The organism is Micromonospora sp. NPDC023737 (assembly GCF_040639715.1).
Lineage (GTDB): Bacteria > Actinomycetota > Actinomycetes > Mycobacteriales > Micromonosporaceae > Micromonospora.
Window position 1 is genome coordinate 1 of record NZ_JBFAAL010000019.1, and the last position, 56,971, is coordinate 56,971.

General features: G+C 70.9%; 50 protein-coding genes, 3 tRNA genes, 1 other RNA gene and 3 pseudogenes (1 of these 57 cut by a window edge). 30 read left to right on the forward strand and 27 right to left on the reverse strand.

Features of this window, described 5'->3' with window-relative positions:
- Positions 1–396: pseudogene (locus AB0F98_RS27665) on the forward strand (hypothetical protein); the annotation flags it as partial.
- A 211-nt stretch (positions 397–607) separates the two neighbouring features.
- Here AB0F98_RS27665 and AB0F98_RS27670 read toward each other — a convergent pair.
- Positions 608–2,407, reverse strand: a complete 1,800-nt coding sequence (locus AB0F98_RS27670; RefSeq protein WP_357741305.1) for a VanW family protein — start codon at positions 2,405–2,407, stop codon at positions 608–610.
- 218 nt (positions 2,408–2,625) lie between these two features.
- On the opposite strand from AB0F98_RS27670, the gene nudC reads away from it, so the two are divergent.
- The 3 genes from nudC (at position 2,626) to AB0F98_RS27685 (ending at position 6,235) form a co-directional block, all read left to right on the forward strand.
- A complete protein-coding gene (gene nudC, locus AB0F98_RS27675) occupies positions 2,626–3,555 on the forward strand; it encodes an NAD(+) diphosphatase (protein WP_357741093.1) in 930 nt (309 codons plus the stop codon).
- A 434-nt stretch (positions 3,556–3,989) separates the two neighbouring features.
- Positions 3,990–4,550, forward strand: coding sequence for a DUF6230 family protein (locus AB0F98_RS27680; protein WP_357741308.1), 561 nt, complete (start codon positions 3,990–3,992; stop codon positions 4,548–4,550).
- Between the two features lie 80 nt (positions 4,551–4,630).
- Positions 4,631–6,235 (forward strand): DUF6114 domain-containing protein, encoded by a 1,605-nt coding sequence (locus tag AB0F98_RS27685; RefSeq protein WP_357741096.1) that lies wholly within the window; start codon positions 4,631–4,633, stop codon positions 6,233–6,235.
- Positions 6,236–6,302: 67 nt separating this feature from the next.
- Here the strand turns inward: AB0F98_RS27685 and AB0F98_RS27690 are convergent, their stop codons facing one another.
- Positions 6,303–7,973 carry a DUF885 domain-containing protein gene (locus AB0F98_RS27690; RefSeq protein WP_357741100.1) on the reverse strand — a complete coding sequence of 557 codons (1,671 nt, stop codon included), beginning with the start codon at positions 7,971–7,973 and terminating at the stop codon, positions 6,303–6,305.
- 157 nt (positions 7,974–8,130) lie between these two features.
- On the opposite strand from AB0F98_RS27690, the gene AB0F98_RS27695 reads away from it, so the two are divergent.
- Positions 8,131–9,108 carry a DMT family transporter gene (locus tag AB0F98_RS27695; protein WP_357741103.1) on the forward strand — a complete coding sequence of 326 codons (978 nt, stop codon included), beginning with the start codon at positions 8,131–8,133 and terminating at the stop codon, positions 9,106–9,108.
- A gap of 73 nt (positions 9,109–9,181) precedes the next feature.
- On the opposite strand, the gene AB0F98_RS27700 is transcribed toward AB0F98_RS27695, so the two are convergent.
- Together AB0F98_RS27700 and AB0F98_RS27705 are read right to left on the reverse strand one after the other, a co-directional pair.
- Entirely contained in the window at positions 9,182–10,252 is a 1,071-nt protein-coding gene (locus AB0F98_RS27700) for a PHP domain-containing protein (RefSeq protein WP_357741106.1), read from the reverse strand.
- Positions 10,253–10,317: 65 nt separating this feature from the next.
- Positions 10,318–11,055 (reverse strand): M23 family metallopeptidase, encoded by a 738-nt coding sequence (locus AB0F98_RS27705; RefSeq protein WP_357741109.1) that lies wholly within the window; start codon positions 11,053–11,055, stop codon positions 10,318–10,320.
- Positions 11,056–11,116: 61 nt separating this feature from the next.
- Between AB0F98_RS27705 and AB0F98_RS27710 the strand changes: the two genes are divergently transcribed.
- The 4 genes from AB0F98_RS27710 (at position 11,117) to AB0F98_RS27725 (ending at position 13,078) form a co-directional block, all read left to right on the forward strand.
- Entirely contained in the window at positions 11,117–11,509 is a 393-nt protein-coding gene (locus AB0F98_RS27710; RefSeq protein WP_357741112.1) for a hypothetical protein, read from the forward strand.
- Between the two features lie 76 nt (positions 11,510–11,585).
- A complete protein-coding gene (locus AB0F98_RS27715) occupies positions 11,586–11,753 on the forward strand; it encodes a hypothetical protein (RefSeq protein ID WP_357741115.1) in 168 nt (55 codons plus the stop codon).
- Positions 11,754–11,877: 124 nt separating this feature from the next.
- On the forward strand, positions 11,878–12,405 hold the full coding sequence (locus AB0F98_RS27720) for a tRNA adenosine deaminase-associated protein (protein WP_357741118.1): 528 nt from the start codon (positions 11,878–11,880) through the stop codon (positions 12,403–12,405).
- 208 nt (positions 12,406–12,613) lie between these two features.
- Positions 12,614–13,078, forward strand: coding sequence for a nucleoside deaminase (locus tag AB0F98_RS27725; protein WP_357741311.1), 465 nt, complete (start codon positions 12,614–12,616; stop codon positions 13,076–13,078).
- A gap of 223 nt (positions 13,079–13,301) precedes the next feature.
- On the opposite strand, the gene deoD is transcribed toward AB0F98_RS27725, so the two are convergent.
- A complete protein-coding gene (gene deoD / locus AB0F98_RS27730; protein WP_350784109.1) occupies positions 13,302–14,009 on the reverse strand; it encodes a purine-nucleoside phosphorylase in 708 nt (235 codons plus the stop codon).
- Between the two features lie 75 nt (positions 14,010–14,084).
- On the opposite strand from deoD, the gene AB0F98_RS27735 reads away from it, so the two are divergent.
- A tRNA-Ser gene (locus tag AB0F98_RS27735) sits at positions 14,085–14,174 on the forward strand.
- 147 nt (positions 14,175–14,321) lie between these two features.
- On the opposite strand, the gene AB0F98_RS27740 is transcribed toward AB0F98_RS27735, so the two are convergent.
- A complete protein-coding gene (locus tag AB0F98_RS27740; RefSeq protein WP_357741122.1) occupies positions 14,322–15,056 on the reverse strand; it encodes a hypothetical protein in 735 nt (244 codons plus the stop codon).
- Between the two features lie 26 nt (positions 15,057–15,082).
- Positions 15,083–15,469: a hypothetical protein gene (locus tag AB0F98_RS27745; protein ID WP_357741124.1), complete on the reverse strand. Its 387-nt coding sequence runs from the start codon at positions 15,467–15,469 to the stop codon at positions 15,083–15,085.
- A 299-nt stretch (positions 15,470–15,768) separates the two neighbouring features.
- On the opposite strand from AB0F98_RS27745, the gene AB0F98_RS27750 reads away from it, so the two are divergent.
- The gene (locus AB0F98_RS27750) at positions 15,769–16,710 is read left to right on the forward strand and encodes an LPXTG cell wall anchor domain-containing protein (RefSeq protein WP_357741127.1); all 942 of its coding nucleotides are present in this window, start codon (positions 15,769–15,771) and stop codon (positions 16,708–16,710) included.
- Between the two features lie 334 nt (positions 16,711–17,044).
- Here AB0F98_RS27750 and AB0F98_RS27755 read toward each other — a convergent pair whose 3' ends face one another.
- The 3 genes from AB0F98_RS27755 to AB0F98_RS27765 form a co-directional block, all read right to left on the reverse strand.
- Entirely contained in the window at positions 17,045–17,167 is a 123-nt protein-coding gene (locus AB0F98_RS27755) for a hypothetical protein (RefSeq protein ID WP_357741130.1), read from the reverse strand.
- A gap of 177 nt (positions 17,168–17,344) precedes the next feature.
- Positions 17,345–17,911 (reverse strand): hypothetical protein, encoded by a 567-nt coding sequence (locus AB0F98_RS27760; protein ID WP_357741133.1) that lies wholly within the window; start codon positions 17,909–17,911, stop codon positions 17,345–17,347.
- Positions 17,912–18,323: 412 nt separating this feature from the next.
- Positions 18,324–18,408, reverse strand: a tRNA-Ser gene (locus tag AB0F98_RS27765).
- Positions 18,409–18,487: 79 nt separating this feature from the next.
- Here AB0F98_RS27765 and ffs point away from each other — a divergent pair.
- From ffs to AB0F98_RS27810, 9 genes are all read left to right on the forward strand, one after another.
- An RNA gene (gene ffs, locus AB0F98_RS27770) (signal recognition particle sRNA small type) lies at positions 18,488–18,582 on the forward strand.
- A 178-nt stretch (positions 18,583–18,760) separates the two neighbouring features.
- On the forward strand, positions 18,761–21,274 hold the full coding sequence (locus tag AB0F98_RS27775; RefSeq protein ID WP_357741137.1) for a DNA polymerase III subunit gamma and tau: 2,514 nt from the start codon (positions 18,761–18,763) through the stop codon (positions 21,272–21,274).
- Positions 21,275–21,379: 105 nt separating this feature from the next.
- Entirely contained in the window at positions 21,380–21,688 is a 309-nt protein-coding gene (locus AB0F98_RS27780; RefSeq protein ID WP_217696722.1) for a YbaB/EbfC family nucleoid-associated protein, read from the forward strand.
- A 7-nt stretch (positions 21,689–21,695) separates the two neighbouring features.
- Positions 21,696–22,289, forward strand: a complete 594-nt coding sequence (gene recR / locus AB0F98_RS27785; protein ID WP_076467244.1) for a recombination mediator RecR — start codon at positions 21,696–21,698, stop codon at positions 22,287–22,289.
- A 258-nt stretch (positions 22,290–22,547) separates the two neighbouring features.
- On the forward strand, positions 22,548–24,221 hold the full coding sequence (locus AB0F98_RS27790) for an ABC transporter substrate-binding protein (protein WP_357741141.1): 1,674 nt from the start codon (positions 22,548–22,550) through the stop codon (positions 24,219–24,221).
- A 95-nt stretch (positions 24,222–24,316) separates the two neighbouring features.
- Complete coding sequence (locus AB0F98_RS27795; RefSeq protein WP_357741144.1) at positions 24,317–25,324, forward strand: ABC transporter permease; 1,008 nt, start codon at positions 24,317–24,319, stop codon at positions 25,322–25,324.
- A complete protein-coding gene (locus tag AB0F98_RS27800; protein ID WP_357741147.1) occupies positions 25,321–26,343 on the forward strand; it encodes an ABC transporter permease in 1,023 nt (340 codons plus the stop codon). The genes AB0F98_RS27795 and AB0F98_RS27800 overlap by 4 nt, the downstream gene beginning before the upstream one ends.
- A gap of 97 nt (positions 26,344–26,440) precedes the next feature.
- Positions 26,441–27,427: an ABC transporter ATP-binding protein gene (locus AB0F98_RS27805; protein ID WP_357741149.1), complete on the forward strand. Its 987-nt coding sequence runs from the start codon at positions 26,441–26,443 to the stop codon at positions 27,425–27,427.
- On the forward strand, positions 27,424–28,521 hold the full coding sequence (locus tag AB0F98_RS27810; protein WP_357741152.1) for an ABC transporter ATP-binding protein: 1,098 nt from the start codon (positions 27,424–27,426) through the stop codon (positions 28,519–28,521). Before AB0F98_RS27805 ends, AB0F98_RS27810 begins: the two co-directional genes overlap by 4 nt.
- A 141-nt stretch (positions 28,522–28,662) precedes the next feature.
- Here AB0F98_RS27810 and AB0F98_RS27815 read toward each other — a convergent pair whose 3' ends face one another.
- On the reverse strand, positions 28,663–29,091 hold the full coding sequence (locus AB0F98_RS27815; RefSeq protein WP_357741315.1) for a hypothetical protein: 429 nt from the start codon (positions 29,089–29,091) through the stop codon (positions 28,663–28,665).
- Positions 29,092–29,132: 41 nt separating this feature from the next.
- Complete coding sequence (locus tag AB0F98_RS27820; protein WP_357741155.1) at positions 29,133–29,774, reverse strand: HNH endonuclease family protein; 642 nt, start codon at positions 29,772–29,774, stop codon at positions 29,133–29,135.
- A 135-nt stretch (positions 29,775–29,909) separates the two neighbouring features.
- Between AB0F98_RS27820 and AB0F98_RS27825 the strand changes: the two genes are divergently transcribed.
- A complete protein-coding gene (locus AB0F98_RS27825; protein WP_357741158.1) occupies positions 29,910–31,376 on the forward strand; it encodes an MFS transporter in 1,467 nt (488 codons plus the stop codon).
- Positions 31,377–31,444: 68 nt separating this feature from the next.
- Here AB0F98_RS27825 and leuA read toward each other — a convergent pair whose 3' ends face one another.
- Entirely contained in the window at positions 31,445–33,196 is a 1,752-nt protein-coding gene (leuA, locus tag AB0F98_RS27830; RefSeq protein ID WP_357741161.1) for a 2-isopropylmalate synthase, read from the reverse strand.
- Between the two features lie 236 nt (positions 33,197–33,432).
- Positions 33,433–34,704, reverse strand: coding sequence for an MFS transporter (locus AB0F98_RS27835; protein WP_357741164.1), 1,272 nt, complete (start codon positions 34,702–34,704; stop codon positions 33,433–33,435).
- An 81-nt stretch (positions 34,705–34,785) separates the two neighbouring features.
- Here AB0F98_RS27835 and AB0F98_RS27840 point away from each other — a divergent pair, with 81 nt between their 5' ends.
- Positions 34,786–35,784: an ArsR family transcriptional regulator gene (locus AB0F98_RS27840; protein WP_357741167.1), complete on the forward strand. Its 999-nt coding sequence runs from the start codon at positions 34,786–34,788 to the stop codon at positions 35,782–35,784.
- Here AB0F98_RS27840 and AB0F98_RS27845 read toward each other — a convergent pair whose 3' ends face one another.
- Positions 35,785–36,312 (reverse strand): nitroreductase family protein, encoded by a 528-nt coding sequence (locus AB0F98_RS27845; RefSeq protein WP_357741169.1) that lies wholly within the window; start codon positions 36,310–36,312, stop codon positions 35,785–35,787. It lies immediately after the preceding gene.
- An 84-nt stretch (positions 36,313–36,396) separates the two neighbouring features.
- The gene (locus tag AB0F98_RS27850; protein ID WP_357741172.1) at positions 36,397–37,290 is read right to left on the reverse strand and encodes a hypothetical protein; all 894 of its coding nucleotides are present in this window, start codon (positions 37,288–37,290) and stop codon (positions 36,397–36,399) included.
- A 340-nt stretch (positions 37,291–37,630) separates the two neighbouring features.
- On the opposite strand from AB0F98_RS27850, the gene AB0F98_RS27855 reads away from it, so the two are divergent.
- Together AB0F98_RS27855 and AB0F98_RS27860 are read left to right on the forward strand one after the other, a co-directional pair.
- Positions 37,631–38,896 (forward strand): aspartate kinase, encoded by a 1,266-nt coding sequence (locus AB0F98_RS27855; RefSeq protein ID WP_076467422.1) that lies wholly within the window; start codon positions 37,631–37,633, stop codon positions 38,894–38,896.
- A 5-nt stretch (positions 38,897–38,901) separates the two neighbouring features.
- The gene (locus AB0F98_RS27860; RefSeq protein ID WP_357741176.1) at positions 38,902–39,963 is read left to right on the forward strand and encodes an aspartate-semialdehyde dehydrogenase; all 1,062 of its coding nucleotides are present in this window, start codon (positions 38,902–38,904) and stop codon (positions 39,961–39,963) included.
- 96 nt (positions 39,964–40,059) lie between these two features.
- Here AB0F98_RS27860 and AB0F98_RS27865 read toward each other — a convergent pair whose 3' ends face one another.
- Entirely contained in the window at positions 40,060–41,481 is a 1,422-nt protein-coding gene (locus AB0F98_RS27865) for a diguanylate cyclase (protein WP_357741179.1), read from the reverse strand.
- Between the two features lie 469 nt (positions 41,482–41,950).
- Here AB0F98_RS27865 and AB0F98_RS27870 point away from each other — a divergent pair, with 469 nt between their 5' ends.
- Positions 41,951–42,730 (forward strand): phosphodiesterase, encoded by a 780-nt coding sequence (locus AB0F98_RS27870; RefSeq protein ID WP_357741182.1) that lies wholly within the window; start codon positions 41,951–41,953, stop codon positions 42,728–42,730.
- 249 nt (positions 42,731–42,979) lie between these two features.
- Here the strand turns inward: AB0F98_RS27870 and AB0F98_RS27875 are convergent, their stop codons facing one another.
- Positions 42,980–44,263 (reverse strand): MFS transporter, encoded by a 1,284-nt coding sequence (locus tag AB0F98_RS27875; protein WP_357741185.1) that lies wholly within the window; start codon positions 44,261–44,263, stop codon positions 42,980–42,982.
- A gap of 127 nt (positions 44,264–44,390) precedes the next feature.
- Here AB0F98_RS27875 and AB0F98_RS27880 point away from each other — a divergent pair, with 127 nt between their 5' ends.
- Both AB0F98_RS27880 and AB0F98_RS27885 read left to right on the forward strand, forming a co-directional pair.
- Positions 44,391–44,864 carry a hypothetical protein gene (locus AB0F98_RS27880; RefSeq protein ID WP_357741188.1) on the forward strand — a complete coding sequence of 158 codons (474 nt, stop codon included), beginning with the start codon at positions 44,391–44,393 and terminating at the stop codon, positions 44,862–44,864.
- Positions 44,865–44,951: 87 nt separating this feature from the next.
- Entirely contained in the window at positions 44,952–46,148 is a 1,197-nt protein-coding gene (locus tag AB0F98_RS27885; protein WP_357741191.1) for a low temperature requirement protein A, read from the forward strand.
- A 108-nt stretch (positions 46,149–46,256) separates the two neighbouring features.
- Here AB0F98_RS27885 and AB0F98_RS27890 read toward each other — a convergent pair whose 3' ends face one another.
- Positions 46,257–46,682, reverse strand: coding sequence for a glutaredoxin domain-containing protein (locus AB0F98_RS27890; protein ID WP_357741194.1), 426 nt, complete (start codon positions 46,680–46,682; stop codon positions 46,257–46,259).
- 55 nt (positions 46,683–46,737) lie between these two features.
- Here AB0F98_RS27890 and AB0F98_RS27895 point away from each other — a divergent pair, with 55 nt between their 5' ends.
- Positions 46,738–47,262 carry a GNAT family N-acetyltransferase gene (locus tag AB0F98_RS27895; RefSeq protein WP_357741197.1) on the forward strand — a complete coding sequence of 175 codons (525 nt, stop codon included), beginning with the start codon at positions 46,738–46,740 and terminating at the stop codon, positions 47,260–47,262.
- 201 nt (positions 47,263–47,463) lie between these two features.
- Here the strand turns inward: AB0F98_RS27895 and AB0F98_RS27900 are convergent, their stop codons facing one another.
- The 4 genes and pseudogenes from AB0F98_RS27900 to AB0F98_RS27915 form a co-directional block, all read right to left on the reverse strand.
- On the reverse strand, positions 47,464–47,811 hold the full coding sequence (locus AB0F98_RS27900) for a hypothetical protein (protein ID WP_357741200.1): 348 nt from the start codon (positions 47,809–47,811) through the stop codon (positions 47,464–47,466).
- Between the two features lie 125 nt (positions 47,812–47,936).
- Positions 47,937–49,039 (reverse strand): annotated as a pseudogene (mraY, locus tag AB0F98_RS27905) (phospho-N-acetylmuramoyl-pentapeptide-transferase).
- A gap of 601 nt (positions 49,040–49,640) precedes the next feature.
- A tRNA-Pro gene (locus AB0F98_RS27910) sits at positions 49,641–49,714 on the reverse strand.
- 274 nt (positions 49,715–49,988) lie between these two features.
- Positions 49,989–50,882 carry a metallophosphoesterase gene (locus tag AB0F98_RS27915; protein WP_357741203.1) on the reverse strand — a complete coding sequence of 298 codons (894 nt, stop codon included), beginning with the start codon at positions 50,880–50,882 and terminating at the stop codon, positions 49,989–49,991.
- Between the two features lie 25 nt (positions 50,883–50,907).
- On the opposite strand from AB0F98_RS27915, the gene AB0F98_RS27920 reads away from it, so the two are divergent.
- Positions 50,908–51,363, forward strand: coding sequence for a GatB/YqeY domain-containing protein (locus tag AB0F98_RS27920; RefSeq protein WP_357741207.1), 456 nt, complete (start codon positions 50,908–50,910; stop codon positions 51,361–51,363).
- Between the two features lie 194 nt (positions 51,364–51,557).
- Here AB0F98_RS27920 and AB0F98_RS27925 read toward each other — a convergent pair whose 3' ends face one another.
- Positions 51,558–54,008 carry a transglycosylase domain-containing protein gene (locus AB0F98_RS27925; protein WP_357741210.1) on the reverse strand — a complete coding sequence of 817 codons (2,451 nt, stop codon included), beginning with the start codon at positions 54,006–54,008 and terminating at the stop codon, positions 51,558–51,560.
- Between the two features lie 404 nt (positions 54,009–54,412).
- Here AB0F98_RS27925 and AB0F98_RS27930 point away from each other — a divergent pair, with 404 nt between their 5' ends.
- Positions 54,413–54,724, forward strand: a complete 312-nt coding sequence (locus tag AB0F98_RS27930) for a WhiB family transcriptional regulator (protein ID WP_120680036.1) — start codon at positions 54,413–54,415, stop codon at positions 54,722–54,724.
- Here AB0F98_RS27930 and AB0F98_RS27935 read toward each other — a convergent pair.
- The 3 genes and pseudogenes from AB0F98_RS27935 to AB0F98_RS27945 form a co-directional block, all read right to left on the reverse strand.
- The gene (locus AB0F98_RS27935) at positions 54,711–55,862 is read right to left on the reverse strand and encodes an ArsA-related P-loop ATPase (protein ID WP_357741214.1); all 1,152 of its coding nucleotides are present in this window, start codon (positions 55,860–55,862) and stop codon (positions 54,711–54,713) included. The genes AB0F98_RS27930 and AB0F98_RS27935 overlap by 14 nt on opposite strands.
- Positions 55,863–55,916: 54 nt before the next feature.
- Entirely contained in the window at positions 55,917–56,894 is a 978-nt protein-coding gene (locus AB0F98_RS27940; RefSeq protein ID WP_357741217.1) for an ArsA-related P-loop ATPase, read from the reverse strand.
- 26 nt (positions 56,895–56,920) lie between these two features.
- A pseudogene (locus AB0F98_RS27945) lies at positions 56,921–56,971 on the reverse strand (hypothetical protein); its annotated part runs 459 nt beyond the window's last position; the annotation flags it as partial.

The window sequence follows — 56,971 nt, forward strand, 5'->3', positions numbered from 1 at the left end:
GAAGCTAAGCCCTCCAGCGCCGATGGTACTGCACTCGGGAGGGTGTGGGAGAGTAGGACACCGCCGGACATTCTTTCCGTTCAGGGTCACCCCAAACTTGGGGTGGCCCTGAACGCGTTTCCACGGCAAATCAGGGACGGTGCGGACGCCATCCGCCGATCCCGCGAATCTCCGGTGGCCCTACCGGTGGCGTCGAGCGCGGATCTCGGGTCTCGACAACGCCCGCAGAGGAGCGGCCATGAGAATCGGCGTCATCGGCTCCAGACACGTCGGTGTTCCACTGATGGCGGTGCCGGAGACCTACCGCGCGAGCTGTTCGCCGGGACGCTCGTGATCGACGCCGACAACTACTACCCGGACCGCGACGGCGACATCCCGGAACTGGTGGACGGCTAGGCATCGAGCCGGTGGACGGCCGAACACCTCTGCGGTGCCCGCCTGGTCAAGGCGTCCAACACCATCGCCGCCCAGCATCTGCTGGAGGACGGCAGCCCAGCCGGCGCCGCCGGTCGGATCGCCCTGCCGACGGCCGGCGACGACCCCGACGCCAAGCGGGTGGTCATGGACCTGACGCGCGTACCGCGGGAAGCGCGGGCGGTGACGACCGTCAGGGCTGTCCGCCGCAGAGATAGCGGGGCTCGGCGTCGTAGCGCCAGCTGAACTTCTCCCGCTTGATCACCTTGCCGTCCTTGCGGATCACCCGGAAGGCGTCCTGGGTGAAGCCGTTGATGCCGTTGCTGGGGATGCAGGACGGGCCCGGCTCCAGGTGGATGGTCCTCGGCGTGGTGATGTTGCGACGCGGGCCGTACTCCGTCTTGACGCTGTCGTAGATCTTCGTGCTCCAGATCGAGACCGTGATCGTGCTCGAGGTGTGCGAGGTGTCGATCAGCAGCCCGTGCTTGGTGTTGTTGCGGAACTTGAAGTCCAGGTCCGGCCAGAAGATCGTCGACTCGATGACCGCCGGGTACCGGTCGAACCAGTACGAGTGCGGCTTGTGCTCGACGTCCTCGAGACCCGCGTAGTACGTGGCGTTGAAGAGTGTGGTGGTGAACTGTGAGGTGCCGCCGCCGACGCCGGGCACCAGCTTCCCGTCGAGGATGACGGGCGCGTCCCGGTAGCCCTGCGCGTAACCGCGCTCACCGGTGTGTCCGTTCAGCGAAAACGTCTCGCCGGGCAGCACCACGGTGCCGTCGACGTCCCGCGCGATGGTCACGATGTTCTGGCTGCGCGACGACGACAGCCCGCCGGTGAACCGGGTGGTGAACGAGGAGACCTTCTCCTTGATGCCCAGGCTGCCGAGCTTCTCCGCCGTCAGCTCCGGTTGCGCCGGTTCGAGCGTCCCGGTCACCTCGCGCCCCTTGGCCTTGGGTAGGACGGCGAGCAGGTCCTGGCCGAGCCTCGCGTTGTCCAACTGCTGACCGGGGCGGCCGGGGTCGACCACCTTCGGCCGACCACCAGTGATGGCCATCCGGGCGTTCTTCGGGGCCACCTCGACGGTCGACAGGTCGTCACCGAGCGCGGCGCGTAGCCGCTTCACGTCCACCCGCGGGGTCAGCTTCCCGGTCTGGTCGGCGGTGAACCGCAGACTCTTGGCGATCGCCTTCGGCGGGATGCTCACCGAGCCCTTGCCGGTCGTGAGCTTCACCGGCGCGCCGACAGCCGGCCGGGCCAGCTCGGTCACCAGCCGGTCCACTTCCTCGCCGCTGGTGGCCGGGTTCGTCTCGATCAGCGGTACGGTCACCGGCCGGCCGGTGAGCCAACCGGTCCGGACCGCGTCGCCCGAAAGACGCGGGTCGAGCGCCAGGCCTGGTTTCGGGTACACGACCTTCGGGGTCGTGCCGGTGTAGGTGATCGCCGGCATGGTCATCTTTCGGCTCTGGTCGCCGGCCGCCTTCTGCAGGGCGGAGTGCAGTCGGTCGACGTCGACCGACACCACCGGCTGCACCGACCGGGAGCCGACCAGCCGGTTCACCAGGTGCGCCGAGGCGCCCGTTGCCGCCGCCACGCTCGCGGGCACGTCCACGGCCAGGCCGACCTCGCCGGGGACGATTTCGACAGTCCGCTCCCCCACGCGGACGACGAGTGGCTTCGCGAGATCGGCGCTGCGCCGGTCAACCTCGGCCTGCAGCTCCCGGACCGCCTCCGCGCGGCTCCGGCCGCCCAGCTCCGTCCCGAGCACCGTGGTGCCGCGCGGCACGTCACCGGCGTACGCGTAGGCGCCGACGCCTGCCACGGCACCGAGTAGGGCGGCGGCGCCGGCCACCGCGACCAGCAGCCGGACCCGGCGTCGGGGACGCGGCGTCACCGGCGCCGGCGGCGCGGGCTCCTCGATGGGCCAGGTGACCGCGGTGACCTGCACGGTGGGACGGTCGTCGGCGGGCGGACGGTTCGCGCCGTACAGCGTCACAGCAACCTCGATCGGACGTGTCACCGGGGACCCTCCCCGAACGGACACCTACGGTAACCAACGCCGGGGCGGGTCCGGCAGTCGTCGTCGGGTCCGCCGTGCACCGCGTGTCGTGCGGCGTGTCGCGTGCCGAGTAGCTGGTAGGCCGCCGTAGTAGCCGGCGGCCGGCCCCCTCCGTGGTCCTGGCGGTCGCCGACGGGACGTGGCAACGTGACGGCGTGCGGATCGACGACGTGGTGTTCGCCTACGGCGGTGGGTGGCTCGACCGGGCGGGTGCGCTGCGCGCCGACAGCGAACGGTTGGCGGCGTTGCGCGCCGACGAGCGGACCACGGTGCTGCCGCTCTGGAACGACCGCTGCCTGGTGACCGCCGAGCAGGCTCCGGTCCGGCTCACCGGCGTCGCCGCGACCCAGGTCCTCGCCGCTGCGGCCGAGACGGTCTTCCTCGGCTTGGACGGCGGCGCGGCGGTGTTCGGGGCGGACCTCACCCGGCACTCCGAGGCGGACGCCCTGGCGCTGGCCGGTGCGGTGTCGGCGGTGGACGTGCGGAGGCTGGCCGGTCGTCTCCATCCGGCTGACGCGGCCGCTCAGGCGTACGCGCGGGGGCTGTTCCACTGGCACCGGCAGCAGCGCTGGTGCGGCAGCTGCGGCGCGCGCACCACCGCTCGGAACGGCGGGCACGTGCGGGTGTGCTCGGCGCCGGAGTGCGGGCGGTTGTTCTTCCCCCGCATCGAGCCGGCCGTCATCGTGCTGGTCCAGGCGCCCGATGGTGCCGAGCGCTGCCTACTGGCCCGACACGCGGGTGCGGCGGAGGGGTCTTACTCGACTCTGGCCGGGTTCGTCGAGGTGGGCGAGAGCCTGGAGGACGCGGTACGCCGGGAGATCGCCGAGGAGGTCGGCGTCGAGGTGACCGACCTCGCGTACCAGGGGTCGCAGGCGTGGCCGTTCCCGGCCGGCCTCATGGTCGCCTTCCGCGCCACAGCCCTGTCCGAGGAGGTCGAGGTGGACGGCGTCGAGCTGTTGGAGGCGCGTTGGTTCACCCCGGACGAACTGCGTGCCCGGGCGGCCGCGGGGCGACTCGGCCGGATCGACTCGATCGACCGCCATCTGCTCGGGTCGTGGCTCGCTGCCACCGGCCGGCCTGCCTGACCCGTACGTCCGGTCGGGCCGCCCGGTCGGCGGAGGTTCCGGCATCCTCAGCGCATTGACAGCTGTTCGTTACCGAACTGTGACTCGCGTCCGCTGTGGCTACCTCGGGTGAAGCCTGCCGCCCGCCTGATCCCGGTATGACCAGGTTGTCACTCACCAGTGCGGTACCTGGTCGCAACGCTTGGTGATACCCGAGGGCTTCCCTACCACGAATGGGTTACCGGTCAGTAGCAAGGGTCTTGTGAGCTAGGTCGCTTCGCGGGAACATCCATCCGCGTACTGCGCAGCCCGTCGGTGACGGCCCCGCAGCTGCCCCGATCTCCCGTCCGAGTCGCGTCCCTGATTCGTGACGACATCCCCGTCGAGGAGGACCCGTGAGTGAATCGGAAGACCGCCAACCCGGCGGTGGTACCAGGTGGCGTCGCTTCGCCGCCATGATGGTTCCGGCGACCGCCGTAGCCGGCGCCATCGTCTTCGGCATGGCGAACGGTGCCATCGCCGCCTCGTTCGACGTGTCCGGCCAGACGTTCAAGGTCGGCGCCTCGAAACTCGTGGGCGACGGCTTCGAGCAGTACGGCGGCATCGCCAAGGAGAAGGACGGCACCCTCCACCCGGTCGCGGTGTCCGAGATCGCCGACGCCCGGCTCTACGACCTCTGCCAGTCCGTCAACGCCAGCGTTCCGGGGATGAAGATCGTGCTCACCATCAACGCCGGTGGTGACGGCAAGCCGGCGAGGGCCAAGGGCCTGCTGATCGACATGGACTCCCTCGAGGGCGAAGCGACGTTCACCAACATCCAGATCGGCCGTGACGCGACCGACCTGAACGAGCACGCCGTGAAGAAGTCCTTCGGGCAGAGCGCGGACCGGGTGGTCATCAATGATCTCCGGCAGGTGGCCCGCTCGACCAGCGCCGGCACCTTCAACCTCACCGGCCTCAAGCTCAAGGTCAACGTCGGCGAGAAGGCGAAGGAATGCTTCCCGGACCCGAAGTGATCTGACGCCGAGGCCCGCGGAGGGTGCCCTCCGCGGGCCTCGACCATGTCCCACCCCGTCAGCACTGCCAGGAGGAGTACGTGACAACCGCCGAGTCGCAAGAAGTCCGCTCCAACCCGTTCGGCTGGCTGGGTCGGGCGTGGCGCGGATTCCGCCGCTGGCGGCGGCAGCGGCCGTTCTGGGGCGGTCTCTTCACCATGCTGGCCGGCCTGGAGATCTTCGGCAGCACGCAGATGAGCCTCAACGGCCTCACCTTCAAGATGGGGCCGACCGGCTTCCTGACCTGGTTGATCCCGGCCATCCTGATCACCTGCGGGCTGCTCTTCTGGTTCAGCCCGGCGCAGCGCACCTTCTACGCCGTGGTCGCGGCAGTGACCGCCGTCTACTCGCTGATCGGCGTGAACCTCGGCGGCTTCTTCATCGGCCTGTTGCTCGGCATGGTCGGCAGCGCGCTCGGCTTCGCCTGGGTTCCGCGCAGAACACCGGCTGCTCCGCGGGACACCGCGGAGCTGTCCGCGACGACGAACTCCACGGAGGAGCCCGGGACGGGAACGGCCGACGCCGACGAGACCGCGCTCGTGGACGAGCTGATGCCGCGGCAGCGTGCTGAGGAGCCCACCGGCGTCCTCGCCGACGTGCCGCCGCAGCCCCGCAACCCGCTGCGGGAACCGGCACCTGCCGAACCGTCCGCCGGGACGGAGACCACCCAGGGTCTGCCGGCCGGCGACCCGGAGCCGCCGGCGGCCGGCGGCCGGCACCGGGACCCGAAGACGTACGCGATCCTGTTCGTCACGACGGCGGCCGTCGCGGCCGGGTTGGTCGGGCTCCGCCCCGTGGAGCCGGCGGTCGCCGCCCCGGCCTGCCCGGCGCGGACGGCGACCGCGAACCCGACGGCGACTGCGAAACCGACGGTGAAGCCGACCGCGCCGAGTTCGCCGAGCCCTTCGGCGTCGAGCAGCAGTACCTCCGATCCGGATGAATCGTCGGACGGCAACCTGCTGACCGACATCGTCGACGGGATCACCGGCCTGCTCACCGGAGACGACCCGGACGACCGCGATGCATCACCCTCGACCACCACGCCATCGGGCAGCACGGGCACGCCGACGCGGGCGGCCTCGCCAGGTGGACAGCCGGGCACCTCGTCGAAACCGGGCGGGCCGGCCCGCGACACCTGCGAGGCGCCGACCCCGGGCAAGCCCAAACCGGTCGAGGTCGGCAAGCCGCTGCCCAGGATCGCCGCAGACCAGGACCTGCCGAAGGTCGCCGCCAAGCCCGGCAAGCTCACCGGTTCGAAGCAGATCATGACCGGCCTGCACTTCGCGGGAATCGTCGAGCTGGACACCAGCGACGGCAAGCTCAAGACGCTGATGTTCACCATGGACAAGGCCGTCACGAACGACTTCGTGCTCAAGGTGGGCGGCCCGGAGGGAAAGACCGTCCGGTACGTCACCAAGCAGCTGGTCGTGAAGGGCGAGGTGGCGTTCTACGCCACCCGGTACGTGGGGCGGCTCGCCGGCGTGGAGGTCACGCTCACCCCGGACCTGCCGCTCCCGGACGGGATACCGGTCACCTCGCCGGTGCCCATCACCTTCACCGATGTCGAGATCGACCTGGCGTACATCGCCTGCGACACGCTGACCGCGAAGGAGCGCATCGGGCCCCTGCACATCGACCTGACCTGAGGAGCGCCGGCTGCGGCCGGGGTGCCGCGGATCGCGGGTACCCCGGCCGTAGCCCGACGAGCGGTGGTCAGAGCCGGGCGAGTGCCTGGCGGAGCGGGTCCAGACCGAGCGCACCCAGGTCGAGGGCCTGCCGGTGGAACTCCTTGAGGTCGAAGTCGGCGCCCTTGCGGGCCTTCGCCTCGTCCCGGGCCTGGAGCCAGATGCGCTCGCCCACCTTGTACGACGGCGCCTGCCCCGGCCAGCCCAGGTAGCGGTTCAACTCGAAGCGCAGGTTCTCGTCGGGCACCCGGCAGTGCGCGCGCATGAACTCCCAGCCCAGCTCCGGCGTCCAGCGCTCGCCGGGGTGGAAGCCGAACGGGTTGTCGAGCGGGATCTCCAACTCCAGGTGCATGCCGATGTCGACGATCACGCGGGCTGCCCGCATCGCCTGCCCGTCGAGCATGCCGAGCTTGTCGCCCGGGTCCTCCAGGTAGCCCAGATCGTCCATCAACCGCTCCGAGTAGAGCGCCCAGCCCTCGCCGTGCCCGGAGACCCAGCAGAGCAGCCGCTGCCAGCGGTTGAGCAGGTCGGCCCGGACGGCGGTCTGCGCGACCTGGAGGTGGTGACCCGGCACCCCCTCGTGGTACACCGTGGTCACCTCGCGCCAGGTCGAGAAGTCGCTGATGCCCTGCGGCACCGCCCACCACATCCGCCCCGGGCGGGAGAAGTCCTCGCTCGGCCCGGTGTAGTAGATCGCGCCGTCGCTGGTCGGCGCCAGGCAGCACTCGATCCGGCGTACCTGCTCCGGGATGTCGAAGTGGGTGCCGTGCAGTTCGCTGATCGCCTTGTCGGCGAGCGCCTGCATCCAGTCGCGGAACGCCTCCTTGCCCCGGATCGTCCGCGCCGGGTCGGCGTCCAGCTTCGCCACGGCCTCGTCGACCGTTGCGCCCGCGCCGGCGATCCGCGCGGCCACCTGCCGCATCTCGCCCTCCAGGCGGGCCAGCTCCGCGAAGCCCCAGGCGTACGTCTCGTCCAGGTCGATCTTGGCACCGAGGAAGTACTGCGACGCCAGCTCGTAACGCTCCCGGCCGGCGGCCTGCTTGTCCCGCCCCTGCGGGGCGAGCTCGGTGCGGAGGAACTGGCCGAACTCGGCGGTGGCCGCGGTGGCTGCGGCCGCGCCCCGGCGAAGCTCGGCGCCGACGCTGCCGTCCGCGCCCAGTCGCTCGACCAGGCCGTGGAAGAAGTTGTCGCCGTTCGGGTCGACCCAGATGTCGCACTGCTTGGCCACCTCGGTCAGCTGCACCTTCGAGCTGATGTGCCCGGCGGCGGCTGCCTCACGCAGCGTGGTCTTGTAGCCGTCCAAGGCGGCCGCGAAGCCGTTCAGCCGGGACGCGATGTTGGCCTGCGCGTCCTCGCCCTCGGTCGGCATCAGGTCGAAGACCATCCGGATGTCGTGCAGGCCGCTGGCGATGACGTTGACCTCGCTGGTCGTCTCCCCCGCCTCGTAGCGCGCCAGATCGAGGCCGAGCCGCTCCTGCATGGCCTCCTTGGCGGTCCGTTCCGTCTCGGTCTCCGGCTCGGTCACGTCCAGGTCGGCCAGGGTGCGGCGGGTCAGTTCGGCCCGGGACTCGTACCCCTCGGGCGTCAGGTCGTCCAGCTTGTCGTCATATCCGGCGATGCCGACGTAGGTGGCCCCGGTCGGGCTCAGCGGCGCCCATTCGGCCACGTAGCGGTTCGCGAGTTCGTCGATTCGTCCCACGTGGCGACCCTACGTGACCTGTCCTGCCCCGTGTCGACTGCGTTTGCCGTGTTCGGGGCAGCCGGTCCGCCGGGTCGAGCCAGATCGGAGAAGGGGGTGGGGCATCCTGTCCGAAAGTCGCGCGACATCGTCGTACCCATTCGGCAGAGTGTCAGGGGTGACTGAGCACTCCGCTCCTGACCGGCCGGCACCTCGTAGCTGGCTGCCCGGTTTCCTCGCCCTGGCCGCGATCTGGGGGTCCAGCTTCCTGTTCATCAAGGTCGGCGTCGAGGAGCTCCACCCCCTGCAGCTCACTCTCTATCGAGTCGTCACCGGAGCCCTCACCCTGCTGGTGGTGCTCGCCGTGCTGCGCGATCGGCTGCCCCGGGAGCCGCGCGTCTGGGCGCACCTCTTCGTGGTGGCCGCGTTCGGCGTGGCCGTCCCGTTCACGCTCTTCGGCTACGGCGAACAGCGGGTCGAGTCGATGCTCGCGGGCATCTGGAACGCCACCACCCCACTGATCGTCCTGCCGCTGGCGGTGCTGGTCTTCCGCACCGAGCGGCTCACCACGCGCCGGGCGGTGGGCCTCGCCCTCGGGTTCGCCGGCGTGCTGGTGGTGCTCGGCGTCTGGGAGGGCGTCGGCGGATCGCACTTCGCCGGCCAGCTGATGTGCTTCGGGGCGGCCGCCTGCTACGGCGTCGCGATCCCCTACCAGAAGCGCTTCGTCGCGGGCACCACCCACTCCGGCCTCTCGCTCTCCGCCGCGCAGCTGCTGCTCGCCACGGTGCAGCTGGCGGTCGTCACTCCGCTGGTGGCCGGGGCGCCACCGTTGCCGACCGACCTGTCGCCGCGGGTGGTGGCCAGCGTGCTGGCGCTCGGTGCGCTCGGCACCGGTCTCGCCTTCGTCATCAACATGCGCAACATCCGGGTCGCCGGGGCGAGCACGGCCTCCACCGTGACCTACCTGATTCCGGTGTTCGCGGTGCTGATCGGTGCCGTGGCCCTCGGCGAGCGGCTCAACTGGCACCAGCCGGTCGGCGCGCTGATCGTGCTGATCGGCGTCGCCGTGTCGCAGGGCCTGCTCGGCCGGCGGCGTCCGGCGACGGTCGGCGTCGAAGCGCCGGCGGCCCCCGCCCGAACGCCCGCCGCCCACTAGCCCGCCGCCCGAGCGCCTGCCGCCCGCCGGCCGGCTCGGGCGGTGGTGGCGTGGCCGTCGGGCGGCGATCCGGTCAGGAGTGCCGGCGGGCCCAGTCGACGAGCTGATCCGCCGACCAGGTATTGATCACCCGGTCGGCGGGGACGCCGCAGCGGGCCGCCCGCTCGCAGCCGAAGCGCTGCCAGTCCAGCTGACCGGGGGCGTGGGCGTCGGTGTTGATGGCGAAGCGGCAGCCCGCCTCCAGCGCCCGGCGGATCAGCCGCTTCGGTGGGTCCTGCCGCTCCGGCCGCGAGTTGATCTCCACGGCCACGTCGTGCTCAGCGCAGGCGGCGAAGACGGCGTCCGCGTCGAAGTCGCTCTCCTTGCGGGTACGGGCCCGGTGCCCGCGGTCGCCCGGCCCGGTGACGCCGGCCGGTCGGGAAGAGACCATCCGGCCGGTGCAGTGCCCGAGGACGTCCAGGTGCGGGTTGACGATCGCGGTCAGCATCCGCCGGGTCATCTTCGACCGCTCGTCGTTCAGGCCGCTGTGCACCGAGCCGACCACCACGTCGAGTCGCGCCAGTAGCTTCTCGTCCTGGTCGAGGGAACCGTCGGCGAGGATGTCCACCTCGATGCCGGTGAGGATCCGGAAGCCCTCGGGAAGCGCCTCGTTCACCTTCTGCACGTGGTCGAGCTGGCGGCGCAGCCGATCGGCGGTCAGCCCCTTGGCCACCGTCAACCGGGGCGAGTGGTCGGTCAGCACCAGATATTCGTGTCCCAGCTCCACCGCGGCCAGCGCCATCTCCTCGATGGGCGATCCGCCGTCCGACCAGTCGGAGTGCGTGTGGCAGTCACCGCGCAGCGCCGTACGCAGGGCGGTCGCCTCGGCGTCCAGGTCGCTGCCCTCGGTGGCGACCAGCCGGCGCAGGTAGACCGGTTCCTCGCCGGCGAGCGACTCGGCCACGCAGCGCGCCGTGACATCGCCGACGCCCGGCAGTTCGGTGAGGGTGCCGGCCTTCGCCCGCTCGGCCAGTTCGGCCGGCGGAAGGGCGGCGAGCGACCTGGCCGCGGAGCGGAACGCCCGTACCCGGTAGGTCGCCTCGTTCGCGCGCTCCAGGAGGAACGCGATCCGCCGCAGGTCGGCGATGGGGTCCCGGGCCTTCATCCCATCGAACCTAGTGCAGCGCTCGGAAACGTTCACGGAGACCGCGCCAGTCGCCGGAGCGCCTATCAGGGAGCCTTCGGACAGCCGTGCCGCCGCTGCCAGGTGGTGACCTCGGAAGCCGGACCCCGGTTGCCGCCCTTGCGCCACGAGTCCAGGTAGCGCGCCGGCCAGACCACGCCCCGGCGGATCCACCAACCGTCCTGACCCGAGCAACGCGGGGAGATGCCGAAGTGCAAATGGCAGACGTTGTTCGCGTTGCCCGTGCGGCCCACCTCGGCCAACTTCTGACCGGCACGTACCCGCACACCGGCGTCCACGCCGCCCGCGATCGCGCTCAGGTGCGAGCCGTAGTAACGCACCCCGTCGTCACCGAGCAGCGACACCGACAGCCCACCGTTGTTCGGCCCGAGCGGGCCCCGCTTGTCGAACCGGTCCACCCGGCTCACCTCGAGGATCGTACCGTCGGTGACTGCGACGACCGGTTCGCCGCAGTCGGCGAAGATGTCCGTCGCCGGGTAACCGGAGTGCGTCTTGTGGTAGGCGACCTTGCCGGTGCGGACCGGGAAGACGTGCCGCGGCTCGGCGCGCGGCGTGGTCTTCGACGCGGGGGCGGTGCCCGGCGCCGTCGGGCCGGCCGATCCCGGTGCCGCCGGCTGGTCCGCGCTGGCCGGGGCGCTCGGCGGCGGGGGTACCGTGCCGGCCGGCGGCACCCCCGGCCGGGTCGACGCGCAGCCGCCGGCGAGCGCCGTGGCGAGCAGCAGCAGGACCGGGTACGCGCGGCGTCTGATCGTCGGCGACGGCATTCGGTCATCCTGGCAGAGTCGGTACGGTGAGACGAGTGCTGCGGCTGAGGGGAGGCGAGGCGTGACGACCGGGCACCAGCCCCTTCCGTACGACCCGGGTGCCGCGTACCGCCCGTCTGCGCGTACCCCCTCGGGGCTCTTTCCGGCCGGGCCACCCACCCGGCCCACCTACCGCGAACCGCACCCGGTCACCGGCGTCGGTGTCGCGGCGGGCGGCGGTGCCGCCCTCGCCTGGCTGCTGCTGTTCGGGCTGCTCGGCACGGACGTGGCGGGCTACGCCTGGTGGACGTTGCTGGCCGGGCTGCTGGCCTGGCTGACGGCCCTGGTGCTGGTCCGGCACGGCGACCGTGGAGCCGCCGCCGGGATCGCGATCGTGACCGCCGGCGGGTGGAGCATCGCCGCCGCGGTGGTGGCCGTGCGGTGGGCGACCAGCGGGAACTGGCCGCTCTGGTGACTGCGTCGCGTGGCCGCCCGGCTGCGCTCCGGAACCCGGCTTGACGTGCGTGTGTGGACTCGGCACGCTCGACGGCATGGCCTGGACCACACCGCGGCTCGACCCGGAACGCAGCCGCCGTCGCCTGCAAGTCCTCGCCGAGTTGGCCGGGGCCCGGGCGGTACGCCAGCGCGAACGCCCGCAGCGGGTGCGTACCGAGCGGCTACGACAGCTGATCGCCACGAGGCGGCGGCTGGCCGGCTGAGACGGCCATGACTTTGTCAGTATTGAGCTGCCCGTCGGGGCGTTGACCGGCCGCCTGCCGACCCGACCGGATAACGTGCACGCGTAACGAGTCGGCGTGCTGTGCCGAGGCAATTGGGGGGATCGTGTCGTACTTCGCTGCGGCCGTGGTGCGCGATGACGGCGACTGGACGGCCGCCGAGGTGAACCTGCGAGGGGCCACCGACATCGACGAGGTCGCGGACCGCCTGCGGGACGTCGATCAGGACGCCGACCTGTCGCTGCTCTTCGTCGAGGCCGACGACACGTATCTGGTGATCATGCGGCTCGACGAGGGTGAGGACCTGCGCGTCTTCGGCTCCGATTCGGGGTACGCGGAGGAGTCGCGGCTGGGCGCGCTGCTCGTCGGTGACCTGAAGACCTCCGTCACCGGGCTGGACGAGGTGGACGAGCCCCGCCCCAGCGGCGGTGGCGAGGAGGAGAGCGAGCAGCCGGCCGTGGACCCCGAGGCCGACCCGGTCGGCGACGCGGACCTCCTGGCCGACCTCGGCATCTCCGCCCAGAAGCTGCTTTCGCTCTGCGCTGAGGAGGGGCTGCTGCCCGCCGACGTGACCGCGGAGGTCTGCCAGGTGCTGGGCTGTGCCGACCAGGTCGAGGAGCTGCGTGAGGTCTGACCCGATGGGTGGCGACGCGGTTCCGCCGACCGGCGGCGAGCCGCTTCTCCCGTTGGGTGGTGAACCGGCGGACGCCACCGACCCGGCCCTCGGGACGGTACGCCCCGGTCAGCCGACGCCTGGCCGCGCCGGACGGGTCGGCCCGGGGGCCGACGAGGGACTCGCCGATCCGGGTGAGCTGGGTCGGCGGCAGCGCCATGAGCTGTGGATGCGCCGGGCGCTGGAAGTCGCGGTGACCGGCCCGGCGGCCGGTGCCCCGAGCGCCGATCGGACCGACGGCGCGGACGCCGTCGAGGACGTGCCGGTCGGCGCGGTGGTCTACGGCCCGGACGGGACCGAGCTGGCGTTCGGCCGTAACGAGCGTGAACTGACCGGTGACCCGACCGCACACGCCGAGGTGCTGGCGTTGCGCCGAGCCGCGCAGCGGCTCGGGCGGTGGCGGCTGGACGACTGCACGCTGGTCGTCACCCTGGAACCCTGCACCATGTGCGCCGGGGCGTTGGCGCTGGCCCGGATCTCGACAGTGGTCTTCGGCGCCTGGGAGCCGAAGACGGGCGCGGTCGGGTCCCTCTGGGACGTGCTGCGCGACCGGCGGGTCAACCACCGTCCCGAGGTCTACGGCGGAGTGCTGGAGAATGAGACCGCCGCCATCCTCCGCGCCTTCTTCCGCTAACCCCCAACCCTCACCCCCCCGGGCCCCCCGGGCGCACGCCTCCTCACGCTTCCGGCCGCGTCGATCATGAAGTTAGCGGCGCCCGGCACGGCGTGTCGCGTCGCCAACTTCATGATCGACGGTGTTGGTGATGTGTGTGACGCCGAGGGACCTACCGGCACCCGGGATGAGTGCGCCCCGCCGGTCCGGGGGGACGGGCGGGGCGCAGGTGTGGTGGCGGAGATCAGCTGATGATCGTGTCCAGGGCGATCTCGACCATCTGGCTGAAGGTCTGCTCACGCTCCGCGGACGTGGTCTTCTCGCCGGTCTTGATGTGGTCGCTGACGGTCAGCACGGTCAACGCCCGCGCCTTGAACCGGGCCGCGATCGTGTAGAGCGCGGCGGACTCCATCTCCACGGCCAGCACGCCGTAGTCGGCGAGGGTGTCGTACAGGTCGGGCCGGTCGGTGTAGAACGCGTCAGCGGCCAGGATCGGCCCGACGTGCATGGTGATGCCCTGCCGCTCGGCCACCTCGACGGCAGTGCGCAGCAGGCCGAAGTCGGCCACCGGCGCGTAGTCGATCAGCCCGTCGAAGCGCATCCGGTTCATGTTCGAGTCGGTGGACGACCCGATGGCGGCGATCACGTCCCGGAGCTTCAGGTCCTCCCGCAGCGCTCCGCACGAGCCGACCCGGATCAGCGACTTCACGCCGTACTCGTTGATCAGTTCGTGGGCGTAGATCGAGGCGGACGGCATGCCCATGCCGGAGCCCTGGACGGAGACGTCGACCCCCTTCCAGCGGCCGGTGAAGCCCAGCATCCCCCGGACGGTCGAGTAGCACTGAGCGTCCTCGAGGTAGGTCTCCGCGATCCATTTGGCCCGCAGCGGGTCGCCCGGCATCAGGACCCGTTCGGCGATCTCTCCCGGCTTCGCGCCGATGTGCGTACTCATGGCAAAGATCCTGCCAGGCGCGGTGGGCCGACACCGGTTCGGCATCGGAACCAGTGGTCCTGTACCCTACTCGGCGGTGGTGTGTCCGAGTGGCCTAAGGAGCACGCCTCGAAAGCGTGTGAGGGTTTACGCCCTCCGCGGGTTCAAATCCCGCCGCCACCGCCAGTAACAGGCGAAACGCCTGGCCGGTCCGAAGGGATCAGCCAGGCGTTTCGTTTTGTGGTCTCGGTGCGGTCTCAGTTGTGGGTTGCGCCCGCCTGGCCTGGCCGATGTGTCCTACGCCGCGTCCAGGTAAGCGGAGCGGTACTGCCCTCAGGGCAGCAAGCGACGCAGGGCGGGGGCGATCGCGGCGGCGATCGCGCGGTTGTCTGACTGGTGAGCTGCCCAGTTGAGCGCACCCAGTGTCACGGTCGGCTCGCCCGCAGCCGCTGCAGCCGCGATGTTCGGCTCAGGCAGCGTGGCCAGCAGCCGACGCACGAGGACGCCTTCACCCCACAGCGCCTCCGTGGGATACGACAGTCGCCCCAGCCAGTTCAGCAGCGAGTCAGCACGGGCGCCTGGATCCGGTTCGACGTGCGCAAGTCGCCGCGCAAGTTCATGTACCCGCTCCTCGGGAAGCTCGGCGGCGGTGTTGCCGGCGATGCCGACCAGTTCGCCGCGGAGTACCTCAGGCACTTGCCGGTCTGCCAGCAACGCCGGGCGGCCGGCGGGGCGGAACTGCGGCTTCTTTGGCTGCTCGTAGTACCCGAGGGCCATGACGAGGTCGGTGAACAGGGTCACGAGGATCCCGGTGACGCCACACTCGGACAGGAACAGGGTCAGGGCGGTGGGATCAGCAACGTCCAGGTCGTTGGCGAACCTGGATCGCTCCCACGAGACGCTGCCGTGTCCGTGGATGGTGGCGCTACCGATGACCGTGTCGTCGCTGTCGTACAGGGCAAGCGTCAAACTTCCCAGGCATCGGCAGATGTCGCCGGTGAGCTGCCCGCTCGTAGTGAGGTCCCGCGCCCTGCTGATCCGAGCCTGGCCGACCAGTTCGACCAGCACCTGACGATGGGCCAAGGGGCCGCCGTTCAGACCACCTTCGAGAACCCGCACCGTTCGGGTCCGCGCCCACACGTCGGACAACCAATCAGCGAGTAGCACTGCGTCATGGTAGGACCCGGGCCTTCATGTCCGACCGGTTGGAGCAGCCCTGCTGATGGTCTCAGTCTCACCTGCAGGTTGAGCCGGTCGGTGGCGATGTCCCAGTGGTCACGGGTGCACTCGACGAACCGGTCTGTCGTCGCCTTCAGCCGCCAGGCCCAGGCGGGGCCGCCGGCATCGACGGAGAGGAACTCGACGGTCGGCGGGAGCGGGAGCCGGACCGCGACGTCCTCCGCCGGGCTGCCGCCCTCGGCGAAGACGGACGCCGACACCTCGAACTCCTGGTTCGCCCGCAGCTCGTCCGTGGCGACCACGGCGGGCCGTCCTGCCGAGCGCGCCATCGAGGTAGGCGGCCAGGAGTCGGGCGAGATGAGCGCCCCGCGGTTGCCGATGTGGACGGTTGGGCGTGACTGAACAGTCGATTCGCTCTGTCGTACGGCGTGCAGGCTGCGGGCCGCGCGGCCGACCGAACTCGACCGAACGCATTACCGTCGTTAACTGGCGACTCAGAGTAATGTCCCTCGGGTTGTGCCTGGTCCTGACGGTCATGAGTCGGATCGGACTGCCCATGCTCCCGCCGACGCGGGGGAGCAACTCTTAACCAAGGAGTTCCATGCGCACGCTCAGGATTGTCGGCGCCGCGGTTGGCGCGCTCGCCCTCACGACCCTGGCACTGGCCGGCCCCGCCCAGGCCGACCCCGGTGACCCGGTGTGGACCGCGAACGGTGAGTCGTCCATAACGGGTGAGCACTCGGTCAAGCTGGTCGGTGGCAACACGTCGGTCGAGGCCGCGAACCTCGGCGTCGATGTCGAGGCCGGCGACGAGGTCAGCTTCTCCATCGAGCTGTCCGACGGGGCGGTATGCGGCGGCGGTGCTCCGCGTGTCTTCGTGGTCGTGGACGGCAGCAACACCAACTCGTGGGACGCGAACATCGCCGCTGGCACGCAGTGCGGTGAGGAGGGCGTCATATCGTTCACGGTCCCGGCGGCCGGCACGATCGGCCAGGCCGGCGTGGTGTACGACAACAGCACCGACGGGACGGTCGTGGTGTCGAATCTGCGGATCGCCGGTGACCTGGTCGACTTCCAGGCCGTGGAGCCGGGCGCTGAACCGACGACGACGCCGACCACTCCGCCGACCAGCGAGCCCGCGGAGCCGCGCGACTGCGAGGCGTACGTCTACACCGGCACGACGCAGAACCTGTGCGCCGACTTCCCCAACCCTTCCGGCGCGGTCAACTGCTCTGATGTGAAGTACCGGGTCACGTTGGTGGATGTGAGCAACGACCCGTGGGGCTTGGATGGCAACACGGGCACGCCGGGGATTGGCTGCGAGTCCAACCCGCTCATGCCGACGAGTGGGTCGACCGAGGAGCCGACGGCCGACCCGACCGCGTCTGCGTCCACCAGCGCCGCTCCCGCCCCGGGTGCGGGTGGCGGGCTTCCCGTCACCGGCATCAACGGCGTTGCGCTCGCCGCTACCGGTGGGGTTCTGCTGCTTGGTGGTGGGGCGCTCATGCTGATTCGCCGCCGTCGGGTTCGTTTCGACGCCTGACCTTCACCGGAACGCCCCCGCTGTCTCACGGCAGCGGGGGCGTTTGTGCTTGCGGAGAGACGTTCGGCCCACTCCGCGTAGCCCGCATTGACCTTTCGTACGATTCGGCCGCCGGGCAGGAAGAGATGGGCCGGCTCGGCATCACGGACGAGCAGGCCGTCGAGCCGGTACGTCTCCTGTGGAGCGCACAGCGCCGTCAGCTCGGGATAGCGCGTCCGGACCTGCTTGACCGGGCCGCCGACGCCGACCCCTTCCGTGGTTCGCGCCGAGTCGTCGAGCCAGAGCGGCACCAGCCGGTCGTCGATGAAGACCGGGCTGGTCGTGCCGTGTCCGGTCAGCGTCCGACCGCAACCTCCCACGTCCGCACCCAGGACACTGGGCGGGCCAGCTCGTCCTCGGTGTCGCCGAACTCGACGTCGGGCGGGCCGTCCAGGTCGAGGACCTCGCCGGCCGGCACCGTCCGCTGTGTGGACCGAATGCGGGAGCGTTCGGCGGACTGCCCGAGACGATGCCAGCCGCCAGCCGCCAGCCGCCAGCCGCCCGGCAGTCAGGCAGTCAGGCAGTCAGGGGCAAATTGTCGCTATTTCCTGGCTTTCCCCAGGGTCCCTAACGCCGGGACGGCTAGGTTGCGCGCTCAGCGCCCGGATTGCTCCTCTTCCCATTCCTCGGCGAGCTCGTCCCAGTAGTCGGCGCTCAGCCGTCGCCGCCCGTGGGCCAGCCAGCCGTCGGTGTTCCGCTCCAGGTGCAGCCCCAGCTCCGCGAACGCGTCGATCCACGGCCCGGGCTCGACGCCCAGCTCGACGAGGGCGGCGTTGATCGGCCACCCCGCCCGCGGGCTGTCGAGCGTCCTGTCGAAGCGCGGTCCCCAGCTCAGCGCGCCGCCGAGCCAGACCACCGCCGACTGGTACCCGAACCCGCCGGCGAACTCCGCCTCCACGTACGCCACCGGGCCCCGCCCGGACCAGCGGGCCAGCGTCGTGGCCAGTGCCGTGCCGAGGACCAGGTCGAACGGGTGCTCGTCGGTGCGCTCCTCGACCGAGTAGTCCGGTAAGGCACCGGTCAGCTCCTCGACCAGCTGCGGAGTGACCGGTAGCAGTGCGAAGTCCTGCCGCAGCTCCCCGAGGACCGCGTGATCCAGCTCGGCGGTGTGCTCGCGCAACAGATCGATGTCAGCGATCACCGCGCTGAGCTGGTAACTCACCGGTCTGCTCCTGGATCCACAGCCTGTGGATAGAACATGTGTACGACGGACGGCCGCGCCTGTGGATCGCGTGAATCACCCCGCCGTGCCCGTCCTCCCACGCCCGCCAGTATCGCGGCGATGTCAGGCGGGCCGCCAGCCGAGCCCGACTCCGCCGAACCAGGCCGAAGTGGTCAATGCCCGACGAAGCCGGAGATTACGGGCGAGAGGTCCCACCTGGCGATCCTCGTCCGTGGTCGCCGCCGTCAGCAGCTGCCGTCGGGGGCCACCGTCGCGGCCATCGTCGGGGTGGCCGTCCGGTCGGCCGGAACGGGGAAGAAGTGAGACGGCGGGTGGGACGAGTGTGGTCGCAGGTACGACGAAGGGCCGGTCCCCGTGGGGCCGGCCCTGTCGTTCGTGCTGCTCAGGTGAGCGGAGGATACGAGATTCGAACTCGTGAGGGTGTAAACCCAACACGCTTTCCAAGCGTGCGCCCTAGGCCTCTAGGCGAATCCTCCGCGAGCCAGAATACAGGCACCCGGCGGGTGGGCCACCCCACCACCCCCTGAAGATCGACCGGAGGTCGGGTACGCTTGACGAGCCCCCCGTGCGGCGTGCATCTCGTGAACCTCCCCAGGGCCGGAAGGCAGCAAGGATAAGCGGGCTCTGACGGGTGCACGGGGGGCCCTTCTGTTTCGGGTCCCCTCGATCAACTCGAGCTCAGTGAAGTCGGGGCGTTCTCCACGCGCTGACACCCCGACACCCGTGAAGTCGAGTTGATCAAGCGCGCGGACCCTCGCCAGCGGCGGGGTGGGTGGTCACCCGGGGCGTACCGGCGCAGAATGGCTCGGTCGAGAGGAGGCGGGACGGGTGGCATTGGCCCTTTACCGCAAGTACCGGCCGCGTACGTTCGCCGAGGTCATCGGTCAGGAGCACGTCACCGAGCCGTTGTCGCAGGCGTTGCGCAGCGGCCGGCTCAACCACGCCTACCTCTTCTCCGGCCCCCGCGGCTGCGGCAAGACCTCCAGCGCCCGGATCCTCGCCCGTTCGCTCAACTGCGAGCAGGGCCCGACACCGGAACCGTGCGGGCAGTGCGAGTCCTGCCGGTCGCTGGCCAACGACGGCGCCGGCTCGATCGACGTCATCGAGATCGACGCGGCCAGCCACGGCGGTGTCGACGACGCCCGCGAACTGCGGGAGAAGGCGGTCTTCGCGCCGGCCCGCAGCCGATTCAAGATCTACGTCATCGACGAGGCGCACATGGTCTCGTCGGCCGGCTTCAACGCCCTGCTCAAGCTGGTCGAGGAGCCGCCGGATTACGTCAAGTTCATCTTCGCCACCACCGAGCCGGAGAAGGTCCTCGGCACGATCAGGTCGCGGACCCACCACTATCCGTTCCGGCTGATCCCGCCGAAGGTGCTCCGGCCGTACCTGGAGCAGCTCACCGAGGCCGAGGGCATCGCCGTCGAACCGGCGGTCTTCCCGCTGGTCGTGCGGGCCGGCGGTGGCAGCGCCCGGGACAGTCTCTCGGTGCTCGACCAGCTCATCGGGGGCGCCGGCCCGGAGGGGGTCACCTACGCCCGGGCCGCCGCGTTGCTGGGTGTCACCGACTCGGCGCTGATCGACGAGATGTGCGACGCGATCGCCGCCGGGGACGGGGCGGCCGCGTACGCCACTGTCGACCGGGTGGCCGAGGCCGGGCACGACCCCCGCCGGTTCGCCTCCGACCTGCTGGAACGGCTGCGCGACCTGATCGTGCTCCAGCAGGTGCCGGACGCCGCCGCGAAGGGTCTCATCGACGGCCCGGCCGACCAGATCGAACGGATGACCGCGCAGGCCCAGCGGCTCGGCCCGGGCACCCTGTCGCGCTGCGCCGACATCGTGCACAACGGCCTGGTGGAGATGCGCGGCGCCACCGCGCCCCGGCTGCTGCTGGAGCTGATCTGCGCCCGGATGCTGCTTCCGGGCACCGACGACTCGACCGGCGGGCTGCTCCAGCGCCTCGAACGCATGGAACGCCGGCTCACCCTGGCCGGCACCGACGCGCCGTCAGCCGCCGCCGGCTCCGCGCCGGCCGCCCCGGCCCCGGCCGTACGCCCGGCGCCCCCCGCCCCGCACGCGGCTGACGCCGCGGCACCGGCCGGGCCCGCCACGGCGGCTGCCGCCATCCCCGCACCGAGCCCCTCCGCAGAGCACGTCCCCGGTGCCGGCGCGCCCCGCCCGCAGTCCCCGGCCGAGGCCCGGCCCGCGGCGGCCCGTCCGGACGACGCGTCCCGGCGGGTAGTGCCGCCCTCGGCGGTGATGCCCGACCCGGTCACCCCGGAGCCGCCCCGGCCGGGAGCCGAGACGCCCGGCGTCCTGGACGCGGTAGCCGTACGCCGGGTCTGGCCGGACGTGGTCGGCAAGGTCAACCGGACGAACAAGCGGATCGCCGCGTTGATGCGCGACGCCGTGGTGCGGGAGCTCGACGGCGACACGCTGGTGCTCACGGTGAAGTCCGGTGTGCTGGCCCGGATGGTGTCCGACCACGCCGCGGTGCTCACCGACGCCCTCTACGAGGAGCTGGGCGGGCGCTGGCAGATCCGCTGCGAGGTCGCCGGCGAGCGGGGCGCGGCGACGCTCTCCGGCTCGCCGCGTCCGACCGCGCCTGCCCCCGCTCCGGCGGGCCCGGCGTCCGGTGCGCGCAGCGGGACCGGCCCGGCTGCCCGGCCCGGTGCGAATGGCGCGTCCGGCCCGGCCGCCGGCCGTGGGAGTGGCGCGTCCGGCCCGGCGGTGGCCGGTTCGGCCGGGGGCGAAGACGAGGACGACTGGCCCGAGCCGGCCCGCCCCGGTGGGGCCGCCCCGGTTCCGGCCGGCGGTCCCGCCACGGGTGATGGTGCCGGGGACGACTGGCCCGAGCCGGCGCGCCCGGGCGGTGGCCCGGCGTCCGCTCCGGAGGGCCTGCCCGGTTCGGCGGGCACCTCGAGCGGCGCCCAGGCGGGTGCCACCACCCAGGCCACTCCTGCGGCGCACACCGCTGCTCCGGCGAACGCCGCCGCTGCGGCGGCGGGGAACGGCAACGGCGCACCGGTGAGCAGCGCCATCGCCGCCGCGCGGGCCGCCGCCGCGGGCCGTGGTCCGCGTACCGCCCAGCCGGCCCGGCCGACCGCGGACAGCGACTGGGCGGGCGAACCGCCGTACGACCCGGACTACGACGGTCCGGTCCGGTCCGGCGGCGGGCGACCGCCGGCGACCCCGGTCTACGAGGGGTTCGACCCCGGCGACGAGCCGTTGGACGACGTGATCGACGAGAAGACGGCCCGGGAGTCGAGCGAGGAGCAGGCGGTACGGCTGCTCCGTGAGGCCCTCGGCGCTGAGAAGATCGACGAGGTGGACGCCCGCTGAGCGGGCACGGAGAGCGGCTCGGTCGGACCCAGCGGATAGGCTGAGCGACGGCCCAGCAGACGAGTGCGAGAAGGAGCCATCGTGCGCCCAGGTGGACAGCCGAACATGCAGCAGATGCTGAAGCAGGCGCAGAAGATGCAGCAGCAGATCGCCAAGGCGCAGGCCGAACTGGCCGAGGCCGAGCTGACCGGGACCGCCGGGGGCGGCCTGGTCACGGTGACCGTCGTCGGCACCGGCGAGGTCAAGAGCGTCAAGATCGACCCGAAGGCGGTCGACCCGGAGGACGTGGAGACCCTGGAGGACCTGGTCGTCGCGGCCCTGCACAACGCCGCAGAGGCGGCCCGGGAGCTGACCGAGCGCAAGATGGGCCCGGTCACCGGTGGCATGGGCGGCCTCGGCCTGCCGGGTTTCTGAGCCGCAGATGTATGAAGGCGCCATCCAGGACCTGATCGACGAGCTGGGGCGGCTGCCGGGCGTGGGCCCGAAGAGCGCCCAGCGGATCGCTTTCCACGTCCTCTCCGCCGACCCGGCCGACGTCAACCGGCTGGCCGGCGCCCTGCGAAAGGTCAAGGAGCTGGTGCGGTTCTGCACCAGCTGCTACAACGTCGCCGAGTCCGAGCAGTGCCGGATCTGTCGCGACCCGCGCCGCGCCGACGAGGTGATCTGCGTGGTCGAGGAGCCGAAGGACGTGGTGGCGATCGAGCGGACCGGTGAGTTCCGCGGTCGCTACCACGTGCTCGGTGGAGCGATCAATCCGTTGGAGGGGATCGGGCCGGACAACCTGCGTATCCGCGAGCTGATGACCCGGCTCGGCGGTGGCGCCGTCCGCGAGCTGATCCTCGCCACCGACCCGAACACCGAGGGCGAGGCGACCGCCACCTACCTCGCGTTGATGGTCAAGCCGATGGGGATCGCGGTCACCCGGCTCGCGAGCGGTCTGCCGGTCGGTGGTGACCTCGAGTACGCCGACGAGATCACGCTCGGCCGCGCCTTCGAGGGGCGCCGGGCCGTCTGAGCCGCAACTCAGGGTGCGGCAAGCCCGGTACCGCTCTGATCGGGTGTGGTCGATGGCACCCAGGCACCCGACAAATCGCCTATTTCCGTCGTCATCATGTGTCGCCTTCGGCCTCTGGTGGGCCTTCGGGTGTCAGAAGGTGTCGGCTTGATAGCGATTACCTCGCGGGCGTTCCGCTTCCTGTGTGACCTGTCATAGCCTCCCGCACACGGACCGAGCCACGACTTCGTGTGGTCAGGCGCATGACAGAGGTGAGAGATGCAGGGGAGAAGGCTTAGAACGGCCGTCGCGATCGCGGCCGTCACCGCCCTGGCGGTAGGTGCCGCCGGCTGCGCGGAAAGCGAGCGTGACGGCGACAGCGGCGAGGCCAAGACCGGCGGCACCTTCATCTTCGCGGGTGCCGGTGACCCGAAGAACTTCGATCCGATCTTCAACGACGACGGTGAGTCGTTCCGGCCGATCCGGCAGATGTTCGACACCCTGGTCACGCACAAGCCAGGCACCGCGGAGCTGACGGGCGGCCTGGCCGAGAGCTGGGAGCACGACGAGTCCGGCAAGGTCTGGACCTTCAAGCTGCGCCAGGGCGTGAAGTTCCACGATGGAACGCCGTTCAACGCCGCTGCGGTCTGCTACAACTTCGACCGCTGGTACAACATGAAGGGCGCGGCGGCCCAGGCGAACATGATCTACTACATGGACACCTTCGGCGGGTTCGCCAAGAACGAGGCCGAGGGTGCCGGTGAGTCGGTCTACAACAAGTGCGAGGCCAAGGACGACGGCACCGCCGTCCTGACCTTGAACAAGTACAAGGGCGCCTTCCCCGGTGCCTTCGCGCTGACCTCGCTGTCGATCGCCAGCCCCGAGGCGCTCAAGAAGTACGACGCCGACACGGTCACGCAGAACGGTGACTCGTTCGCGTACAGCGCGTTCGCCAACGAGCACCCGGTCGGCACCGGTCCGTTCACCTTCGGTGGTTGGGACAAGGCCAAGGGTGAGATCACCCTGAACCGGAACCCGGACTACTGGGGCGACAAGGCCAAGGTCGACAAGCTGATCATCAAGATCATCAAGGACGAGAACACCCGTAAGCAGGAGCTGCGGGCCGGCACCGTCCACGGCATCGACTTCCCCGCCCCGGCCGACCGCAAGGCGCTCGCCGACGAGGGCTTCCAGGTCATCGACCGCCCGGCCTTCAACATCCTCTACCTGGGTATCAACCAGAAGAACCCGAAGCTGAAGGACCTGCGGGTGCGTCAGGCCATCGCCTACGCGCTCAACCGCCAGCAGCTGGTGCAGACCAAGGGCCCGGGTGGCGCGAAGGTCGCCGACGAGCTCATGCCGGACACCGTGCTCGGCTACGCCCCGGACGTGCAGAAGTACGAGTACAACCCGGAGAAGGCCAAGCAGCTGCTCAAGGAAGCCGGCGCCGAGAACCTGACGCTGAACTTCTACTACCCGCCGGACGTCACCCGGCCGTACATGCCGAACCCGCAGGAGATCTTCACCATCCTGGCCAACGACCTGCAGGCCGTCGGCATCAAGGTCAACGGTGTGCCGCGTCCGTGGAACGGTGGCTTCAAGGACGACGTGCAGACGTTCGGCAAGCACGACCTGCACATCCTCGGCTGGACCGGTGACTACAACGACCCGGGCAACTTCGTCGGGACGTTCTTCGGCCGGGCCAAGGCCGAGTTCGGCGACCAGGCGATGACCGACATGTTCGACGCCATCACCAAGGCCGACGGCACCGTCGACGAGGCGGGCAAGAAGGCGGCCTGGGAGCAGGTCAACCGGGACCTCGCCAGCAAGTGGCTGCCGGCCGTTCCGGTCTGGCACGCCCCGCCGGCCATCGTCGTCACCAAGGACGTCGATGGCCTGGTGGCGAGCCCGCTGACCGACGAGCGGTTCAACACCGTCAGCGTCAAGCAGTGACGCCGATCGGCTGACGCCGTAGCGGAATCGGCCCGGGTTGGGGGTTTCCCCGCCCGGGCCGATTCCGCGACCATCGAGAGTCTGGTGTGTGAGAGATGTTGCGAGTCATAGTCCGCCGCCTGCTACAGCTGGTGGTGACGCTGATAGCGCTGTCGGCGCTGATCTTCATCTGGTTGCGGAACCTGCCCGGCGGCCCGGTCGACGCGCTGCTCGGTGAGCGGGCCACCCCCGAGACCCGCGCCCTGCTGACCAAGGCGCTCGGCTACGACCAGCCGATCCACGTGCAGTACGGCAAGTTCATGCAGCGGATCCTGACCGGGGACTTCGGCAACTCGATCCGCACCGGCGATCCCGTCATCGAGGTGATCGGCCGGGCCTTCCCGGCCACCGTCGAGCTGGCCCTGGCCGCGATGATCGTCGCGGTCGGTCTCGGTATCCCGCTCGGCTACCTCGCCGCCCGCTGGCGTGGTCGGGCCCTCGACCACCTGACCGTGGTCGGTACGCTGCTCGGCATCTCGATCCCGATCTTCTTCCTGGGCTACCTGCTCAAGGACGTCTTCACCCAGAACATCCACTGGTTCCCGCCGTCCGGTCGGGTCGGCATCGGGTTGGACAACACCAACATCACCGGCTTCTTCGTCCTCGACAGCCTGCTCACGCGGGAGTTCGACGCCACAGCGGACGCGCTCTGGCACCTGATCCTGCCGGCGGTCACGCTCGCCACCATCCCGCTGGCGGTCATCGTCCGGATGACCCGGGCGAGCGTGCTCGACGTGCTCAACGAGGACTACGTCCGCACCGCCGAGGCCAAGGGTCTGCGGCACCGCACCATCCGGGGGCGACACATCCTGCGCAACGCACTGCTACCGGTGGTCACGACCATCGGCCTGCAGACCGGCGCGCTGCTCTCCGGCGCGGTACTCACCGAGAAGGTCTACAACTGGGGCGGCCTCGGCACCCTGATCACCGACTCGATCACCGGCAGCCGCGACTACCCCGTCCTCCAGGCGCTGATCCTGCTGGCCGCATTGGTCTTCGTGGTGGTCAACCTGCTGGTCGACCTCTCCTACGCCTTCATCGACCCGAGGGTGCGTGTGCGATGACCGAACCAACCACGCAGGCAGGTACCCCGGCCCCCCGGCGCAAGGACGAGCGCCCGGGCCGCGCGGGCGGCGCGAGCCTCAACCGACTCGGTGACCGGAAGAAGGCGCGCCTGGAGGAATTGGCGCAGGCCAGCGCCGGCAAGGGTGGCGTGAGCCTCTTCCGGGACGCGTTGCGCCGGCTCCGGCGCAACCCGGCGGCGATCGTCGGCGCCACCATCATCGCGCTCTTCGTGCTCGTGGCGATCTTCGCGCCGCTGATCGCGCCGCACGATCCGGTGCAGCGCTTCGACGAGTTGACCAGCCGGCTCGCCGCGGACCACATCCCCGGAGCCACCGACGGATTCCCGCTCGGCTCCGACGAGTTGGGCCGGGACCTGCTGTCCCGCCTGATCTACGGCAGCCGGCAGACGCTCTTCGTCGGCGTCCTGGCCACCCTCATCGGGCTCGCCATCGGCGTACTGCTCGGCGCGATCGCCGGCGCCTTCGGTGGCTGGGTGGACAACATCCTCATGCGGGTCACGGACGTGATGCTGGCCCTGCCGGCCCTGCTGCTGGCGATCACCCTGGTCGCGCTGGCGAGCAAGTCCAGCCAGTGGACGGTCATCCTGGCCGTGGCAATCGTCAGCGTGCCGGTCTTCGCCCGGCTGTTGCGCGGCTCCATGCTGGCCCAACGGGAGAGCGACCACGTGCTCGCCGCCCGGGCGCTCGGCGTGAAGGAGCACAACATCGTCCTGCGCCACATGCTCCCCAACGCCATGACGGCGGTGATCGTGCAGGCCACGCTGACGCTCTCCGTCGCGATCATCGAGGCCGCGTCGCTCTCCTTCCTCGGCCTCGGCGATCCCAACCGGGACCGGGCCGAGTGGGGTGCGATGCTCGGCGACGCCGGCGTCCGCTACTTCGAGGTACGCCCCGAGTTGGCCTACTACCCGGCGCTGGCGATCATCGTCGTCGCGCTCGGCTTCACCCTGCTCGGTGAGGCGATGCGTGAGGCCATCGACCCGAAGAACCGGCGGTGACGACGGTGCGAGACGACAGCACGGCCGGCGTGGACCGGCGGCGGCCGGGAGCCCCACGGTCACGAGTGACGGACCAGCACGGTGAGGAAGTGACCCGATGAGCCTGCTCGACGTACGGGATCTGAGCGTCGTGTTCCAGCGGCGTGGCGAACGACCGTTCACGGCGGTCGACAAGGTCAGCTTCACGGTGGAACCGGGGCAGACCGTCGGCCTGGTCGGCGAGTCGGGCTGCGGCAAGAGCGTGACCAGCTTGGCGATCATGGGATTGCTCCCCAAGCGCGGCAACAAGGTCACCGGTGAGGTGCTCTTCGACGGCACCGACCTGCTCAAGCTGCGCCGGGACGACATGCGGGACCGGCGTGGCCGGGACATCGGCATGATCTTCCAGGATCCGCTCTCCTCGCTGAACCCGGTCATCCCGATCGGCGTCCAGGTCGCCGAGGTGCTCGAGCGGCACCAGGGCCGCGACCGCAGGCAGGCGTTGCGGGAGGCCCGCGAGCTGCTGGACGCGGTCGGCATCCCCGACCCGGACCGGCGGCTCAAGGAATACCCGCACCAGATCTCCGGCGGCATGCGGCAGCGGGCGCTGATCGCCATCGCGCTGGCCTGCAAGCCGCGACTGCTGATCGCCGACGAGCCGACCACAGCGCTGGACGTGACCATCCAGGCGCAGATCCTGACGCTGCTCAAGCAGTTGGTCGACGACACCGGGACCGCGCTCATCATGATCACTCACGACCTGGGTGTGGTGGCCGGTCTCTGCGACACCGTCAACGTGCTCTACGGCGGCAAGGTGGTGGAGCGGGCTCGGCGGCACGAACTCTTCGCGCACGCCCGGCATCCGTACACGCACGGGCTGCTCAGCTCCGTACCCCGGCTCGACTCACTGCGGGGCGAGCGCCTGCACGCGATCCGCGGCTCGGTGGCCGACAACATTCCGTGGACGGAGGGCTGTGCCTTCGCGCCGCGCTGCGACAACGTTGTCGACGCCTGCCTCGAAGGAGCGCCCACGCTCGAGCCCACCGCCACCGGCGGCGACCTGCGCTGCAACAACCCTGTCTCCGAGGAGGTGGCGGTACCGTGACCGAGCGGACCGGACCACTGGTCGAACTGCGTGACGTCAAGGTCCATTTCCCGATCAAGAGTGGTGTGCTCTTCGACCGCACCGTCGGCTACGTCTACGCGGTGGACGGCGTCTCGCTGTCCATCAACGCGGGTGAGACGTACGGGCTGGTCGGCGAGTCCGGCTGCGGCAAGTCGACCCTGGGTCGTGGCCTGCTGCGGCTGGTCGAGCCGACCGATGGCGAGGTCGTCTTCGACGGCACGGACGTCCGTGCGCTCAAGGGCGAGAAGATGCGCCGGGCGCGCCGCCGGATGCAGATGATCTTCCAGGATCCGCTGTCCAGCCTGGACCCGCGGCAGTCGGTGGAGTCGCTGCTGCTGGAGGGACTCAAGGCGCACGGACTGGCGGACGACAAGGCGGAGACCAACAAGCGACTGCGCGAGACGCTGGAGGCGGTCGGACTACCCGCCTCGGCGCTCACCAAGTACCCGCACGAGTTCTCCGGCGGCCAGCGTCAGCGGATCGGTATCGCCCGGGCTCTGGTGCTCAACCCGGACCTGATCGTCGCCGACGAGCCGGTCTCCGCGCTCGACGTGTCGATCCAGGCCCAGGTGCTCAACCTGCTGAAGGATCTGCAGGTCGAGCGGGGCCTCACGTATCTGATCATCGCGCACGACCTGGCGGTGGTCCGGCACATCTCGGACACCGTCGGGGTGATGTACCTGGGCGGGCTGGTCGAGGAGGCGTCCAGCGAGGAGCTCTACCGCGAGCCGATGCACCCGTACACCCGGGCGCTGATGTCGGCGGTGCCGGTGCCGGACCCGGTGGTGGAGGACCGGCGCGAGCGGATCCTGCTCGCCGGGGACCTGCCGTCGCCGTCGAACCCGCCGGCGGGCTGCCGGTTCCACACCCGATGCCCGTGGGCCCAGCCGACCCGCTGCGCCGACGAGCGACCGGCGCTGCGCGAGGTGCTCTCCGGCCACCGGGTGGCCTGCCACTACGCGGAGGAGATCGCCGCCGGGGAGATCCGGCCGCACGAGGTCGAGCCGGAAATCGTCCGGCCGACCGAGGGGACCGCCCCGGGCGACCCGGGCGAACTGATCCCGACGATCTGACCGCCCCGCCGGTGGCCCTGTCACCGGCCTCGTACGCCCGCGACCCGTGCTGCCGCGGAGGCTGGAACAGGCCTCCGCGGCAGCGCTCATTCGAGCAGGATGTGCCCGGACGACGCCATGCCGCGACCGCTCTCCCGGCGGTCAGCCTTCCGGGCGGTGGAGCAGGCCGACCGCGATACCGTGCACCGCGTCCAGTCCGGCCGGGTCGGGCAACGCGGCCCGGCCGCCGGTGACCGCGTACCACTCGTCGGCGTCCTTGTACTGCACCGTGAGGGTGACGCGCCCGTCGGCGTAGTCGCTGCGCAGGGTCAGCTCGCCGGTGACCACACCGACCTCGTCGGTCATCACCCCGCCCGGACCGGCGACGATGTCGGTGGTCCGGCTCTGCTGGGCACCCGCCCCGGCGGCGCCTCCGCCCGCCCGGGCGGGCTCGCGCTCGCTCGCGGGGACGCCACTGTCCGCGTCGGCCTGCATTCCGGCGCCGGGCACCGCAGTGGTGGCGGACGGCCCGTCGGCGTTCATGCCGGCACCCGGCGCAGCCCCCGGCGCGGCGTCGCCGTCCACGTTCATGCCGGCCGTGGTCGGTTCCGGCCCGGTAGCCTCTCGCTCGCTCATGCGCAGCCCTCCAGCATGTCCGTCAGGGCGGTCTTCTCGGCGCTGGTCACCGTGAGCCGCCAGTGGTGCTTGACGATCACCCAGGCCTGGGCGTACTGGCACCAGTACGACTGGTTCGCCGGCTTCCACTGGGACGGGTCCTGGTCGCCCTTCGACCGGTTGGAGGATGCGGAGACCGCGAGGAGCTGCGGACGCGTGGTGTCGTTGGCGAAGTCGCCCCGCTGTGTGTCGTTCCACTCGTCCGCGCCCGAACGCCACGCGTTTGCCAGCGGCACCATGTGGTCGATGTCAACGTCGGAGGGATCGGTGAAGGTGCGGCCGTCGTAGGCGCTCTGCCACCGGCCGCCGACCACGTTGCAGCCGGAGAGCTTGATGTTCTCCCCGTCCCGCTTCAGCACCGAGTCGCGTACGTCGCAGTTGGTGCCGGTGTCCCGCCAGTGCGGGAAGCGGGCCCGGCTGTAGCCCTTCATCGAACCGGCGCTGGCCACCGTGAGCTGACCCAGCATCTCCATCGCGTTGCCGCCGGTGCTGCTGGGAGCGGCCTCCGGCTCGTCCAGGGGCATGCAGCCGGACGCGCCGAGCGCCAGCGCCACGGCGAGCGCGGCCACCGCCGCGCGCGGTCCTGATCTGGTACGCACAGACGACACCTCTCCAGCTTGCGGGCTTCCGGCGATCCCGCACAGTACCCAAGCATGGTTTCGGCGTTTCGTGGCGTCTCTCAGATGGCGCGTGGAAGATGGGTACCCGTGCCCCAACCCTCGCCTGCCCTCCGGATGACTACCGCCGCAGGCCGCGGCACGCTGCTCGCCACGGTTCTCGCCTCCGGGATGGTCTTCCTGGACAGCACCGTGGTCAACGTGGCGCTGCCCCGGCTCGGTTCCGAACTGCACGCCACCGTGGCGGACCTCCAGTGGACGGTCAACGGCTACATGCTCATGCTCGCCGCGTTCGTACTGCTCGGCGGGTCGCTCGGCGACCGGTTCGGCCGACGCCGGATCTTCCTGCTCGGGGTGATCTGGTTCACCGCCGCGTCCGTGCTCTGCGGCCTGGCCCAGGGGACGGGCTGGCTGATCGGAGCCCGGTTCCTCCAGGGTGCCGGCGGCGCGCTGCTCACGCCGGGCTCGCTGTCGGTGCTTCAGGCGAGCTTCCATCCGGACGACCGTGGCCGGGCGATCGGTGCCTGGTCCGGGCTCTCCGGCGTCTCCACGGCGCTCGGTCCGTTCATCGGCGGCTGGTTGATCGACGCGTTCTCCTGGCGGTGGATCTTCTTCCTGAACCTTCCGCTCGCGGTCCTGGTGGTGCTCTCCGCGCTGCGTTGGGTGCCGGAGAGCCGGGACGAGGGCGCGTCGCAGGCCCGGGTCGAGGGCGACCGGCGCCGGCGGTTCGACGTCGCCGGCGCCCTGCTCGGTGCGCTGGCCCTGGGCGGTCTCACGTACGCGCTGATCGACGCGACCGGCCGTGGCTTCGGCTCGCCGCCGGTGTGGGGGTCGGCGCTGCTCGGGCTGGTCGCGGGAGTGGCCTTCGTGCTGCTGGAACGGCACCGGGGCGCGGCCGCGATGCTACCCACCGAGCTGTTCGACAGCCGGCTCTTCTCGGTGCTGAACATCTTCACCGTGGCCGTGTACGCCGCGCTCGGCGGCTTCACCTTCTTCTTCTCCGTGTACCTGCAGAACGTGCTCGGCTGGTCGGCGCTCCTCACCGGGGTCGCGCTGCTGCCGTGGACCTTGCTGATGCTGGTGGGTTCGGCCCGGGCGGGGGCACTCTCGGCACGCATCGGGCCCCGGCTGCCGCTGGCCGTGGGCCCGGTGGTGGCCGCCGCCGGGCTGCTGCTGTTGCGCCGGGTCAGCCCCGGCGCGTCCTACTGGGTCGACGTGCTGCCCGGGGTGTTGCTCTTCGGCGTCGGTCTGACCCTGGTCGTGGCGCCACTCACCGCTTCCGTGCTGGCCGCCGCGGCGGATCGGTTCGCCGGGGTGGCCAGCGGGTTCAACAACGCGGCCGCCCGGGCCGGCGGCCTGCTCGCGGTGGCCGCGTTGCCGCTGCTGGTCGGGCTATCCGGCGGCGCCTACCAGCAGCACGGCGCCCTGACCGAGGCGTTCCGCGCCGCGATGCTCTGGTGCGCGGGCCTGCTGCTGGCCGGCGCGCTGATGGCTCTCCTGCTGATCCACCGCCCGCCCCGGGAGGCGCCGCCCTCCCAGCCGTGCCAGACGCTCCCGGTGTCGACCCCACCGCGGGAGCGCTGAGCGGGATTCCTGCCCAACGCCCGCGACCGGGAAAGGGGCCCCCGTTTCGGCGGGGGCCCCTTCCGGTGTCAGCGGCGGGCGCGGTTGACCGCGCTGGTCACCGCCTTGATCGAGGCGGTGACGATGTTCGCGTCGACGCCGACGCCCCACACGTTCCGGCCGTCCACCTCGCACTCCACGTACGCGGCGGCCTGCGCGTCTCCGCCGGAGGAGAGCGCGTGCTCGTGGTAGTCGAGCACCCGTACGCCCACCCCCACCGAGTGGAGTGCGTTGACGTACGCGTCGATCGGGCCGTTGCCGACCGCGGTGAGCGACCGGTGCTCGCCGTCGAGGTCCATCCGTGCCTCGATCTCGACCTTCCCGTCGGCCGTGCCGATCGTGTAGCCGGCCAGCGTGACCGCCGGGTCGGGCTGGTGGTCGACCAGGTAGTTGCGGGCGAAGATGGCCCACATGGCGGCCGGCTCGACCTCTCCGCCGTCGTGATCGGTGACCTGCTGGACCACGCCCGAGAACTCGATCTGGAGCCGGCGCGGCAGGTCGAGCTGGTGCTCGCTCTTCATGATGTACGCGACGCCGCCCTTGCCGGACTGCGAGTTGACCCGGATGACCGCCTCGTAGGTACGGCCCAGGTCCTTCGGGTCGATCGGCAGGTACGGCACCGCCCACGGCTGCTCGTCGACCGGTACCCCGGCCGCGGCGGCGTCCGCCGCGAGCGCGTCGAAACCCTTCTTGATGGCGTCCTGGTGCGAGCCGGAGAACGCGGTGTAGACCAGGTCGCCGGCGTACGGGTGGCGTTCGTGCACCGGGAGCTGGTTGCAGTACTCGACCGTCCGCTTGACCTCGTCGATGTTCGAAAAGTCGATCATCGGGTCGATGCCCTGGGAGAAGAGGTTCAGCCCCAGCGTGACCAGGTCGACGTTGCCGGTGCGTTCACCGTTGCCGAACAGGCAGCCCTCGATCCGGTCGGCGCCGGCCAGCAGGCCGAGTTCGGCGGCGGCCACGCCGGTGCCCCGGTCGTTGTGCGGGTGCAGGCTGAGCACCAGGCTGTCCCGGCGGGGCAGGCGGCGGTGCATCCACTCGATCGAGTCCGCGTACACGTTCGGCGTGGCCATCTCGACGGTGGCCGGCAGGTTGATGATCAGCTTCCGGTCCGGCGTCGGGTCGATCACGTCGATCACCGCCGAGCAGACCTCGAGCGCGTACTCCAGCTCGGTGCCGGTGTACGACTCCGGCGAGTACTCGTAGTGGATGTCCGTGTCCGGGGTGTGGATCTCCGCGTACTTCTGGCACAGGCGGGCCCCGGTGGTGGCGATGTCGGTGATGCCGTCCCGGTCGAGGCCGAAGACCACCCGGCGCTGCAGCGTCGAGGTGGAGTTGTAGAAGTGCACGATGGCCCGCCGGGCGCCGCGCAGCGACTCGAAGGTCCGCTCGATCAGGTGCTCCCGGCACTGGGTCAGCACCTGGATGGTGACGTCCTCCGGGATCAGGTCCTGCTCGATGAGCTGCCGTACGAAGTCGAAGTCGGTCTGGCTCGCCGACGGGAAGCCGACCTCGATCTCCTTGTAGCCCATCTGCACCAGCAGCTGGAACATGCGGCGCTTGCGCTCGGGCGACATCGGGTCGATGAGCGCCTGGTTGCCGTCCCGCAGGTCCACCGCGCACCAGCGCGGCGCCGCGTCCACCTGCCGGGTGGGCCAGGTGCGGTCCGGCAGGTCGACGCGGAACTGCCGCTGGTAGGGCTCGTAACGCTGGAACGGCATGCCGCTGGGGCGCTGCCGGGCGAACGGATCGGTCTCGACGTCGGTGACGGTGTCAGTCATGACGGAGTGGTCTCCTGAACAGGTGGCGTCAGCAATCGGAAGGTGTCGGCTGGTGCCGGGCCACGATGCTCCGGCGGTGCCGATGGGAAGTTCGGATGTGCTGGACGGCGCGAAGCGACTCCGCGACGAGGTGCCGGCCGGTCAGGCCTCGTCGCGGCGGCCAAGGAGAAGAAGCGCCCGCCACATGACCAAGTCACCCTACGTGAGGCAACCGTGGGTGGGAAGGTAGGTCCGGATTATGGGACCGGCGTCATGGCCGGCTCCGGGGCCCGGGAACCCAGCCTCGGCGTCCGTCCCGCCCAGGCCACCGCGGGTACGATCGCCAGCCCGATCAGCACGAAGATCGCCGCCGCCGGGAACCAGCCCCAGCCCCCGGTGGTCACCCCGAGCGCGGTCAACCCCGCCGGAGCGATCAGGTACTGCACCTGCTCGCCGAGCCGCAGCGCCCCCACGTACGCGCCGCGCTGGTCGTCCGGCGGAAGGGTGGCGGTGAGTCCCCAGGTGCCCGCCGACTCGATCAGCTCGGCCAGGATCAGCAGCGTCGCGGCAGCCACCAGCACCACCACGGTGAGCAGCCCCCGGGTGACCCCGGAGATCGGCAGGACCAGACAGAACAGGGCGATCAGCAGACCGCCACGACGGGAGGCCCGCGCCGCGCCCGCGGCGGTGTCGGCACCCCGGCTGACGCGTACCTGGAGCAGCACGATCAGGACCGTGTTGAGCAGCACCAGAGCAGCGATCACCGCCTTCGGGGCGTCGGTGTGGGTGAGGATCCAGAGCGGCATGACCGTCAGGTAGAGCACTCCGTGCGCGGTGAGCAGCCCGGAGAGCAGGGACACCGTCATGAACGGCCGGTCCCGCAGCACGGCGAGCCGACCCATCGGTTCCACCGGCCTGACCACCTGCTGCAGCCGGGGCAGTCGTCGTACGAACAGGGCCGTCACCAGGATCACGGTCGCGATGAACCAGACCATTCCCCGGTACGCCTCGATCGTGTCCACGGCCAGCACCAGACCACTGATCACCGCGCCCAGCCCGAACCCGACGTTCAACGACGAACGCTGGTACGCCATCGCCGTGACCCGTTCGGCCGGGGGGAGCGCGTTGATCGAGTAGACCTGGCGGGCCACGCCGGTCGACGCGTCCACCGCCGCCAGCGCCACCACCACGGCGAGGAAACCGGCGAAGCCGCCCACGAACGGGTACGTCGCGAAGAGCGCCGCGTTCAGCACCAGCCCGATGATCCAGACCCGCTGCGGTCCGTACCGGTCGGTGAGCCCGCCCAGCGGCACCGTGCCGAGCAGCGACACCCCTGCCGCGATGGACAGGCCCAGCCCGACCTGGGCGGCGCTGAGCCCCAGCGCCCGGGTGAAGAAGACGGCGCTGCCGGCGTGGAACAGGCCGCTGCCGACGGCGTAGACCATGGCCTGCACGGCCAGCGCGCGGGTCAAGCCGGCCGGCGGTACGACGTTTGCCACAGCGCTGCGGATGGTGTCTCTGGTCCCCATGGCCGGGAAGTGAACCGGACCCCCACGACATCGGTCGAGCCTTTTAGGCTGGGCCGAATCCTGCTCCCCGGGGGAGGGCGTGTGTCCGAGTTGCGGTTCACTCTCGCCGACGTGGCGGGCGTCCGGCTGGCCGTGTCGCCGGTCAACGAGACGGTCATGAGCATGTGGGCGCTGGCCAGTCCGGTCCGCTACGCGGTGCACCTGCCCTGGATCGACCGGGCCCGGGTGACAGTGCGCCGTCCCGAGGTCGCCGAGCGGGTCCGACCGCTGAGGGCGTTGGCCCGGCGGGGTTGCTGGCTGCCCGACTTCCTCACCCCGGCGGCCCGACCGAACGTGGCGATGGCCGAGCAGCTCGACCAGATCGCGGCGACACCACCGGCCGTGGTGGTCCAGGACCTGCTGGCGACCACCCCGCGCCAGCCGCTGAACGCGTTCGGGCAGGCGCTCCTCGCCGACCCGCGTGGGCTGTTGCCGCAGCTCGTCGACGCGGTGCGGGTCTGGTACGACGAGGCGATCGCGCCGGACTGGCCGCGGATGCGGGCGCTGCTCGACGCCGACGTTGCGTACCGGGCCGCCCAGCTCGCCGAGAACGGTGCCGGCCGGTTCTTCGAGCAGCTCCACCCGAGCCTGCGCTGGCTCGGCGACCGGGTGGTCAGCGACGACCCGTTCGAGCGGGACTTCGACCTCCGCGGTCGCGGACTGGCGCTGAACCCGACGGTGTTCACCGGGCAGCAGGTGCTGTGGAACCTGCTGGAGGATTCGCTGCCGGCCGGTGCGTACCCGGTGCGGGCGGTCGGGACGCTCTGGGAGGCGACCGCGCCGCCGCCCGGCGACTCGCTGGCGCGGGTGGTCGGCCCCGGCCGAGCCGCGCTGCTGCACCTGCTCGAGACGGCGACCACCACCACTGACCTGGCCCGACGTACCGCGATGTCCGTCGGAGGTGTCTCCCAGCACCTCGGCGCGCTGCACGCCGCGGGTCTGGTCTCCCGGTCCCGACAGGGCCGGCACGTCCTCTATCGCAACACCGACGCCGCGAGGGTTCTGCTCCGAGCCAGCCGCGGCGGTGACCCGATCGGGTAGTCAGGCGAGCAGCAGGTCCGCGACGGGGTGGCGGTGCCGCAGGCCGACCTCCCGACGGCGCAGCTCCTCCGGCAGCGTGAACGGGTCACCGATCCGGCCGACGGCCGCGACGACCAGCGGATGGACCCCGCCGGGAAGGTCCAGCTCCAGGGCGAGGCCCGGCCGGTCGAAGCGGGTGAGCTGGTGCACGTGCAGGCCGAGCGCGGTGGCCTGCACGGTGAGGTGGGCGACGGCCTGGCCCAGGTCGTACGCGGCCCGCTCGTCGTCGCCCGTGTGCGCGCCCACCAGCAGCGCGGAGGCGTGCCGAGCCCAGCCCTGGTCGTCGACCGGCAGGCAGGTCAGGATCCGCTTCCACGTCTCGTCCTCCCGGTGGCCGAGCGCGAACCGCCAGGGCTGGCTGTTGCCCGCCGAGGGCGCCCAGCGGGCCGCCTCCAGCAGCGAGGCGGCCTCGTCCGGGCTCAGTTCGGCGTTCGGGTCGAAGGCCCGGGGGCTCCAGCGGAAGGCGAGCAGCGGGGTGAGGTCGGGCATAAGAGGAAGCGTCCCGTATGGCCGATTCGCCCCCTCCGGCCGGGGTGCCAAATGTGGGCAAGAGCACCCGTAACGGTTGGAAGATCACTGCGTTCCGGCACTCGGACTGTCCGACGGATCAGGCGGTGGCGGCGAAGCCGTGCCAAGCGGCTCGCCCTCGACGACCGGCCCGGCCAACTGCACGGTGGCCGGCGCCGGGGCAGGCGGGCCGGCCAGCGTGAGCGTGCCGTACTCGGTCCGGACCGCCGTCGGCGTGCCGTCCTGGTCGTAGCAGTAGATGCCCACGTCCAGCGGGGCGTTCAGCGAGGCCGAGGTGGTCTCCACCGAGTAGCAGCTGCCCGGGACGCCCGGAAGCGGCTGCGCGGGCGAGACCGAGAGCGGAGCGCGCCGATCGGTGAGCACGTCCAGCCAGTCGGTGAACGGATGCTGCACCCGCGGATCCAGTCGGCGTGGAAGCGCGTCGTCGGTGTCGCCGAGGCGTACGCAGCTCGGCGGTTCGGGCCGGGCGGCCGAGGGCAGGGCGCACTGGAAGAGCCCGTCCGCGGTGGCGGCCAAGGAGATGTCCGAGGTGCCGCCGAGCGCGCCACCGGGTACGTCGACTCGCCAGCTGCCGTCGTTCGCGCTGGTCACGACGATCGTCCGGTCCGCCTCGCCACCGCGACCGAACTTGTAATGGGCGGTCAGATGCCGATCCTGCGCCGCCGCGGCGAGCGCGGCCAGTTCGTCCCGCGCGGCGTCCACCGCGACCGGCCCCGGATCGGGCGGCGGGGGAGCGGGCGGCGGGTCGGCGCTGCACGCGACGAGGAGCGCCGGCAGGGCGAGCGCGAAGAGCGCGAGCGGGGCGGACGGTCGGCGGCGACGACGGACGGCCGCGCGCGGGCGGGTCGCTGCCGCCTCGACCGCGGGGGTGTCGGACGAGCGGCGGACGGGTGTGCGCGGGCCGGTCGTACGTCGGATCGGTCGGGAGAGGTCGTACACCGCCTCATTCTCCGGCGCTCGCGCTCGCGGCGCTGGCCTGCTCGGCCCGGCGACCCGGCGTGTCGCGGACGGCGCCCGCCGCCAGGGGTCGGGCCCGTCCGGGTCGGCCACGCCCGGGGTGTCGCGGGTGGCGTCTGGGCGGGGCGTTCCCCGGTGTCCGAATCGACGCTGGTCACGGGCGCTGCCCGGTGGTGCGGGCCGACGCAGCCGGGCCGGATGGTGGGATCACCTGACCCGACGGTCCGGCCGGCCCGATACCCTGGGGAGGTCTGACACGCGCCGCCGGCCCCGTGACCGGCGGCGTCGGCACGCTCAGGGTCACTGGGAGGGAGTGCACTTCGTGGCACTCGTGGTGCAGAAGTACGGCGGGTCCTCCGTCGCCAACGCGGAGCGGATCAAGCGGGTCGCGGAGCGGATCGTCGCCGCACGCAAGGCCGGTGACGATGTCGTGGTGGTGGTCTCCGCGATGGGCGACACCACCGACGAGCTGCTCGACCTGGCCAACCAGGTCAGTCCGCTGCCGCCGGGCCGCGAACTGGACATGCTGCTCACCGCCGGAGAGCGGATCTCCATGGCGCTGCTCGCCATGGCCATCCACAACCTGGGGTACGAAGCCCGTTCGTTCACCGGCTCCCAGGCCGGTGTGATCACCACCTCGGTGCACGGCAAGGCGCGGATCATCGACGTCACCCCGGGTCGCCTCAAGGGCGCACTCGACGAGGGCTCGGTGGTGATCGTCGCCGGCTTCCAGGGGGTCTCCCAGGACACCAAGGACGTCACGACGCTGGGTCGGGGTGGCTCGGACACCACCGCGGTGGCGCTGGCAGCCGCGTTGCACGCCGATGTCTGCGAGATCTACACGGACGTGGACGGCATCTTCAGCGCCGATCCGCGGATCGTGCCCAACGCGCGGCACATCAAGCAGATCACCTACGAGGAGATGCTGGAACTGGCCGCCTGCGGCGCCAAGGTGCTGCACCTGCGCAGTGTGGAGTACGCCCGCCGGGCGGGGTTGCCGATCCACGTCCGTTCGTCATACTCGACCAACACCGGCACGATGGTCACCGGATCGATGGAGGACCTTCCTGTGGAGCAAGCACTGATCACCGGGGTCGCCCACGACCGCAGCGAGGCGAAGATCACGATCGTCGGCGTGCCGGACGAGCCGGGTGCCGCCGCGCGCATCTTCGACACCGCGGCCGGCGCCGAGATCAACATCGACATGATCGTGCAGAACGTCTCCACCGAGGGCACCGGGCGCACCGACATCTCCTTCACGCTGCCGAAGACCGACGGTCCGACGGCGATGGCCGCGCTCAGCAAGATCCAGGAGTCGGTCAAGTTCAAGGGCCTGCTCTACGACGACCACGTCGGCAAGGTCTCGCTCATCGGCGCCGGGATGCGCTCCCACCCGGGTGTGGCGGCCGGCTTCTTCGCCGCCCTCGGCGCCGCCGGCGTCAACATCGAGATGATCTCGACGTCGGAGATCCGGGTCTCCGTGGTCTGCCGGGACACCGACCTCGACGCGGCGGTCCGCGCGATCCACGACGCCTTCGACCTCGGCGGCGACACCGAGGCCGTGGTCTACGCGGGCACCGGGCGGTAGGGCCGATGGGCGACCTGCCCACCCTCGCCGTCGTCGGGGCGACCGGTGCCGTCGGCACCGTCATGTGCGAGCTGCTCACCGGCCGTCGCAACGTCTGGGGCGAGATCCGGCTGCTCGCCTCCGAGCGATCCGTCGGGCGGCAGGTCCGCTGCCGGGGCGAGGAACTGACGGTCCAGGCCCTCACCCCGGAGGCGTTCGACGGCGTCGACGTCGCGATGTTCGACGTACCGGACGAGGTCTCGGCGCAGTGGGCGTCGGTCGCGGTCGACCATGGCGCGGTCGTGGTGGACAACTCCGGGGCCTTCCGGATGGACCGCGACGTGCCGCTGGTGGTCCCCGAAATCAACCCCGAGCAGGTACGCAACCGGCCCAAGGGCATCATCGCCAACGCCAACTGCACGACGCTCGCGATGATCGTCGCGGTCGCCCCGCTGCATCGCGAGTACGGCCTGCGTGAGCTGGTGCTCTCCTCGTACCAGGCGGTCTCCGGCGCCGGTCAGGCCGGCGTGGACGCCCTGCACGCCCAGCTCGGCAAGATCGCCGGTGACCGGGTGCTCGGTTCGCGGCCGGGTGACGTCCGGCAGGCGGTCGGCGACGAGCTCGGCCCGTTCCCGGCCCCGCTCGCGCTGAACGTGGTCCCCTGGGCCGGCTCGCCCGCCGACGGCGGCTGGTCGTCCGAGGAGATGAAGGTCCGCAACGAGTCGCGCAAGATCCTCGGCCTGCCCGACCTGAAGGTCTCCGCCACCTGCGTACGGGTGCCCGTGGTGACCGGCCACTCGGTCGCCGTGCACGCGGTCTTCGCCACCGAGGTGGACGCCGAGGGAGCCCGTGAGGTGCTGCGGAACGCCCCCGGTGTGATCCTGGTCGACGACCCGGCCGCCGGCGAGTTCCCGATGCCGATCGACGCGGTCGGCACCGACCCGTCCTGGGTCGGCCGGATCCGCCGGGCCTTGGACGATCCGCGCGCCCTGGACCTCTTCATCACCGGCGACAACCTCCGCAAGGGCGCGGCACTGAACACCGCCCAGATCGCCGAACTCCTGGCCACCGAGCTGACCCACTCCTGAGCGTGCCGCTCGACCGGCTGCCGCGCGCAAACCCGTCGCCGGACTCCCGGGAAGCCGCCGGAGGAGGCGAACGTGGCCGCGCGGTTCCGGGGTGGGTCAGGCCGGGGCCAGGCGTACGCCGTCGCGGCCCTGCCGCTTGACCGCGTAGAGAGCCTGGTCGGCGCGGCGAAGGGTGAGTTCGGCGGACTCGCCCGGGCGTGGCAGCGCCACCCCGACGCTGATCGTGCGGCCGGTGCAGCGGGCCGCCTCGGTCAGCCGCTCGGCGATCCGGACCGCCTCCTCCGGACGGTTCACCTCGATCACCGCGACGAACTCGTCGCCACCGATGCGGTACAGCTCGTCGCCGTGCCGCAGCGCGCTCTCCAGCGCCCGGGCCAGGCCGATCAGCAGCCGGTCGCCGGCCTGGTGCCCGTACGTGTCGTTGACCGTCTTGAAGCCGTCCACGTCGATCGCCAGCAGCGCCGTACGCCCCGGGGTGGCCGCCGCGATCCGCTTGCCGAACGGACCGGTGTGCCGCAGCCCGGTGAGCGGATCGGAACTGGCCTGCTCGCGCAGCCGGTTGAGGGTGCGGAGCCGGTCCAGGCTGTTCCAGGCCTGACCGGCGAGCAGTTCCATCAGGCTGACCGTGGTGGGGTCGGGGCGGAGCAGGCGCTCGTCGGCGACGAGCAGCACGCCCCCGCCGTCGGGCGGGCCGAGCGGGACCGCCACCAGCGTGCGTACCCCCGCGCGGGAAAGCGGAACGTACTCCTCCGTCGGCGGCTGCCCGGCCTCGCCGAGCGTGTAGCCGGCCCCGTACCGGTGAACCCGATCGACGATGCGGTCGAGCGCCGCCGGCCCGGCCTCGGTCAGTTCGGCGCGGATCCGGTCCTCCAACTCACCCGGGGTGCGCGGTGGCCGGCAGAGCCGGGACGTCTCGGTACCGTCCAGCAGCAGCACCGCGGCGGAGAGCGCGGAGACGTCACGGGCGGCGCAGATCGCCGAGGTGATCAGATCGCAGTCCGTCGTCGCGGCGGAGAGCGCGGCGGCGTGCCGGAGCAGTTTTTCGCTACGGCTCTCGGGCGGTGGTCCGCCGAGCGCCAGGATCCGGGCGCCGAGGCGGGAGGCCAGCCGCTCGGCGGTGACTCGCCAGGGTGCCAGGTCGACCGGTGCGCTCCACTGCAGGTCCAGTGCGCCGACGGCCCGCCCGGCCGGGTCGACGACCGGTACGCAGATCTCGGCGGTCACGTCCGGTCGGATCGGCAGATGGTCGGGGTCGGCGGCGACGTCGGGCACGACGGCGGTCTCGCCGGTGGCGTACACCCGGCCGACGATGCCGGTCTTCGGCGGCACGGTCGAGAAGATCTGCCAGGCGCCGGTGGCCGCGACGCAGCGCAACCGGCCCTGGACCTGGAGCAGCAAGGAGATGGCCGCCGGGGTGTGCCCGGCGAGCGCGGTGACGAAGCGCTGGCAGGCGTCGAGGGCGCTTGTGGCCGCGGGAAGGTCGGCCGTGACGTCACGGATGATCCGCTGGTGATCCACTCGCTCGTCGTTCCAGGTAGGGGTGGGGTCGGCCGGTGCCGAACCTGCGACCAAGCGTACTCATGACGTGACCAGCGCCGCCCCGATCAAGATCGCGCACGCCCTTCGTACACATGTGCTATCCACAGGCTGTGGACGGCGTCGGTGGATAGCGCGGCGCAGTGGGGGAGGGCGCCGGTGGATAGTGCGGCGCCAGTGGGGCGACGGGCGTCGGTGGATAGTGCGGCGCAGCCGGGCGACAGCACCGGTGGATGCGTGGCACCAGTGGGGCGACGGCGCCGGTCAGCCCTGCGGCGCGCTCGCCGGAGTTCGTCCGGTGCTGACAGGGTGTCGGGCGCGAGCTCGTCCGAGCCGTCCCGGCCGCTTGCGGCCGCCGGGACCGGGACCGGGACAACAGTGGCTGTCCGTCGCACCCACCGGCGGGCGGCCACGGCGGTAGCGTGAAGACCTCGTCCGCGAGGAGGCGCGCATGCTGATCGCCCAGCTCAGTGATCCGCACCTGACCACCGGTCCGCTCGCCGCCGACCCGGCCACCGGGCTGCACCAAGCGCTCGGCCGGGTACTCGCGCTGCGGCCCCGCCCCGACTGCGTGGTGATCACCGGTGACCTCGTCGACCGCGGACGACCCGACGAGTACCTCACGCTCCGGGAGGTGATCGGCCGATTCCCGCTGCCGGTGCACCTGGCACCGGGCAACCACGACGACCGCGAGTCGCTGCTCGACCAGTTCGGCGGTACGCCGTGGCTGGGCGGTGGGTTCTCCGCGTACTACCACGTCGATCACCCGGCGGCGACCGTCATCGTCCTGGACTCCCTCGTGCCGGGCGCGGACGGCGGGCAGCTCGGCGAGGAGCAGCTGGGTTGGCTCGACGGCGTGCTGGCCGGGCGGCCGGACGTGCCGGCACTGGTCTTCCTGCACCACCCGCCGGTGGTCGTGGGGCTACCAGCCGCCGACGCGATCGGGCTGGCGGACGCCGATGCGCTCGCCGAGGTGGTCGGCCGGCACCGGCACGTGGTCCGGATCGGCGCCGGCCACCTGCACCGCCCGGTCACCGCGGCGTTCGCCGGCACCGTGCTCACCACCGCACCCAGCACCTGGCGGCAGGCGTCGCTCACCATGACCTCGGACGAACCGATCGGCTGGGTCACCGAGCCCACCGGGTTCCTGCTGCACCTGGTGGTCGACCGCAACTGCGTGACGCACACCGTCCAGGTCAGCCACTCCGCCGGGCGGACCTGCGGTTTCTGACCCACGGCCGGCCCCGATCGAACACGTGGGCCGATCCATCCTGCGCCGTCGGCGCTCTCCCGGCCCTGAAGATCACGCTCGAACAGGGAAGTAGTGGTGTGCGGGATCGCACGATGCCACTACTTCGTGGAGCGAGCGCGATCTTCGTGGGCCGGAGGGTGGGCCGACGAGGTGGGCCGGAGGGGTGGGCCGACGGGGTGCGCGGTGCGGGGCGGAGCGGGGTGTGCGGGGCGTGCGCCCCGCACGGGGTCAGGCCGAAGCGGGGGCGGGCTCGGGGACGACCTCGGCGTTCCGCGCACGGCCGTCCTCGGCGGGGCCGAGCAGGCGACGCAGGGAGAGCGCCACCACGGACGCGAGCAGACAACCGCCGACGACGGCCACGACCCACACCTTGCCGTCGGCCGCGCCGATCAACGGGCCGGCCGTCACCGGGCCGATCACCCCGCTGATACCGAAGATCATGGAACTCACCGCGTTGTAGCGGCCGCGAAGCTCGTCGGTGGCGAGCGCGTTGGTCAGCGCCGGCATGACCGGCGAGAGCATCGTCTCGCCGAAGCCGAAGATCGCTGAGCAGGCCACCACGCCGAGCGCGGCGACGAGCGCGTTGCCCGTACCGACCAGGCCGGCGGCACCCAGGACGAGCCAGGCGGTGGCGAACACCGCACCCACCGCCGCGAGCGCGCCGGTGCGGCTCCGCCCCTCCAGCCGCCGGATCACCACCAGCTGTGCGAGCACGATCATCACGGTGTTGGCGGCGAGGGCCCAGGCCACCACCCGGGGGCTCACCTCGACGACCCGGACGGCGTAAGCGGTGAAGCCCACCTCGATCTGCGCGTAGCCACAGGTGGTGAGGATCAGACCGAAGATCACCAGGCGGCGGAACGGACGGTCGCGCAGCACCGTGAGGTAGCCGCCCCCGGACTGCCGGTCGCCCGCCGCAGCCGAGCTGATCCGACGGCCGACGCCGGGCAGGGTGAGCAGGATAAGGGCGGGCATCAGGTAGCTCACCGCGTCCAGCAGGTAGATCATCTGGAAGGTCACCGGGCGGCCGGTGTCGACGATCGCGCCCGAGGTCATGCCGCCGATGCCGATGCCGAGGTTGAGCAGGGCGAAGTTCAGCCCGAAGACGCGCTGCCGCTCGCCGTCGTCGGTCAGTGAGGCGAGGATGGTGTTCTGCCCGGACCAGATGGCCGAACTGCCGATCGCGATCACGGTGACCACCAGGAACGCGGACGCGCTCGAATGGACCAGGGCGAGCGCGCCGGTGCCCACGGCCTCGATCAGCAGACAGGGGAGCACCACCCGGCGAGCACCGAACCGGTCGATCAGGGTGCCGCCGAGCGGCGACAGCACCAGCGTGACCGCGCCGTACCAGCCGATCACCAGGCCGGCGCGGGCATCGGTGAGCCCGCGCACGTCGGTCAGGTAGATGAAGAGGAACGGCAGGGTGAGACCGCGCCCGATCGCCGAGAGCAGGGTGCCGACGAGGATGCGTCGGGCTTCGGGACGGCGGGGCAGGGCGCGACGCAACATGCCCGCATTCTCTGCGTTGGCTGTGACAGTGTGCGACTCGATTTGTCGTCGCCCCGCCCGGCAGAACGCCGATTCGTGACCGAGTCCACCCCCGGCCGGTGTCCGACCCCTCTGCAATGCTGGCCGGGTGACCACCACCTGGCGTCATCTGCCCGCATCCGCCCGCGAGATCGCGGAGACCGCCGTCGAGGCGGTCAGCGCCGCACGGCAGCGTGACGCGCGGGCGTACGACGAGTCGGTGGCCCGCCTGGCGACGGCCGATCGGTCGGGGCTGGTCCTCGGCGCGGTGGTCCGGCTGCTGCTCGAGGAGAGCCACCCGGACGGCGTGGACGGCGACGACGTCCGACAGGTGCTGGAACGCTGCGCCCGCGGCGCGGCGCAGTGGCGCTCCGACGTCGATCCGCACGTACTGCTGGTCCTGCTCGCCGGCGCGCTCGGGGTGTACGACCCGGACGGCGACGATTCGCCGCCGGATCCACCGACGATCGCCCGGCACGCCCCGCTGCTCGTCGCCGACCTGTCGGCCCACACCGGCCGGCCGTTCGACGCCTACCTCGTCGCGGCGTTCGCCGAGATCGAGCGCGCCGAACGGCACGACTGAGCGCCGTCGTCGCCGAACCGGCCTCGTCGCCTCCGCCCGTTCGCGGAACCGGCCTCGGCGCCTCGTCGAGGCCACGAAGATGACGGGGTGCGCATCCCCCGGTACCGGTACGAGACGACCGAGGAGACGCACCGGACGACCAACTTCGAGATCTTCTTCGATCTCGTCTTCGTCTTCGCGCTCACCCGGATCGTCGAGTTCATGGCGGAGACCCCCACCGCCGTCACGATGCTCCGTGGGCTGATCCTCATCCTGCTGCTGTGGTTCTCCTGGTCCGCGTACGCCTGGCTGGGCAACGAGGCACGCGCCGACGTCGGCCTGATCCGCACCGGCACCCTGACCGCCATGGCGGCACTCTTCGTGGCGGCGCTGGCGATTTCGCACGCCTGGCAGGAGGAGGAGAGCCAGCTGCCAGCGCCGCTCCTGCTCGCCGCCGCCTACCTGGCCGTACGGGTCCTGCACCTGACGCTCTACCTGTACGTGTCCCGCAGTCCCCGGCTCACCCGCACGCTCCGGCTCAGCGCGATTCCGCTGGCGCTGGCGTCGCTCCCGCTGGTGGCCGGAGCGCTGGTCGGCGGCACGGCGCAGACGGTGCTCTGGACGGTGGCGTTCCTGGTCGACGTCGGTGGCGGCCGGATCGCCTCCGGCTACAGCCCGTGGGAACTACGCAGCGTCAGCCACTTCGCCGAGCGTCACCGCCTAGTGATCATCATTGCGATCGGCGAGTCGCTGATCTCGATCGGCCTCGGTGCGGGTGCGGAGCTGGCCACCTGGTGGGTGCTGCTGGCGGCGCTGCTCGGCTTCGTGGTCACCGTCTGCTTGTGGCGGTTGTACTTCGACCGGTTCGCGCCGGTCATCGAGTACGTCATGGCGACCGCGCCGCGGGCGCGGCGGGGCATCATCGCCAGCGACGCCTTCAGCCTCGCCCACCTGCCGATGATCGCCGGAATCATGTACATCGCGCTCGGCATCGAGCAGGTGCTGGCCATACTCATACACCACGGCACCGTCGATCAGCTGGGCCTGCCGAGCGTCGTCGCCCTCTACGCCGGTGGCGCGCTCTACCTCGTCGGCCGAGGGCTCTGCCTGCGGCTCACCGCCGGCCGTACCGCGCTGCCGCCGGTCGTCGGTGCCGTCGTGCTGCTGCTGCTCGTGGCACCGGCTCGGCTGCTGCCGGCGCTCTCCGCCCTGGCGCTGCTGGTGGTGGTGCTGGTCGTGCAGTGTGCGGTGGAGCGGAGGTACGGCGAGTTGGCGGCGCCACTCGCCGCCGAGCCGGCGAGCTGATCTGGCCGCGTCACCCGGGTCGGAGCTGGCGCGCCGGCCGCCGGCCCCCGGCTGTCGCCGGTCACTGGCCCCTGCTGCCGGCCGCCGTCGACTGTGGGCGGATCAGGGCTACGGTCCCAGCCGGCGTCGGAACCAGTCCGGGCTCGGATTGACGGCCGACTCACCGTCGGCCAGCACCACCGTCGGCACCGTCTCGTTCCCACCGGCGACCGCCCTGACGGCCGCCGCCCCGGCCGGGTCGCTCCAGATGTTGACCCAGTGAGCCCGGCGAGCGGCACGGCCGAGCCGGAAGCGCAGGCGGAGGCAGTACTGACAACCGGGCCGCCAGTAGACGACCGGCCGACCGTCCGCCGCGCTGTGCTGCCGTGCCTGTGCCGCCAAGACCGAACGCGGGAAGGCCAGCGGCGACAACATGAACGCCAGCGCGGCGAGGACCGCCAGCCAGACGGCACCGGCCCACAGCGACCGCTGGCCGGACGCGGCGAACAGTCCGCTCGCCAGCAGCAGCCCCGGTGGACCCCAACTGCGCAGCACAGCCCCGGATGCTAGTCGCCGCCGCGAGATCCACGTCGGCCGGTATCGTCGCCGGGTGCCCGAGCTGATCGCCCCCACCGTCCGCCTCCACACGGCCTGGCTGGATGCGCGGGACGACTGGGGCCCCGGCGTTCATGAGGACGGTTTCGGCCTGCGGCCGTCCGACGAGGTGCAGTCGTCCGACGGGTTCACTGCCTGGGTGGCCCGGCTCACGGAGGAGTCGGATCCGATGAAGCCGCTGGACGCCGGGCGGGTGCACTGCACCTACCGATGGATCGTCGAGGGTGACCAGGTGCTCGGCGGAATCGCCCTGCGGCACGAGCTCGACGACTTCCTGTTGCGGGTCGGCGGGCACATCGGCTACGGCGTCCGGCCGTCCGCGCGCCGCCGCGGGCTGGCCAGCTGGGCGCTGGGCCGGATGCTCGACGAGGCACGAACGCTCGGCATGAATCGGGTATTGATCACCTGCGAGGTCAACAACACCGCCTCGGCGCGGACGATCGAGCGTCAGGGTGGCGTCCTGGAGGACATTCGGGACACCGAACTCGGTACGGCGCGACGTTACTGGGTCGAGCTGTAACAGCGGATCCATCGGTACGGGCGGGAAGCAGCAGCTTCTCCGCTGACCGATCCGTACGGGCGGTGCCCGGTCCTCGTACCGGAGTCTGACAGCGAATCGATGGTGCTTGTTTCGAGGTTCTGCCTCGCCGGGAACGTCGGCCCTGCAACGGCGAATGGGTCTGTTGTGCAGAGCACGTTGTGGTCGCAACGCGGCGCCGGATCAGGCTCTGCTGGTGAAGGCGTGCGCGATGCCACCGATGGCGGTGGCTGTCATGCGGCAGTGCGGTCCCGTGGCAGGCGCAGCATCGGCTACCCGTGCGGGGCCGCAGCGGTCATTCGTCCGACTGCTGCACCACGCCACGCCGAGCAGTTCGACACGTGTCAGCCAGCCAAGTCCACCAAGCGATGCAAGCAAGACCCAGCCAGCAGGGTTCGCCGGGGCGATCACGATGGCGGCGATAGCGGCCACTGCACCCATTGCGCCAAACAGCCACATCTTGCCGAGCGGCATCTCCCGAGGTCGCTGCGGCTCACGTTCAACGGGCGCGTTCGAGTCGTCGGCGGTCATGCGCTGATCTTCACTACGGCCATGTGCAGCGTCAACGCTCTGGCTTTCCAGACCTCTTCGGCGTGCGGGAACCGGGCTGCCCGGCGGATCGCCGTCGACGGCACGACAGCCTCGTCGCGTGGCTTCTATCCGACGACCGCCAGGAAGTCCGAGTAGAACAGGCCCAGGCCGACGGCCGCGCAGACGCCGGCCACGATCCAGAATCGGACCACGATGTTGGCTTCGCTCCATCCAGCCAGCTCGAAGTGGTGATGCAACGGCACCATCCGGAAGACACGTCTTCCGGTGGTCCGGTACGACACAATCTGGATCACCCAGGTGACCGTGATGATGAAGAAGAGACCGCCGATCAGGATCGACAGCAGCGTGGTGCGGGTTGCCACCGCGAGCCCGCCGATCAGGGCGCCGAGCCCGAGCGCGCCCACGTCGCCCATGAAGATCCGTGCCGGGGACGTGTTCCACCACAGGAAGCCCACGCAGGCGCCAGCGGCCGCGGCCGCGATCATGGCGATCTCCAGAGGATCGCGGACCTGGTAGCAGTAGTCGTTCGCGCGGGCGTACGTCTCGTCGGCGCACCAGTGCCGATACTGCCAGTACCCGATCAGCGCGTATGCGCCGAGCACCAGGGTCGACGCGCCGGTGGCCAGGCCGTCGAGGCCGTCGGTGAGGTTCACACCGTTCGACATCGCCGTGATGACGAATACGAACACGATCACCGAGCCGACCTTGCCGACGTTCAGCCAACTGATGTCCCGGATGAATGAGATGTGCTCGCTGGCCACGGTCTGGCGTTGGCGCTCGCCACGTAGAGCGCGGCGATGCCGAATCCGGTGCCGATGATCGCCTGGCCGAGCAGTTTGCCCTTGGCGGACAGGCCGTCGGAGTTGCGCCGGCGGACCTTGAGGTAATCGTCGACGAAGCCGACCGCGCCGCAAAAGACGAAGAGGCCGAGCAGGACGAGGGCCGTCATGGTCGGCTTCACCTGCGCGATCTGGCCATCGGGCAGCGTCGTCAGCGTCAAGTGCCCGGCGACGTAGGCGACGACGGTCGCCACAATGAACACGACGCCACCCATCGCAGGCGTGCCCCTTTTGCCCTCGTTCGAGGCGAGGCCGAGGGATCGGATCGGCTGTCCGGCCTTGAGCGCGGTGAAGACGCGAACTGCCACTGGCGTGCCGAACAGGGAGATGATGAACGCGACTGCGGCCGCGACGATGGCGGCCCTCACGAGCGAACCTCCACGAGATTCGGATTTCTCACGGCGCCTTCACCGAGCTTCCGGGTCGGCGCCGGACGTATCGAAGTGAGCGGGCCGCGCAGATCGTCTTCAACAAGATCGTCGATCACGAGACACGAGCTTGCCATCCGAACGGCGAGCGGAGAGCCCTGGACCCCCAGCGCCGTGGTTCGTAACTCGCCGACATGAATCCAACCACGATCTTGCATCGCTGACCCGCGCCCTGATCGAGTCCGCCGAGGGCGCGGAGGGTTTCGACCGTGCTTCCAACCGGCAAAAGCATCCCGAACGACGTGTCGCTCGTCCACTGTGGTGGGCGAGGCGATCCGTTCAGGAGCGGTACACGGCCGAGCGCCACGGCGTTCAAGGTGAGGTATGCCGGTGCGGCTGCCCGGGTCGGTGGCGGGCGGGATGTCATCCCATCTCACGTACCGATCAACGATGTTGCGAAGGTCATGGGGCGCGAGCAGGCAGGCACTCGACACGCGACCGCGGGGTGCTCCCCGCGTTCGCTGCCTGAGGATGAGTGGTGGCCCCTGGAAACGAATCAAGGCCCCTCCGTGGAGGGGCCTTGACCTGCTGTTACCTCAGGTCGGGGTGGCCGGATTCGAACCGACGACCTCTTCGTCCCGAACGAAGCGCGCTACCAAGCTGCGCCACACCCCGAGGCGTGCCGACAAATAGTAGCCCACCCGCCTTGGCGCTCCAACTCGGTACCCCCCTGGGTCGGGCCGCCTCCGCGGACCGTCGCGCCGGCCGGTTGGGCCGGTCGCTGCCGAGGCCGGGCCAAGATCCGGACAAGTCGCTCGAAGTCAGGTGACCGAGATCCACCACGTGCCGAGAATGCCGGGGAACGGGGCGGATCCGGAGCCGGCCGCGCTGCCGCGGACGCGGCACCCGCGGGCGAGCCAGGCCGGCCCGCCCGCGGGCGAGTGAGTGATCAGCGGGGGATGAGTGTGAGGATGCTCGCCTCCGGCGGACAGGCGAACCGGACCGGTGCGGTCGGGTGGGTGCCGAGACCGGCGGAGACGTGCAGCCAGGAGTCGGAGCCCGGCCAGCGGTGCAGCCCCTGTGCCATCGACCTGGGCAGCCCGCAGTTGGTGACGAGCGCCCCGACCCCCGGTACGCAGACCTGTCCGCCGTGGGTGTGTCCGGCGAGCAGCAGGCCGAAGCCGTCCGCGGCCATCTGGTCGAGCACGCGTGGCTCGGGAGAGTGCGTGAGCGCGATCGAGAGTTCGGCCGACGTGGCGACCGGTCCGGCCACGGCGGTGTAATCGTCCCGCTCGACGTGCGGGTCGTCCACGCCGACCAGATCGATGAGCCGCCCGCCGGCCTTCAACGTCGTCCGGGCGTTGTTGAGGTCGATCCAGCCGGCGCCGGTGAACACCTCGCGCAGCTCCTCGTACGGCAGCTCGACGCCCTCGACGTACTCCCGGTCGGGGAGGAAGTAGGTGAACGGGTTCTTCCAGACCGGGCCGGTGTAGTCGTTGGAGCCGAACACGAAGACGCCGGGGTAGTCGAGCAACGGTTGCAGGGCGCGCAGCACCCCCGGTACGGCCTCCGGATGCGCCATGTTGTCGCCGGTCACCACGACCAGGTCGGGATCGAGTGCCGCCAACGACGCCACCCAGCGCTGCTTGCGCGCCTGATCGGGCGTCATGTGCAGGTCCGAGATGTGCAGGACACGCAGCGGCTCCGCGTCGGTCGGCAGCACCGGTACGTCGTACCGGCGCAGGGTGTACAGGTTGCGCTCGATGAGCGACGCGTACGCCAGGGTGGCCGCGCCCACCGCGGCGGTGGCGGCCGCGAGCCGGAATACTGTGCGCTTTCGCATGCCGATCAGGGTAGTTTGACCGTCCATGAGCACGCTGAAGGACCGCCTCACCGCAGACATGCGTAACGCCCTCAAGGCGCGTGACGAGCTGACCACGTCCACCCTGCGGCTGGCGCTGGCCGCGGTGGGCACCGCGGAGGTCGCCGGGAAGGTGAAGCGCGAGCTCTCCGATGACGAGGTGCTCGCGGTGCTGACCAAGGAGGCGAAGAAGCGCCGCGAGTCGGCGGCCGCGTTCGCCGACGCCGGCCGCGCCGAGCAGGCCGCCAAGGAGACCGCCGAGGGGGAGGTGCTGGAGCGATACCTGCCGAAGCAGCTCTCCGACGACGAGCTGGCCGAGCTGGTCTCGCAGGCGCTGGCGGCGGGCGGTTTCACCGGCAAGGCGCAGATGGGCCCGGCCATGAAGTCGGCCCAGGCCGCGGTGGCGGGCCGGGCCGAGGGTGGCCGGGTGGCCGCGGAGGTACGCCGCCAGCTCGGCCTCTGACACCGACCGATAGCCACTCTTTCAGCGAAAGAGTGCCCTCTGGGCGGGCGATGGCCACTCTTTCGCTGAAAGAGTGGCCTCTGGGTGGGCGCCCTCGGGGTGCGCGCGGTGGGGTCGGTATGTGCGGACGGGCGGGCACCCACGAAGGGTGCCCGCCCGTCATCGTTCAGGCTGGGTGTCCGGACCGGCGCAGCTCAGCCGCCGGGACGGCCGCCCGGACGGTCGTTGCCCGGGCGGTCAGGCTGGTCGCCCGGCGGGTTGCCGGGACGGTTGCCGGGTGAACCCCCACCGCCACTGCTGATCTGGATGGTCACCACGCCGCCCTTGATGGTCCGGCCGTCCGGGCTGGTGCCGGCGGCCGTGCCGGGCGGGCAGCTGGAGGCGACCCTCGCGTCGGAGACGACGGCCTCGAAACCGGCGCCGTTGATCCGGGACTTCGCGGTGTCGACGGACTGGCACTTCACGTCGGGAATCGAGCGCTGGTCACCGTTTGAGATCTTCTGACCGGGCGGCTCGAAATCGATCCGCTCCTTGTGCTTCATCGCGTCGCGGAGCGTCTGGTAGACCGGCGGGTTGATGCCGTCGGGCACGTCGTGCCCCATCTTCTTGTTGGTCTGCGGCCAGTCCGGGTCGGCCATGATGCCGGCCACCGCGTACTGCTTGGTCATGGCGACCAGGGCGGCGGTCTTCTCCGAGTCGGTGGTGCCGGACTTGCCGGCCACCGGCGCGTCGACGATGCCGCGCACGTTCGACGCCGTACGGCTGCCGCCGCACTTGGTGGTCGGGGAGTTGTCACCGACCGGGCAGCGGGCGGCGTCCACGGCGGCCCGGGCGACCTGGGTGCTGATCCGCTTCTCGCAGCGCGGGTTGGCGATGTCCAGCTTCTTACCGTCCAGGTCGCGGATCGACTGCACCGGGATCGGCTCGCAGTACTTGCCGTCCGCGGCGAGGGTGGCGTACGCGTTGGCGAGCTCCAGCGGGGTGGTCTGCGAGACGCCGAGGGTGAACGCACCCCACTGGTGGGCCGACCCCTTGGTGCCGGCGAGGTCGGCGTCCTCGGTGGCCCGGAACTGGATGCCCATCCGCTTGGCTGCGTCGACCACGTTCTCCGCGCCGACCTTCTGCTCGAGGGGCACGAAGTACGTGTTGGTCGAGGCGCTGAATGCGCTCCACATGTTCTGTACGCCGCCCGGCTTCAGGTTGGAGTTGGTCGGGCAGTAGAAGTGCGTGCCCGGGCAGGCGGCGTCACTGCTGGGGTCGATGACGTATTCGGACTTGAACTGCTGCGGCGCGTTGTAGGTGTAGCTGAGCGGAATGCCCTTCTCCAGCGCCGCCACGATCGTGAAGATCTTGAAAGTCGAGCCGGCCTGGTAACCGGTGATGCCGTCACCGCCGGTGAGCAGCGGGTTCACCGTGTTCGGATAGTTGCCGCGCTTGCCCTTCGCGCGCTGCTTCGGGTCGCTGTGCATCTTGTTCTGCGGGTTCTTCGGGTCGTCGAGCTTGTAGTTCCGGTTCACCGCGAGCGCGCGTACCCGACCGGTGCCCGGCTCGACCACGGCCACCATGGCGGCTTCCTTGCTGTTGACGCTCTTCGCCTTGCGTACGGCCTTGTCCGCGCCCGTCTGCGCCTGGACGTCGAGGGTGGTGGTGATGACGTAGCCACCGGTCTTGAGGCGCCGCTCCCGGTCGTACGAGGTGGAGCCGAAGGTCTCCTGCTGCAACCACCACCGGTAGAAGTAGTCGCAGAAGAAGCCCCACTCCTTCTTGTTGGTGGCCACGCAACCGTTCGGTGCCCGCTTGCCCTTGACCTCCAGCTTGGTGGCCTTCGCGGCCGCCGCCTCCTCCTTGGTGATCGCGCCGGTGTCGACCATGTTCTGGATGACGTAGTCGCGCCGCTGCAGGGCGAGCGGGTAACCGCTCTTGGTGGTCGGGTCGTTGGTGCTGGGCGCCTTGACCATCCCGGCGAGCATTGCCGCCTCCGGGATCGTGAGGTTCTTGGGGCTCTTGCCGAAGTAGACCTGGCTCGCGGCATAGATCCCGTAGGCGCCGTTACCGAACGACGCGATGTTCAGGTAGCGCTCCAAGATCTCATCCTTGGAGAGCTCCTTGTCGATCTGGAGCGCGTAGCGCATCTCGCGCAGCTTGCGGGCGCTGGTGTCCTCGGTCGCCGCGACGACGTCGGCCGGGTGGGTGGCCGAGTACGCGATGGCCAGCCGGACGTACTGCATGGTCAGGGTGGAGGCACCCTGCTGCGAGTTGGCGCCGGACTGGTTGTTCACGAAGGCGCGGGCGATGCCGTTGATGTCGACGCCATTGTGCTTGTAGAAGTCGTGATCCTCGGCCGCGACGATGGCCTTCTGCATGTACGGCGAGACGTCGGCGAGCTTGACGTCCTTGCGGTTCTCGTCGTACATGCTGGCCAGTGGTGTCTTGCCGTCGCTGGCCAGGATGTACGTGATCTGCGGTGCGCGGGCCACGGTCAGCTCTGTGGGCAGAGCGCCGAATGTCTCCGCGCCGGCCTTCGCGGCCAGTCCGGACATCGCCACCGCGGGGAAGGCCGCCGCTGCGACCACCACGCCGGCCAGTAGGCCACATATGAGTAGCGATGCGGCGTTGGTCAGCACATTGTGGTCACGTTTCCGCATCCAGGTCACCTCGACAGGGTACGCGAGTAGGGAACGAGGGGCGCTGGGGCGTTCTTTCCCCATTTCCTGCGCGCGCTGCCCTCGTTGTGCTAAACGCACGACCCCTGGTGCGTGGTTGCGTGAGACCTGCCGCGAGTTTTCCTTCCCGAGACGGGTCTTCGCAGCGTTTTCGCGTACTGGGGCGGGGTAAGCGGCGATCGATGGCCCGGGAAGCCGGGAGTGTCCGGAATGATGGATTTGGCCGACAACGTTGCGTAATCGGGTGACTACAGAGCATGATGGTGGACGGCGACAGCGCCACATGTCGTCCGTGCCGCCTAGGGGAAGGCCGGGCGGGCGATCGGGGGGATTGCCGGCTGACGCGTAACGAGGTCGGTAGGTACTGCAAGGGGGGACGTGTACGCATGGGCATGATTGCTGACTGGCCGTCGCTGGCGGCGTGTCAGAACGGGGACCCGGACGCGCTGTTCGTACAGGGCGCCGAACAGAACGTGGCGAAGCGGATCTGCCGGAGCTGCCCAGTTCGGTACGAGTGCCTGGCCGACGCGCTCGACAACCGGATCGAATTCGGTGTGTGGGGTGGCATGACCGAACGCGAACGGCGGGCGCTGTTGCGCCGTCACCCGCAGGTGACGAGCTGGCGCAAGATGTTCGAGGCGGCCATGAAGAAGAACGCGAAGGAGAAGGCCGGCAAGGACCTGGTCACGACCGGCTGATCGCCGCGCCGATCGTTCGCAGCCCGTCGACGTCGTGGACGTCGGCGGGCTGTGCTGTCACCGACACCGTCGGCACCAGCGGGAACGCCTCGGTGAACCGGGCGGCCACCTGCTGCTCGCGTACCGCCTGACGGGCGAGCGCGGCGTGCGCCCGCAGCACGTCGGCGGTGCCCTCGTGCCCACCCAGCTCGGCCAGCCGGTCCGCCGCGGCCCGGCTGCTGGCCGCGTCCAGCGTGGGCACCGCGGGCCGATGCACCCGGTTGAGCACCAGGCCGGTCAGCGGCATCCGCTCCTCGCGCAGCCGGCTGGCGAAGTAGGCGGCCTCCCGGACCGCGTCCGGTTCCGGCGCCGCGACCAACAGGAATGCCGTCTCGCGTGCCTGGAGGATGCGGTACGTCTGCTCGGCACGCTGCCGGAAGCCGCCGAACATCGAGTCGAGCGCCGCCACGAAGCCGGAGAGGTCGGTCAGCAATTGCGCGCCCAGCACCTTCTGCACGACCTTCGAGAACATCCCGAACGACGCCGTGACCAGGCTGAACACGCTCCGCCCGCCGCTGCGCGCCGGAGCGAGCAGCATGCGCAGCATCCGACCGTCGAGGAAACGGGAGAGCCGGGCGGGCGCGTCCAGGAAGTCCAGCGCCGAGCGGGACGGCGGGGTGTCGACCACGATCAGATCCCACTCGCCCCGGGCGTGCAGCTGCCCCAGCTTCTCCATCGCCATGTACTCCTGAGTGCCGGCGAAGGTCGAGCTCATGGCCTGGTAGAAGGGGTTGGCGAAGATCTCCGCGGCCTTCGTCGGGTCGGTGTGCTGCAGCACCACGTCGTCGAAGGTCCGCTTCATGTCGAGCATCATCGCGTGCAGCTCGCCGCCGCTGGTCTCGACGTCGATGCCCTTCACCTGGCGGGGCGTGTTGTCCAGTTCCGTGAGGCCGAGCGACTGGGCCAACCGGCGGGCCGGGTCGATGGTGAGCACCACCGTGCGGCGTCCGTGCTGCTCCGCGGCTCGCAGCGCGAGCGCGGCGGCCGTGGTCGTCTTCCCGACCCCGCCGGCGCCGCAGCACACCACGATCCGGACGCCCGGATCAGCGAGGATCTGGTCGACGTCCAGCTGTGGCGCCGCGTCTGCAGAAGGCACCAATCGAGCGTATCGGGCCGGCTGGGTCCATGCGCCCGTGCCGACGACAGGTGTGAGTCAATCGGCTCGCCGCAGGGCTTCGGCGAGCGCGGCCAGCCCGGCCCGGTCGACCCCGTCGGGCAACAACGGCAACTCGGTCATCGGGAGCCCCAGCTCGACCAGGTCGGCCCGGAGTGAATCCTCCAGTTCCCGGCGGATGACCTGGTCGTGTGCCTCGGTATGGAGACCGGCGACGGTTTCCCGGTCCGCGGGTAGGCCCGCGGCGAGCAGGCCGCGGCGCAACTCGGCGGCGCTGACCACCCGGTCGGCCGGCAGGGGCGGACGGGTGCCGTTGACGATGATCCGGCCCACGGGGAATCCGAAGGAGGTCAGATCGGCGATCGCGTCCACGGTCTCCTGGACCGGCATCTCCTCCAGCAGGGTGACGACGTGCACCGCCGTGATCGGCGAGCGCAGCAGCGCCGCGACGCCCTCGCTCTGCGTCTTGATCGGGCCGACCTTGGCCAGTCGGGCGGTCTCCGCGGTCACGTTGAGGAACCGGCCGATCCGCCCGGTGGGCGGGGCGTCCAGCACCACGGCGTCGTACACCCGGCGCTGGTCGACGGTGCGGGTGGTCGCCTCCTTGGCCTTCCCGGTCAGCAGCACGTCCCGCAGCCCGGGAGCGATTGTGGTGGCGAAGTCGATCGCACCGAACTTGCGCAGCGCCCGCCCGGCCGCGCCGAGCCGGTAGAACATGTCGAGGTACTCGAGCAGCGCCTCCTCGGCGTCCACCGCCAGAGCCCGCACCTCGCCGCCGTCGGGTGCGTCGGTGAGGTGCCGCTCCTCGTACGGCAGTGGGTCGATGCCGAACAGTTGGGCGATGCCCTGCCGTCCCTCGACCTCGATCAGTAGCGTTCTCCGCCCGCCGGCGGCCAGGGCCAGGGCCAGTGCCGCCGCCACGCTCGTCTTGCCGGTGCCGCCCTTGCCGGTGACCACGTGCAGGCGGGCCGGCCACGCGGTACCGGTCGGGTCGGCCGGCTGCTCAGCTGCTCGCACCCGTCGAGCCTATCCAGCCGCGGCGGTCAGGCGACCTCGCAGACCCACCAACCCGTCTTCTGCACCACGGTGAAGCG

Excerpts from the sequence above, each read along its gene's own strand:
- AB0F98_RS27680 (WP_357741308.1), top strand. The coding sequence starts at position 3,990 with ATGATGGTTCCGGCGACCGCCGTAGCCGGCGCCATCGTCTTCGGCATG.
- AB0F98_RS27700 (WP_357741106.1), bottom strand. The coding sequence starts at position 10,252 with ATGAAGGCCCGGGACCCCATCGCCGACCTGCGGCGGATCGCGTTCCTC.
- AB0F98_RS27705 (WP_357741109.1), bottom strand. The coding sequence starts at position 11,055 with ATGCCGTCGCCGACGATCAGACGCCGCGCGTACCCGGTCCTGCTGCTG.
- AB0F98_RS27715 (WP_357741115.1), top strand. The coding sequence starts at position 11,586 with ATGGCCTGGACCACACCGCGGCTCGACCCGGAACGCAGCCGCCGTCGC.
- AB0F98_RS27725 (WP_357741311.1), top strand. The coding sequence starts at position 12,614 with ATGCGCCGGGCGCTGGAAGTCGCGGTGACCGGCCCGGCGGCCGGTGCC.
- deoD (WP_350784109.1), bottom strand. The coding sequence starts at position 14,009 with ATGAGTACGCACATCGGCGCGAAGCCGGGAGAGATCGCCGAACGGGTC.
- AB0F98_RS27750 (WP_357741127.1), top strand. The coding sequence starts at position 15,769 with ATGCGCACGCTCAGGATTGTCGGCGCCGCGGTTGGCGCGCTCGCCCTC.
- AB0F98_RS27780 (WP_217696722.1), top strand. The coding sequence starts at position 21,380 with ATGCAGCAGATGCTGAAGCAGGCGCAGAAGATGCAGCAGCAGATCGCC.
- recR (WP_076467244.1), top strand. The coding sequence starts at position 21,696 with ATGTATGAAGGCGCCATCCAGGACCTGATCGACGAGCTGGGGCGGCTG.
- AB0F98_RS27790 (WP_357741141.1), top strand. The coding sequence starts at position 22,548 with ATGCAGGGGAGAAGGCTTAGAACGGCCGTCGCGATCGCGGCCGTCACC.
- AB0F98_RS27795 (WP_357741144.1), top strand. The coding sequence starts at position 24,317 with ATGTTGCGAGTCATAGTCCGCCGCCTGCTACAGCTGGTGGTGACGCTG.
- AB0F98_RS27800 (WP_357741147.1), top strand. The coding sequence starts at position 25,321 with ATGACCGAACCAACCACGCAGGCAGGTACCCCGGCCCCCCGGCGCAAG.
- AB0F98_RS27805 (WP_357741149.1), top strand. The coding sequence starts at position 26,441 with ATGAGCCTGCTCGACGTACGGGATCTGAGCGTCGTGTTCCAGCGGCGT.
- AB0F98_RS27815 (WP_357741315.1), bottom strand. The coding sequence starts at position 29,091 with ATGAACGTGGACGGCGACGCCGCGCCGGGGGCTGCGCCGGGTGCCGGC.
- AB0F98_RS27825 (WP_357741158.1), top strand. The coding sequence starts at position 29,910 with ATGACTACCGCCGCAGGCCGCGGCACGCTGCTCGCCACGGTTCTCGCC.
- leuA (WP_357741161.1), bottom strand. The coding sequence starts at position 33,196 with ATGACTGACACCGTCACCGACGTCGAGACCGATCCGTTCGCCCGGCAG.
- AB0F98_RS27835 (WP_357741164.1), bottom strand. The coding sequence starts at position 34,704 with ATGGGGACCAGAGACACCATCCGCAGCGCTGTGGCAAACGTCGTACCG.
- AB0F98_RS27845 (WP_357741169.1), bottom strand. The coding sequence starts at position 36,312 with ATGCCCGACCTCACCCCGCTGCTCGCCTTCCGCTGGAGCCCCCGGGCC.
- AB0F98_RS27860 (WP_357741176.1), top strand. The coding sequence starts at position 38,902 with ATGGGCGACCTGCCCACCCTCGCCGTCGTCGGGGCGACCGGTGCCGTC.
- AB0F98_RS27870 (WP_357741182.1), top strand. The coding sequence starts at position 41,951 with ATGCTGATCGCCCAGCTCAGTGATCCGCACCTGACCACCGGTCCGCTC.
- AB0F98_RS27875 (WP_357741185.1), bottom strand. The coding sequence starts at position 44,263 with ATGTTGCGTCGCGCCCTGCCCCGCCGTCCCGAAGCCCGACGCATCCTC.
- AB0F98_RS27900 (WP_357741200.1), bottom strand. The coding sequence starts at position 47,811 with ATGACCGCCGACGACTCGAACGCGCCCGTTGAACGTGAGCCGCAGCGA.
- AB0F98_RS27915 (WP_357741203.1), bottom strand. The coding sequence starts at position 50,882 with ATGCGAAAGCGCACAGTATTCCGGCTCGCGGCCGCCACCGCCGCGGTG.
- AB0F98_RS27920 (WP_357741207.1), top strand. The coding sequence starts at position 50,908 with ATGAGCACGCTGAAGGACCGCCTCACCGCAGACATGCGTAACGCCCTC.
- AB0F98_RS27925 (WP_357741210.1), bottom strand. The coding sequence starts at position 54,008 with ATGCGGAAACGTGACCACAATGTGCTGACCAACGCCGCATCGCTACTC.
- AB0F98_RS27930 (WP_120680036.1), top strand. The coding sequence starts at position 54,413 with ATGGGCATGATTGCTGACTGGCCGTCGCTGGCGGCGTGTCAGAACGGG.